This is a genomic window from Cytobacillus sp. GQ23 (genome assembly GCF_059758675.1).
This window is the reverse complement of record NZ_JCAXER010000033.1, coordinates 1-56,372: the sequence shown is the minus strand read 5'-3', so window position 1 is coordinate 56,372 and position 56,372 is coordinate 1. Positions and strand designations below refer to the sequence as shown.

The following is a 56,372-nucleotide window of genomic DNA, read 5'->3' as shown; positions in this document are numbered from 1 at the left end:
TTTGTTCGTTCAGTTTTCAAAGATCAATTTCTCTTTGTTATATTTTACCTAATCGCCCAGAAGCGACTTTACTAATATAACATGTGTTGTTTTTAACTGTCAACACTTTTTTTAAAATTATCCGCCGTCTGTGAAAATGTTTTTCGTTCATATCGCAGCGACGGATATAAATATAACAAGGATTTAAATAAAGGTCAATAGCTTTTAAAACTTTTTTACGATAATTTTTTTTTGAGTTTGTAATACCGGTGATAAATTCCCTGGCCTTTTGTTTCTATGTTTACTACCTCTATGAAATGCTTATCGATTAAATACTCCAGAAGCATGCTTAAGTCAACTGCATACAGACGAAGTTCATCATGGTTCATAATATCGTGGATGGACCATTCTTCTTTCTCAAGAAGCACATCTGTCAGATGGCTTATTCCCTGTTTGGTTCTTGAATGAATTAAAAATTCACTTGCCAGGAACAGCAGCTCCAGCCTTTTTTCAAGAGGCTCCTGGCTATTTACCAATTCTTCATATAGTTTCATTATTTCAGGTTCAATTTGCTTCACCTGATTCCAGACAGTTACTTCCGGATGGAATCCATTTTCGATAACAGCAAGCCTGGCCAAATGATGAAGGGAATGAACAATATGGTTATAGGCATCGAAATAATGGCGATTTTCAAAGAAGGCTTTTCCATCCATATATCGTCTGATCAGCTTGGCAAACTCAAGCCCCATTTTTAATTTTCGTCCATAGAACGGAAATTCTCTTAATTCCACCTTCAGGTTATGAATATATTCATTTCGATCAAATAAAACTTTTCCATTATAAAGCCAGTCAAAGATCTTTCGGTTCGACCCCAGCAGGATCCATTCGCGGAGCTGCTTATCGGTCACAATATGAAGAGCTGCTTTTTTATCTTTATATGTGTAATGTTTAACAAATACAGGTTCATCGGCTTCCTCAACAAGGATTAGCAGTACAGCATCAAATGTATCAGTAGCAGGAATAGCCTTATGCATTTTTTCGGTCATAATCACGCCTAGAGTGTTTGTCTGGCTTGCCCGTTCCTGGTATATAGGACGGAGAATATCTTCCATCATAATTCCTCCATTTTATTGATAGCGTATATCTTCGACAATTATAAATGAAATCCTTCCTAAAGGTGAGACATTTTTCGACACCATTCTATATTAATATTTATTTCAGCAAAAGGAGTGTGGTATAGTTAGGTTTTAGGAGGGAGCAGTATGGCTAAGTACTCAAATAAAATCAATAAGATTCGAACATTTGCCCTTAGTTTAATTTTTATCGGATTTATCGTTATGTATCTCGGAATATTCTTTAGGAATTCCGCTCTTCTCATGACAATATTTATGCTTCTTGGGATGCTCTGCATTCTCGCGAGCACCGGTGTTTATTTTTGGATCGGCATGCTATCAACAAAAACCGTGCAGGTGGTTTGCCCTAACTGCGGAAAACACACCAAGATGCTCGGCCGCGTTGATATGTGCATGTACTGTAATGAACCTTTGACGCTTGATCCAAATCTCGAGGGCGTTGAATTTGATGAAAAATACAACAAAAAAAATACGAAGCAGAGCTGAATCATCTCTTGCTTCCATATCCATGTACTGAAATGACCGGCTTTCCAATAGCCGGTTTTTTATTTGAATAAAAATAAAAAAGCTGACAGCACAGCGCCGGCAGCTTTAAAAATTATTAATGAGCTTCTTTGCTTGCACAATCTGGACATGTTCCGTAAATCTCCATTCTATGATGGCTGATTTTAAAACCTGTTACATGCGAAGCAAGGTGTTCTACTTCATCCAGGCCAGGATAGTGGAAATCTACAATCTTCCCGCAGCTTTCACAAATGACATGATAATGATGAGTAGTTACAAAATCGAAGCGGCTCGATGCATCACCATATGTCAGTTCCTTTACCAGGCCAACCTCACGGAATACTCGTAAATTATTGTAAACTGTGGCCACACTCATATTCGGGAATTTTCCCTCTAATGCTTTGTAAATATCGTCAGCAGTCGGGTGTGACATGGAGTTTATTAAATATTCAAGTATCGCATGACGCTGCGGAGTGATACGTACTCCAGTGTCTTTTAAAGTATCCAGCGCCTCTTTTAATTCCATATGCGCCACCGCCATGCACCTCTTTTCCAACAAATATTATTACTTTATAATCTTTATAAATAGTGTACTAATCTTTTACCACATTTGTCAATATTACAAACACCTCAATAGAGGGAATCAGCTCTTTTCATCGTGCAGTGATTGTTCACCAGTGCCCAAATGGTGATTCACAACTCGCGCAGCAACAAACAGCAGATCAGAAAGCCGGTTCAGATAGACTAAAACGAGCGGATTAATTTCTTCACCGAGTGACACTGCACGTCGTTCCACTCTTCTGACAACGGTTCGCGCTACATGGAATGCCGCTCCTGAAGGATGACCGCCAGGCAAAATAAAGTTATTAAGTGCTGTAAGATCAGCTTCCCACTCATCAATTTGCTTTTCCATGAAGGTGATATCCTCTTGCTTTATCGTCCATTTGACTTTTTTTCCTGCGGGGGTTGCCAATTCTGCTCCTGCGTGGAACAAGTCTGTCTGCACCTTATGAAATACCTGTTCCGCTTTTTCCTTACCGCTGAAATACTCGCTTCTCAAATGGCTTAATGCCATTCCAATCATGGAATTCGCCTCATCACATGAACCATATGCCTCTACGCGGATGTCATTCTTACTGACCCGCTGTCCATATATTAGTGACGTTGTCCCGTTATCCCCCGTTTTGGTATAGATTCTCATTTCAATACCCTCTTTCAAGATCGATCACATTCATATAATCTTTGTTATTTTTTATATATGTATGAAGGTTATGCTTAAAAATTTCAAAAGATCTCGGTAAATAGTTTTTAGTTCGGCTTGACAGATGTGGTGTGACTGTGACATTCTCCATACTCCAGAAGGGATGCCCCTCAGGCAGAGGCTCATTTTCAAAAACGTCCAGATAGGCATGTGAAAGCTGGTTTTTTTCAAGGGCGGATAGCAGCACTTTCTCCTCAACGAGATCTCCTCTTCCAATATTCATAAACACAGCAGAATCCTTCATAGCAATAAAATGCTCTTCTTTTAACAGATGTTTCGTTTCAGGCGTACTGGGAAGGATTGAAACGATAAAATCAGCTTCAGGAAGGATCTGGGTAAGCCCGCTGACAGGATAAATACCATCCGTCCATGGATTTTCCCGTCCGTTCCTATTCACTCCAGCCACTTTCATACCAAAACATTTTGCGAGTCTTGCTATCTCTCTCCCTATTGCACCTACACCAATGATTAATAATGTTTTTCCATGAAGCTCTTCTATTGGCAGATTACGATTCCAGACTCTCGCCTTTTCGTTTTCCATCAGCAATGCCTTCTGTTTAACATGCCCTAACATAGTGCCAAGTGCAAATTCAGCCATGGGGATTTTATGGATTCCTCTTGCATTTGTAATTAAGATGCCTTTCTCCTTGCAGGATTTCAATGGCATTTCATCCATTCCCGCAGACATCACCATAATCCACTTTAGTTTTGTTGTTTTATTTATATGTTCCTCTGTCAGATCTTCTCCATAAGTAATAAATACTTCAGCACTAAAAAAGGATTCCCCCGCAGCTTCTATTCCGTCAAAAAACAGGAATTCTCCCTCAGGGAAATCCCGAACTACCTCCTGACTCAGCTCTTCGGGAGGCATAATGGAAGACACAATATTTATAAACACCACTCCAGCATTGTTTTGTTCATCATACCACCCATCGATCAAAGGAAAAAATAATAAAAAAAACGAACCTGTTCAGGTCCGTTTCAATAAAGTATCTGAGGAGGTATGCCCTAATACAATGATATGCAAAACTTGTTCTTCGGAATGGACAAAAGCCTTGTTCCGATAAAAAATAGGCAACCTATTTAAGGCTGGGTCAAATTCTCCCTGATATACTCAAGCGCCTCCTCGACATGACCCTTGACCTTTACCTTGCGCCATTCTTTCACGAGCTTGCCTTCCTGGTCAATAATAAAGGTTGAACGCTCAATACCCATATATTCTTTCCCGAAGTTCTTTTTCAATTTCCATACACCGTACGCTTCTGCAGCTTCATGGTCTTCATCTGCAAGGAGCAGGAAAGGCAGACCATGCTTTTCAATAAACTTTTCATGTCTGCTGAGCGGATCAGGGCTTACCCCTAAAACGACTGCATTCACATCTGCAAAAATCTGATGCTGGTCCCTGAAATCACATGCCTGAGTCGTGCAGCCAGGCGTCATGTCTTTCGGGTAAAAATAAAGCACAACATTCTTCCCGCGGTAATCTGATAATTTTACCTTTTCACCATTGCTGGATTCGAGCTCAAAATCTGGAGCCGTTTTACCGATTTCAATTGTCATTTTCATTCCCCCTGTTGAATAGGTTTCTTACTCTAAGCCTATCCAACTTTGCGGCCAAAAACAACTGATATCTATAAAGCACGGTCACCGGCATCAAATACCACTCTGGCTACAAATGCTGCCGGGATCACATAGCCAATTAACGCTTCGAGCACCGCTATAAGCCTGCCTATTCCAACAGGACTGATATCTCCATACCCAACAGAAAAAAGGGTTACCGCACTAAAATAAAAGCCCGACTCCAGTTTCTCGAGGAAACCGGTCTCCATATAGTCGGTGCCGTCCATCAGCACCACCAGCCCATGTAAATCAAGCCAAATATAAATCAGGCCAAACCCAATCAAAATCGTTGCATACAAACTTATGAGATATAGGAAATTCTCCATCGAAACCCATCTACCCTTTATCTTGGCTGATGAAAATAAAGTCTGCAGACTCATGATCATGCACAGCACGATTAAAATCAGCGATAAATAAAATGCCATACTGCACCTCGTTTCGAAATGCTTATCAATTCAATTATACGCATATACCCAGTCCTGTATGACAGCCTGTCTCTATAACCCCTTGCTGGATGGGAAAGATCCGCCCAATAAAAAAAGCCAGGAATTAACCCGGCTAATTGCCCGCACCTCGATAACGCTTCACGCCTGCATTCCACGTCAGAATCGAAATGCCGAAAAATATGGTTCCGATTACAGGTGTCAAAAAGGAGTACAAAAACCATTCCTCTTTTCCCAAAAAGTATGAAGCTGGATACACGCCAACAAAGGCAAACGGAAGCACCCAGGTTAGGACGAATCGTATGACACTGTTATAAATATCAACCGGATACCTTCCATAATTCCCGATGTTATACATCATCGGCATGATGGATGTTCTTGCATCCGCCCAAAAGCTGATACAGGCAATCATAACAAAGATGCCTCCGTATACAAGCATTCCGCCTAACACAAATAAGAAAAATAAGATTGGGTCTGACCAGGAAATCCCTATGCCAAGTCTGTTTCCTGCATAAATCATAACTGCAATGCCCGTTACTGCACCAAATAAGGACTCAAGTTCCATCCGTTCCAATACGATTTGAAACAAACTATGAATTGGTCTGGTCAGTATCCTGTCGAGTTCCCCTTTTACGATATACCTCTCATTGAAATCCCAAATGTTAAAGAATGAGGAAAACAGTGCATAAGGGACAAGAAAAAATCCGTAAATAAAGATGATTTCATCTCTCGTCCAGCCACCAAGCAGATTTGTATGCCCAAACACGACTAAGATAAAAATTAAGTTGACTGCCTGAAAAAGAAGATCTGAAAAGATTTCAACAAATAAATCTGCACGGTATTGCATTCTTGTTTTCATATATTGGGCGACATATTGAAAGAAAATAACTATATAAAACATGCGTCACCCTCCTTGAATAACGAGCTGTTTTTTAGCAATGATCCACAGAATCTGAATGGGTATGATCAAAATAAGAACCCAGATTCCCTGCATCATAATCGCCTGGATGGCTTCGTTGTCTGAAAAGCTACTTGTAAAAATCATGCTCGGTACATAGCTGATACCCTGGAATGGCAGATATTTTAATACATCCTGTGCCCATAAAGGGAAAAAGCTGATAGGAATCAACAGGCCTGAAAATAGATCAATCACAACTCGTTTGGCCCGGATAAGCCCAGTATTATTATATAAGAAGAAAGTGGTAATACCTGTCAGCAAATTGATTTGCGTATTGATAAAAAAACTTAATATAATCGATATCGCAAAGAAAACCCAGGTCGTCCAATCCGCAGAGAATTGGAGCGGAAAAATGAACGAGACGATAACCATGCCAGGAACTGAGAAAAAGAAGAGACGGAAGATCCCCTCTCCCAGCCCCTGCATGGTTTTCATGCCTAAATAATTATATGGCCGGATCAGTTCCACCGCTACTTTTCCTTCTTTTATCTCTGCAGCCATTTCCCTGTCTATGTTATTAAAGTAAAAAGCCCTTGCCATCCACGCTACAGCCACATATGTTGACATCTGGATTACAGACATTCCCTCAATCGCATCTTTTTCTCCATAAATAGCACTCCACAAGAAATAGTAAGCGCCAATATTAATGCTGTATATCAGAATGCCTGTATAGTAATTGGTCCGGTAGGCAAGCATCATCAAAAAGCGGATCCGAATCATTTCTATATATTTATCCACAGGAACACCCCCGGATATAAATAAATCCTTTCATTAAAAGATCCCCCGGTCATATATATTTCTTATGATTTCCTCTGTTGACGTTTCTTTAATATTAATGTCTTTCACCTTCAATTCGGCAACCACTTTGGCAATCAGCAGGGAGATCAATTCATCATTATCCTCTGCAAAGGCTGTAAAGATTGCTTCCTTCTCATCCTTCTCCCATTTCACTTCCGATGTAGCCGTTATTTGGTTTAAGTCGTTCAGGGTCACATCTTCAAGGAATTGGAATTCTATTTCCTTCCCTTCTCCCCATTTTTCCTTCAGGCTTTTCAATGCCCCGTCATAAATGATTTTTCCCTCATCCAGCATAACCACGCGTTCGCACAGCGCCTCAATATCCGATAGGTCATGAGTCGTCAGCAGAATAGTTGTATTGTATTTTTCATTTATTTCTTTTAAAAACTCTCTGATCTTTAATTTAACAAGCACATCAAGCCCAATAGTCGGTTCATCCAGAAACAGCAGCGGCGGATTGTGGATGAGTGCCGCTGCCAGTTCACACCTCATTCGCTGCCCAAGTGACAGCTTACGGACCGGTTTATCAAGCAGAGGTTCAATATCCAATGTCTTGATAACATGTGTCATATGACTGTCGTATTGCTCATCCGAAACTTTGTACACTTTTTTAAGCAGCCTGAAGGATTCCTGAACAGCAATATCCCACCAAAGCTGAGATCTCTGGCCGAAAACAACGCCAATCGTGCTCACGAATGTCTCGCGGTCTTTATGCGGATTCATTCCATTCACGATCACTTCACCGCTCGATGGGGTTAGGATTCCCGTCAGCATTTTAATGGTGGTTGACTTCCCTGCTCCATTTTCACCTATATACCCGACCATCTCGCCTTGCTTTACTTGAAAACTGATATTGTTCACTGCCGGGACAATCTTATAATTCCTTGTCAGCAAGTCGCGGAAGGCACCCTTTAATCCAGAGCGGCTGGAATATGCCTTAAACTCCTTTTTTAAGTTCCGGACTGTTATTGCATCTGTCATCATTATTCCTCCTGCCTCTTAATACCCTAATGAAATAGTTTAGACAAACAGCTCATTCTTCACAACTAGATTGCTTCAATTCTTAACATTAAAATACAGAATACTCCGCCATCCTTCAGATTGGACGAAGTCCCTTCCAAACATGTTAAAATAATGACGGATGAATAAATGGATTTAATCAGGAGGAATAACATGCAATTTACTAATTCTGAACGGCTGCATAAACAAGCTTTAGAACATATTGTCGGAGGAGTTAATAGTCCTTCCCGCTCCTATAAAGCAGTTGGCGGCGGCTCGCCCGTTGCAATGGAACGTGCACAGGGAGCTTATTTTTGGGATGTGGACGGCAATCAATATATTGATTATCTGGCTGCATACGGCCCCATCATTACGGGACATGCCCATCCGCATATTACAGAAGCAATTAAATCAGCTGCTGAGCGCGGCGTATTATATGGAACTCCGACACCACATGAAGTGAAATTCGCCGAAATGCTAAAGGAAGCAATACCTAATTTGGACAAAGTCCGCTTTGTGAACTCAGGAACTGAAGCTGTTATGACCACGATCCGCGTTGCAAGGGCGTATACGGGCAGGGACAAAATCATTAAGTTTGCCGGCTGCTATCACGGCCATTCCGATCTGGTTCTGGTTGCTGCAGGTTCAGGACCTTCAACACTCGGAACACCTGACTCTGCCGGAGTTCCAAAGAGCATTGCCCAGGAAGTGATCACGGTTCCTTTCAATGAAATCGAACCATATAAAGAAGCGCTGGAAAAATGGGGAGACCAGATTGCCGCTGTATTGGTAGAACCGATTGTCGGCAACTTTGGTATTGTTGAACCAAAACCAGGGTTCCTGGAGCAGGTTAACGAATTAACACATGCAGCTGGTGCACTTGTCATTTATGATGAAGTCATCACAGCTTTCCGTTTTATGTATGGCGGTGCTCAGGACCTGCTTGGAGTAAAACCGGACTTGACAGCCATGGGTAAAATTATTGGAGGCGGCCTTCCAATCGGCGCATATGGCGGAAAGAATGAAATTATGGAGACAGTTGCTCCTTTAGGTCCAGCTTATCAAGCTGGTACAATGGCTGGAAATCCAGCGTCAATTTTATCTGGAATTGCATGCCTCGAAGTTTTGAAGCAGCCGGGTGTATATGAATATCTGGACAGACTGGGAGAAATGCTTGAAAAGGGAATTAGTGATGCTGCTGAAGAACAAAATGTCCCAATTACAATTAATCGATTAAAAGGTGCTCTGACAATCTACTTTACGGAAGAAAAAGTAGTGAATTATGAGCAGGCGGAAAATACCGATGGAGAGATGTTTGCAAAATTCTTCAAGCTGATGCTTAATCAGGGAATAAATCTGGCTCCATCAAAATATGAAGCCTGGTTTATCACAATCGCGCATACAGAGGAAGATATTCAGGCCACGCTTCATGCGGTGCAAAACGCATTTCAGCAACTAAATGACAAATAAATATTCACTATTTTATACATTCACGGGAGCAGAAATGCTTCCGTTTTCTTTATTCACAGCAATGAAAACGTTTACAATAATAGGTTTGTTTTATGCAAAATCCAATATTCCACCTAAAACCATATCCAACTTTTTGTATAAATAATTGATTTCTGAAAATTCATATGATATGATGGGAGAAATCTTTTGTGTAAGAGCGGATGACGCTGACATAAAGACCTTTACGTCAGCAGCGTATCCCAAATTATCCAACTATTCTTTTAATAAATGCTCCATGCATTTACCTTTCAAACCAAAAATAACTTTGTACCATCCTCTTTTAAAACCCGTAAACCAAAAAAATCTTATAGATTACTATTTTTCAGGAGGTGAACGGCTTTAAGGCACAGCCTTATTTTCAGCCGAATTTTATGACATTACATCAATGGAGTCCTTCACTTTTTAAAGAGTTTCACCGCCAGGAGCACGATGCGTGCGGCATCGTTTCTGCAATGGAGAAAAAGAAAGTCCCAACCCGTGAAAATATTTTCAGCTGTATCAATGCGCTTGTTACGATGAATCACCGTGCCGGTTTTATTAATGGAGAAGGCGACGGTGTAGGGATCCATATTGATATCCCAAGAGAGCTATGGAAAGAAAAATTAAAGGCAGCAGGAGCTGATTCTAAAGCAGCAGAAAAAGAAGGATTTGTGGTTGGACATGTATTTATGTCCAGAAAGCAGGATACTGAATCACTGAAAGCGATCTTGCTGCAGAAACTTGATGACGCAAATCTAACGGTTATTTATGCATCTGACGAAGTAACCGAATCATCAGCTTTAGGACCGATTGCCATACAGGAAAATCCCGTATTCTGGCAGTTTGCCTGTTTAGCAGATTCGGCTGGGACAGAGCTTTCCAAAAAGCTGTTTGAATTAATCATTGACTTTGAAGAAAACGAACATGTCCATGTCGCTTCCCTTAGCCAGCATCACGCTGTTTACAAAGTAATGGGTGCAGGAGATATTCTTCCGAAATATTATCACGACCTGGCAAGCCCTCTTGTTGCATCAACAATGACGCTTGGCCATAATCGCTATTCAACTAACACATTATCAAGCTTTTTCCGCGTGCAGCCTTTTAGCGTGCTCGGACACAATGGGGAAATCAACACGATTGCCAAGCTTAGAGATGAAGCCAAAATGGTCGGCGTTCCGCTGGTAAAAGACGGCAGTGACTCACAGGATCTGAGCAGAACACTTGAAACGTTAATTTGCCGTGACGGCTATAGTCTCTTTGAAGCAATGGACGTTATGTTCCCTCCTATCGTAAATGAAATCAAGTCATACCCTGATCATCTTCAGGATATGTATGCCTATATCAGGGAAGCATGGGGACATTTTGCCCAGGGACCAGCAGGGATTATTTCGCGATTTGCAGATGAGGCAGTGTTCAGTGTTGATGCATTAGGTCTTCGCCCGCTATGGATGCTTGAAACAGAAAGCTCTTACCTGTTTTCATCAGAGCCAGGAATCATTCCATCCAGCGAATATGTAAATGAACCTAAGCCTCTATCACCAGGTGAAAAGGTTGGTCTGAAATGGGACGGTGATACACTGGCTGTTTACGAGCACAGCCGTTATCAGGCTGAAGTTTTTAACAGATTTTCAAAGAGAGTGAAATCTGATAACTTCAGGATTCGCCTGCAGTCTCCAAAATTGGAAAAAACCATTTCTGTAAATTACCCGGATAAGATTCATAACGGGCAGTATAAAGCGTTCGGCTGGGAGAGAGATCATGTCCAGCTTGTCGAGCAAATGGCAGAAAAAGGCGCGGAGCCAATTCGTTCTCTTGGACACGATTCACCTTTAGCAGCACTAAATCCTCAGCGGAAAAATATTGCTGATTTTATCAAGGAAAGTGTTGCTGTTGTTACTAACCCTGCGATTGACCGTGACCGGGAAACGGAGCATTTCTCAACCCGCACAATTATAGGAAAGCGCCCTTCTCTATTTGAAAAGCAGGAGCCAGCGGCCGTAATTGAATTGCAGACTCCTATTTTAATAGAAGGAAAAGCAGGCTACGAATGTTCCGATGAACTAAATCAGCCGAGCTACGACCAGGTAACAGGCTTCTATCACGAACAAAAGCTGATATCTTATTTATCTTCCACATTTACGAAAGATGAAACGGTAAAAGAAGCTTTAGACCGTTTAGCATCAGAAGCAGTAGATGCTGTTAAGAATGGCAAAACTCTGCTTGTACTGGATGATGCTAATGCTCATCAGGATGACTCTTACTGGATTGATCCGCACCTGGCAGTTTCTGCAATCGATCAGGCTCTTGTTAAAGAAGCAATGCGCCGTGAATGTTCCCTATTGCTGCGTTCAGCTTCAATCAGATCGCTTCATGATATTATTACTGCATTCGGTTTAGGTGCCGATATTATCAGTCCTTATTATATGTTTATGACCGTTCTGGGCGAATCTGAAACACCGCTGAAGAATCTATACTCAGCACTGACAAAAGGCCTTGAAAAAGTCATTTCAACAATCGGGATTCATGAATTAAGAGGCTATGGACGTTTATTCTCTGCCATAGGTCTTCACGAAGAATTAGCTGAATACCTGAATATCGTCAATTTCTTCGGATCTAAAGAGCTATCGTTTAGCTTTAACACTTTAAAGGAAGATGCATTTGCAAGAGCTGAAGATTACCAGAATGAAAAAGAACGAATCGGTAAAACGTTCAGCCTTTTCCCGCGTATCTGGAAAGCAATTGGCGAAGTGGCATCGACTGGTGACTACAGTGCTTACAAGGAGAAAATCACTGAACAGGAAGACCAGAACCCGACAACAATCCGCCATTTAACCGGATTTAAGGAAACGGCTTCTCAGCTAAAAGCAGAAGATATCAGCCTGCATGTGGGCGAGCATGATTTGCCATTTGTCATCTCCTCCATGTCCTTTGGTTCTCAGAATGAAACGGCATTTAGAGCCTATGCAGAAGGCGCTGACAGGCTGAACATGGTCAGCCTGAATGGAGAAGGCGGAGAAATCAAGGATATGCTTGGAAAGTATCCGAGAACCCGCGGACAGCAGGTGGCATCCGGACGCTTCGGTGTGAATGCCGAGCTCCTAAATTCATCCAACCTGCTGGAAATCAAAATTGGGCAGGGTGCTAAGCCTGGTGAAGGCGGGCATCTTCCTGGATCCAAGGTTACGGCCAAAATTGCCGAGGCACGTAATGCGACAATCGGATCGGATTTGATCTCACCTTCCAACAACCATGATATTTACTCGATTGAAGATTTGGCACAGATGATTCACGAGCTTAAGACTGCCAATGACAAAGCTAAGGTTGCTGTAAAAGTGCCGGTTGTACCGAATATCGGAACAATTGCAGTCGGGATTGCAAAAGCTGGTGCGGATATTATCACACTGAGCGGCTTTGACGGAGGTACAGGGGCAGCGAGAATTCATGCCCTGCAGCACGTAGGCCTTCCAGTGGAGATTGGTGTTAAGGCAGCTCACAACGCACTGCTAGAAGCTGGCATCCGCCATAATGTAGAGCTTTGGGCTGATGGCGGAATCAAGAGTGCCGCAGACGTATTAAAGGTTATGCTGCTAGGTGCTAACCGTGTAGGATTTGGCACACTTTCCATGCTCGCCATCGGGTGTACGACATGCCGCGGCTGCCACCTTGATACTTGCCATGTTGGGATTGCAACTCAAATTGATTCAGAGGCACAGGCGAAAGAACATGGCTTAAGACGATTTGTTCCACGCCAATTTGATCTTGCTGTCAAAGGCATTATGAACCTGTTTACAGCTTTTGGAGAAGAACTGAAAGCATTGTCTGCTGCTATCGGCATTAAAAATCTGCAGGATGCAGTAGGCCGTTCTGATCTGCTTGTACAGATTAAGGGACAGGATCAGCTTGATTTGACTCACCTGCTGAAAACACTTGAAATCGGCCAATTCTCTGCCCAGGAAGCACCTGAAGCCCTGCAGGAAGCACAGCTGCAGGTAGCTGTTGGAGCGGAGTACCTTGATGCAAGTGTAGAAGAACTTGATCAGTCACGTGAATTCCATAGCATCACGTCCGAGCAGCGGGTATTGGGAAGCCGGGTTTCCTGCCACCGTGTAAGAGACAGACTGGACGGTTCATATAAAACTCTTCCGCAAGTTAATCTGAAATACAAAGGCGGTTCCATCCCGGGCAATGGCCTTGGAGCTTACAATAGCTTTGGCATTAACATCGAAGTTGCCGGAGGCGCTCAGGATGGCATCGGAAAAACTTCGTTCGGGGGACAAATTAAAATCTTTAAAGCCAAAGGCAAAAATGGCAAGTTTTACAATGGCTCAGTCGGTAAAGGCTTTGGGTATGGAGCTCAGCAAGGCTTGCTTGTAGCTCAAGGAAATGCTGATGCCCGTGCCGGAATCAGATTATCCGGAGCCGATATGATTATCGGCGGCCAGCTGCAAAAGCCGCTGCCTGAAAAAGAATACGGCAATATCGGTTCAAATGCCAATATCAAAGGATTTGCCTTTGAGTATATGACAAATGGCCGAGGATTAGTTCTTGGCGATGCCGGTCCATGGATCTGCGCAGGAATGACAGGCGGTGTTGTTTACTTAAGACACCAGCCGGAAATGGGCTTAACAAAAGAAGCCATCCAGCGCAGAATTGCCAAAGGAGCTAAAGTCTCCGTTACAACTCTTTCCGATAAAGGAAAGGAAGATGTAAAAGAAATGCTTGGCCAATACATCGCCATGCTTAATGATCAAGGACAGACAGAAGAAGCTTCACAGCTTGCTTCCCTTCTTGATTATCCGGAAGACCACTTTGTTCAAGTCATCCCGGTCAAAGAACAAGCAGATCCATCTGTATCCACAGAGTGATTATCTGCACCAATCGATCCCCATCCGTTTATCTGGATGGGGGTTTTTCTTCTTTATTTGGCACACCGTGTTTGTTTCTTTTACTTCGCCTGCGCTTCACTAAGCGGCACTATTCCGCTGCTTGAGGTCCTCTCTCTACTCCTCCGCTTCGCTAAGCAGCACTATTCCTTTGTTTTAGTTCCTCTCATTCCTCCTCAGCCTCCCCCATTCTCATTAAGCAATTCCTATAATTCCTTCTGCAGCCTGTCTTCTTTATTAGCAATCTCTTGAACTTTCCACATCATTCAGGCAACCTAAATTTTTTTACTAACATTTAATACAAATTTCATAAAAATGCCCCTTGAACTTCTTTCCATATCCCTGTATAGTACAATATTGTTTAACAATGAACAAAATCGTTTAAAGTATGAATAAATACGGCTTTTACGGTTTCATTCACCCTGTTTTATAATGAATCAAACTTTAATGAAAGAAAGGACATACATTGTATGAAACTTGGCGCCCGCATTCTTAAGACGGGAATCGCAATCATTCTGGCACTGTTATTATCAGAACTCTTCAATTTGCCTGCTCCTATCTTTGCAGGAATTGCCGCTATTTTTGCCGTTCAGCCGACCATTTACCGATCTTATTTATCTATTGTTGAACAGATTCAGGGGAACGCAATAGGCGCATTAATTGCTGTGATTTTTGTGCTTTTATTCGGCAACCATGTCTTCATCATAGGGCTGGCAGCTATTATTGTAATCACGATTAATCTTAAGCTTAAAATTGAAAACACCATTGGCCTGTCACTTGTAACCCTGATTGTCATTATGGAGACACCGGGCGATACCTTTCTGCAATTCGCTCTTATTCGCTTCTCAACTATTATGCTCGGGGTATTGTCAGCTTTTATTGTTAACCTTGTATTTCTGCCTCCTAAATACGAAAATAAGCTTTACTTTAAAATATCCAATAGCACAGAGGAAATTACCAAATGGATCAGGCTTACCATACGCCATGCATCTGAACACAGGTTGTTAAAAAACGATATTGATAAAATGAAAGATAGCAATATTAAGCTTGAACAGCTGTACTATATGTATAAAGAGGAAAGAAATTATTTTAAGCGAAATGACCTGGTTAAATCCAGGAAACTCGTTATTTACAGGCAAATGATTTCCACAGTTAAACGCTCACTGGAGACATTAAAGAAGCTGCATCGCTTTGAAAATGATCTGCAGCAAATGCCTGAAGAATTCCAGCATGCCGTGCAGCAGCAGCTTGATATTCTCATCCATTATCATGAACATATCATGCTTAAATTTATTGGGAAAGTTCGTCCGAATGTAGTGTTTGAGGAAGGCGACTTCAGCATGAGCAGAAAGGAACTGGTGAACCTTTTCCTGGCTCAGCAAAAAGAACATGAACAAGATGAAGAATCTATTCTCCCGCATATCATGCAGGTTGTATCAGCAATTGTTGATTACGATGAACATGTGGAGCACTTGGATAAACTTATTTCCAGTTTTCAGGCATATCATAAAGAGGAAAATGAGGTTTCGATACCGGATGTTGCTGAGTAAGCTTGTTAGGTGCAGCATCTATTCATAGGAAAAAGCAGCTGATGTCAGCTGCTTTTTTTGTTAATTCTTCATACGCGGATCAAGTGCGTCCCTTAATCCATCACCCATTAAATTAAATCCCAAAACTGTTAGCATGATCGCAAGTCCAGGGAAGATCATCGTCCATGGAGCCTGGATCAAATATGCCTTCGCATCAGAAAGCATCTTTCCCCATTCAGGATTTGGCGCCTCTGCACCGAGGCCAAGGAATCCAAGGGCAGCACATTCAATAATGGCTGTTGCAATCGCAAGTGTTCCCTGCACAATGATAGGTGCCATGCTATTTGGCAGCACATGTCTGAAAAGGATCCGGCTGTTGCTCATTCCGATCGCTTTTGCAGCCATAATATATTCCTCCTGTTTGACACTCAGCACCCGTGAACGGATCAGTCTGCCGAAATTGGGAATGTTGATAACCGCAATGGCAATAAGGGCATTTCTCAATGATGGTCCAAGCACGGCCACAATTGCAATGGCTAGCAATATGCTTGGGAAAGCAAGCATGATATCAAAAACACGGGAAATAATGGTATCAACCCATTTGCCATAATATCCTGCTACTACACCTAAAAGGCATCCAACTACAATAGATCCGATTACGGCAAGAAAGCCTACCCATAATGAGATCCTTGCCCCATATACAACTCTTGAGAAGATATCCCGGCCGAAGTCATCTGTTCCAAACCAGTGCTGGCTAGATGGAGCCTGAAGCCTTTTTGACAGCATTTGTTCATTAATCCCCTGCGGCGCAATAAGAGGTGCAAATACTGCCAGAATGATGAAAAATACGACAATAATGGTGCCGATTAAAGCCAGTTTATTTTTTCTAAAGCTCCTCCATGCTTCCACCCAGGGGGAAACTGCTTTTTCTTCAGCTGGCATAATAGGCGGCTGAAGGTCTTTTTGTGTTGAAAGTTCCAAGTACGTTCCCCCTCCTTAATTATATTTAATGCGCGGATCAATTGCTGCATACAGCAAGTCTACAACCAGATTGATCATGACAAAAATAAACGCAATGATAAGTATGCCTGACTGGATAACAGGATAGTCCCGATAATTAATAGCTTCATAAATATATCGTCCGATTCCCGGCCAGCTGAAAATCGTTTCAGTTAAAATGGCTCCTCCAAGCAATAATCCCATTTGAAGACCAATAATTGTAAGAACTGGAATGATGGCATTCTTTAATGAGTGCTTATAAACAACCCAAAACATTCTCAAGCCTTTGGCCCTTGCTGTTCTGACAAAATCGGATCTCATGACTTCAAGCATCGTAGAACGGGTAATCCTTGCGATGATTGCCATTGGGATGGTTGCAAGGGCAAATGCCGGCAGAATCAGGTGTCTAATGACATCCCAGAACTGATCGATTCTTCCCTGCAGGAGGGTATCAATCATATATATGTTCGTGATCGCCTCTATCGGATTTCTCACTTCTTCCCTTCCCGATGTAGGAAGCCAGTCCAGCTTAATGGCGAATGCCCACTGTTCCATTAAGCCGAGCCAGAAGATCGGCATGGAAACGCCAATAAGCGCAAGCACCATTGCCACATAATCAAACCATGAGTTCTGATACCAAGCACTGATGATACCGGCATTCACACCGATAAAAACAGCAATTAACATGGCAACTAATGTAAGTTCAATTGTTGCAGCCAAATACGGCCAGATTTCCTGGCTGATTTCTGTTTTTGTACGGAGTGACTCTCCCAGATCTCCGGTAAGAAGATCTCCCAGATATGTAAAATATTGAAGGTACCAAGGCTGGTCAAGCCCCAGCTGCTTCGTTAATTCCTCCACTGCTTCTTTTGTTGCCAATTGTCCCAATATAATCTGTGCAGGATTACCGGGGATTGCCCGGATCATAAAAAAGACGATTAGGGAAAGACCAAGAAGAACAGGAATTAGAGAAAACAGTCTTTTTAGTGTGTAGGACAGCATTGCCATCTCACCTCTCTTGAAGGTTAATAAGAAAAGCGCAAGCGCCTCGTTCGCCCCCGACAAGCACAAGACGAGCCTCTCAGAAAGGCGTTCTTTGCCTTTTAGGGAGGTTTGCCCGAAAAGTTGAGGCGACTGCTTAGGGACGACAGGCATAAGACGGTTCCTGTAAGAAGGTTTTTTTCCCTCTGGAAGGAAACGGCTTATGATCCCGAGTCCCTAGGAGCCTCAACTAGACAAGCTTGTGGCCTCGAGGGGGCAGGCGCTGGAGCTAGACAGTAATCGAATTCAAAGTTTCTCAATTTATAATATTTTTATATAGAAAAGGGAGCTACAGAACTGTACTCCCTTTTCCTTGAATATAAGAAGTATACTTATCTCACTTGTAAAGCACCTTATTTAAATTCTACAGTTGAAAGTAAGTCAGAACCTGTTGGATGCGGCTTGAAGCCTGTGATATCAGCTTTACCCGCTAGGATTGGTCTTGAGTGAACAAGCGGAATCCATGGAGCATCTTCTTTAATCAGAAGCTGAGCCTCTTTGTAAAGTTTGTCACGCTCTTCCTGATCTGGACTAGCCTGAGCTTTTACAAGCAGTTCATGCACTTCAGGGTTCTGGTAGTATGAGTAGTTGTTAGATCCGATGCTGTCCTGGTCAAGAAGTACATATAGGAAGTTATCAGCATCTCCGTTGTCGCCAGTCCAACCTAATAGGAATGTATCAGCTTCACCATTTTTGGCTTTATCCAGATAAGTACCCCACTCATAAGTAACGATTTTTGCTTTTACGCCGATTGCATCAAAGTTGGCTTGCAGTGCTTCAGCCACTTTTTGTCCATCCGGCATATAAGGTCTAGGAACAGGCATTGCCCATAGCTCCATTTCAAAGCCATCTTCATATCCTGCTTCTTTTAAAAGTTCCTTTGCCTTTTCAGGATCATACTCATAATCCTTAACGTCATCATTGTAGCCCGCTACAACTGAAGGCATTGGGTTTTTCGCCGGCTCAGCTGCACCGGCGTAGAATGCATCGATAAGAGCTTGCTTATCAACTGCATAGTTCAATGCCTGGCGGACTTTTTTGTCCTTTAATGGTCCGCGTGTGCTTGTTAATCCAAGATAAGCTACGTTTAATGACGGACGTTCAAAAGTTTGCAGATCAGGATTTCCTTCGATTTGGCCAACATCACTGAAGTTAACACCATCGATTAAGTCGACTTCGCCTGTAGCCAATGCGTTCAGACGAGCAGAGTTTTCGGGGATGACACGGAAGATAACCTGGTCAAGCTTCGGAAGGCCTTCGTCCCAGTAGTCTTCATTTTTAACAAGTGTGATGCGGTCGTTGGCTTTGTATTCTTTAAATACAAATGGACCTGTACCCACCGGGTTATGAATGAATTTATCACCATGCTTTTCAATTGCTGCCGGGCTTGCAATTCCAAATGGAGACATTGCAAGGTTCTTAAAGAATGGTGCAATTGGTTTGTTTAAAGTAAACTCAACTGTGTAATCATCTACCGCTTTTACTTCAGAGATTTTATCTCCAAATTGAGAGTTATAGTAATAGAACTGCTCAGCGCTTCCAGCTTTCCATCTTTCAAAGTTGAAGACAACCGCTTCAGCATTGAAATCAGTTCCATCGTGGAACTTAACGCCTTCACGAAGCTTTAAAGTATGCTTTAATCCATCTTCGCTTGATTCCCATTCAGTAGCAAGTCCAGGCTGAATTTCTGTATCCTGCTCACCAAATTCAATCAAAGTTTCATAGATATTTTTTGTAACTTTAAAGGATTCACCTTCTGTTGTAATAGCCGGATCAAGTGAAGTAGAGTCACCGCCGCGGCCAAATACCAGTGTGCCGCCTGAAGACGTTTCCTCTGTATCTGTACCTTTCTCTTTATCCTTTTCGTCTTTCGTTCCGCTGCTTGAGTTGCTGCTGCAGCCGGCAAGAGCCAGTGACAGTAACAAAGCTGCAACCAAGAACCAAATGCCTTTGCGCTTCTTCATTGTTTTCCCCCTCTTTTTCTTTTGCCGGTATCGGCTATTTCCTTTTTATTTATCATCCATGCAGTACTGCCCTTACTTATAGCTCAGCTATAAAGATGGCAGGCTGCAAAGTGACCAGGTTCAATTTCCTTCAGCTGTGGCCTATCTGTTTTGCAGATTGCCATGCAATCTTTACATCTCGTATGGAAAGCACATCCAGCTGGCGGATTTTGCGGGCTTGGGATGTCCCCAGTCAACAGCTCCCTGTCTTTCTTTAAAGCCGGGTCAGGGATGGGAACGGCTCCAAGCAATGCCTTTGTGTAAGGATGCAGCGGCTTATCGTAGAGCTGGTCAGATGTTGTGATCTCTACTAATCTTCCAAGATACATAACACCAACTCTATCACTGATATGTTTAACTACCCCGAGATCATGGGCAATGAATATATACGTCAGCTGAAATTCTTTTTGCAGATCTTCCAGCAGGTTGAGCACCTGTGATTGAATGGATACATCCAGTGCAGAAACAGGCTCATCTGCAATGATCAGCTTAGGCTTGGTCATCAATGCCCTTGCTATTCCAATCCGCTGCCTTTGGCCTCCGCTGAATTGATGCGGATATCGTTTGGCATGGTAGCTGCTGAGGCCGACAACTTCAAGCATCTCTTTTACCCGCTGTTTACGCTCTTCTTTGTTCCCAATGCCGTGGACAATGAGAGGCTCTTCTAAAATCTGCTCAACAGTATGGCGGGGATTTAACGATGCAAACGGATCCTGGAATACCATTTGCATTTCCTTTCTCATCTTGCGCATTTCCGCTGAATTTAGGGATGTCAGTTCCTTTCCATCAAAAACTACTTTCCCCTCTGTTGGTTCAATCAGGCGCATCAGCATTCTTCCAGTGGTTGATTTTCCGCAGCCTGACTCACCTACAAGGCCAAGCGTTTCCCCTTTGTTAACGAAGAAGCTGATATCATCAACCGCTTTCACATCACCCTGTTTTCTTCCAAACAGCCCCCCTGTTACGGGAAAATATTTCTTTAACTGATTAACTTCCAACAGCACTTCGGTCATTAATGACACCTCCAGACTCATGCAGGAAACAGCGCACTGTATGCGGTTCCTCATTATTGGCATTATAAAGTGGAGGACTTTCCGTCAGGCAGCGGTCATGGACAAACTCACATCGCGCTGCAAAACGGCATCCAGTCTTGATGGAGCCCGGTTTAGGAACATTTCCAGGAATCGAATATAATCGCTCTTTTTTTTCTCTTACATCAGGCACTGATTGAAGAAGTCCCTGAGTGTAAGGATGCTTTGGATTTTTGAATATCTCTTTTACAGGAGCTTCCTCCACTATTTTCCCGGCATACATGACAATTACCCTTTCACACACTTCTGCTACTACCCCGAGATCATGCGTAATCATAACTATGGCTGTGTCCAGCTTTTGATTAAGATCCTTCATAAGGGATAATATTTGTGCCTGAATTGTCACATCCAAAGCGGTGGTCGGCTCATCTGCTATCAGAAGACGAGGATGGCAGGACAATGCCATAGCAATCATTACCCTCTGCCTCATTCCCCCGGAAAGCTGGTGGGGATATTCCTTGATAATCTGTTCTGCCCTCGGCAGACCGACAAGTTTAAGCATTTCAACAGCCTGCTGGATAGCAGCCTTCTTATTTAACTTTTTATGTAATTTAATTCCTTCTGTCAGCTGATCTCCAATTGTAAATAACGGATTCAATGAAGTCATTGGCTCCTGAAAAATCATAGCCACTTCATTTCCCCTTATTTCACGCATTCTTTTTTCTGATGCTTTAACGAGATCTTCTCCATCCAGAAGAATTTCCCCGCCAACAATTTTTCCCGGGGGCTGTGGAATCAGCTTCATGATGGATAGAGATGTAACACTCTTTCCGCAGCCTGATTCACCTACTATCCCCAAAATTTCACCCTTGTTGACAGAGAAGCTGATATCATCCACAGCCGGAACTTCTCCATCTGAAGAGAAAAAGGAAGTCCTTAGCTGTTTTACATCTAATACTGGAGCTTGAGTCACACGGATACTCCTTTCCTGATCGTCCGTTTCTATGAAATAGGACATTTTTAACAAGTTTGGACCTTATGTCACTATCTTTTTTCATTCTATAAAAAAAGATAGGTTAAGTCTACTTATTTTTCAAAATTATTTAAATATAGTAAACATTATATAATTTTCAGTGCAATTTAATAAGGAAAATTAACATATCCTACTAATAGTTATGAAAAAATTGGACATTCATGACGTTTTTCTGATTACAGCACTTTGATGCTATAACAATTTGACGCATTGCCATGAAAAAGCAAATATAAAGCCGGCCCTGTAAACAGAGCCGGCTTTTAGCCTAATTTTCAAGCTGCTGAACCTGAAAAAGCTTATAATAATTGCCTTGTTTTTTCATTAATTCTTCATGGCTTCCCGCTTCAGAAATTTCACCATGCTCTACCAGAATAATTCTATCTGCATGTGTGATGGTTGAAAGGCGATGCGCCACGATAAAGGTCGTCCGGTCTTTAGCCAGCTTTTCCAATGCTTCCTGTATCAGATGTTCACTTTCCAGGTCAAGGGCTGATGTGGCTTCATCAAGGACAAGGATCGGCGGATTTTTCAGAAAGATTCTCGCAATGGCAATTCGCTGCTTCTGCCCTCCCGACAGTTTGACACCGCGCTCGCCAACCTTGGTATCATATCCTTCCGGCAAATTCATAATAAATTCGTGGGCATTTGCAGCCTTGGCTGCCTCGATTACTTCCTCTTCAGCGGCATTGGGTTTGCCGAGAAGAATGTTTGTTTTAACCGATTCACTGAACAAAATATTATCCTGAAGGACCATCCCGATTTTATCCCGGAGGCTTCTAACTTTAAACGAACGGATATCACTGCCGTCAAGCAGAATTCTCCCTTCATTCACATCGTAAAAACGCGGAATCAGCCCTACCAAAGAGGACTTCCCTCCTCCACTCATCCCTACAAGGGCAATCGTTTCCCCTGCCGATACATCAAGGCTGATTTCCTTTAAAACCGGAGGCTCATTCTCATTGTAAGAAAAGCTGACTTCTTCAAATTGAATATGCCCTTTAACATCCCTGCATTCTATGGCATCTGGTGAATCGTCAATATCATATTTCTCATCAATTAACTCAAATACCCGGTCCATGGATGCGATTGATTGGGTTAAGGTGGTGGATGAGTTAACAAGCCTTCTAAGCGGGCCATACAATCTATCTATATAAGCGACAAATGCCATCATCACACCCAGGGAGATTTCCCCCTGAATAACCTGATATCCTGAATATCCAATGACCAAAAGCGGTGAAATATCCGTAATAGTGTTAACAACCGCAAATGCCTTTGCATTCCATTTCGTATGGTCGATCGCTTTTGTCAGGAAATTCTTATTTTGCGCATCAAATTGGGTTTGCTCATAATCCTCAATGGCAAAGCTTTTAACAACTGCCATCCCCTGAACACGTTCATGAAGATAGCCCTGTACCTCTGCAAGAGCCTGTGACCGTGCTCTAGTCAGCTTTCTGAGATTCCCAAAAAAGTATTTGACCGAGAAAGCGTAGAACGGAAATAAAAGCAATGATACGATCGTCAGGCTAACATCCATTTTCAGCATAATCGCAATTGCTATTAAAATGGTTGCCACATCAAGCCATAAATTCATTAACCCGGTCACGATGAAGGTCTTAGTCTGCTCCACATCATTTATTACCCTGGAGATAACTTCGCCTGTTCTTGTATTCGCATAGAATCTGAAGCTTAACTTCTGAATGTGGGTAAACAGTCTGTCCCGGATATCATATAAAATTTTGCTTGCTACCCACTGGGCAAAATATTGGCGGTAATACTCTATTGGCGGGCGGGCAATGACAAATATAGCAATCATCACACCCATAACCATTAACAGTGTACTCGTCTTATCGCTCTGGCTTAATGCTTCATTGCCAATAATATCATCTATTACATACTTAATCAGAAGCGGAATCAAAAGCGGAATGGCAAACTTAATGATGCCTATTATGATGGTTCCGATAATCTGAAGCCGATACGGCTTAACGAAACTTAAATATCTTTTTATACTGTCCAACCGGATCGCCCCCTCTCTGTCTCATTCCCAGTTATTTTCTTAAACTTACCCCTAAAATCCCGCAATCATGCAGATTCAGCGCAAAATAAAAACCTGCTGACTCAAGGTCCAACAGGCGTTTTTTTCGGCATTCAGCCCTTTTTTAGCGTCTGTAAGTAAGATAACGTTCATACCATATATCAATAAAGTCGGGTGCAAAAGGACCTTTTCTCTGACGGATCCAATGGATGAGATTGTCCACATTTGATTTAAGAATACTGTCAATCACATCGGGATAATTCATTTCCTGACGATGCCGTTCGTACTCGTCTTCGTCAAGCAAATTGAATGTCATGTCCGGATATACTTTGATATCAAGATCATAATCAATATACTTTAACGCTTCTCCATCAAAAATAAATGGTGAACTAATATTACAATAATAATAAACACCATCTTCCCGAATCATTCCAATCACATTAAACCAGTGCTGGGAATGAAAATAACAAATGGCTGGCTCTCTGGTCACCCAAGTTCTTCCGTCAGATTCTGTTACGATTGTCCGGTCATTTCCGCCAATCACTAAATTCTGTGTCCCTTTTAGTACGGTTGTTTCCTCCCAGACGCGGTGGATATGCCCATTATGTTTATAGCTGTGTATTTGCATTGGTTCGCCTTCGATGGGTACCGCCATTCTTTTTCCCCTACTTTCCTTCCGGAAGCTTTGCAACCTGATAATACTTTTTTGGCGCCTTGAATAGGCTTCCTCCCCTTCATGCCCGCGCACAACTGCACAGCATGACTCAATAATATCCAAAAGAAAAAGGCAACAAAGTACGATTCCTGTTTTCTACTATTATAACGGTAAAAGGAAATTTTTAAAACAAAGAGCCATTGAAATGTATCAACGGCTGTAAAAAAAGGATATAATGGCTTATTTTATAGGTTTTGAAGACAACGAAAGATTATAGAGAGTTTATCTTTAAACGGTTACATTTACTTTCTGATAGGAGCGGATGACCTCTTCTGTCTGCTGCTCAAAAATACGATGAATTTGTTTGAGCTCTTCTTTCATTCTTATTATTTCATACTGTACGCTTTCCAGCTCGGTTTCCTGCTGAATTGCTTTTAATTCCTCTTCAATCTCCTGGCAGCGCTCTAGTTCACTCTGAAGATACAGAAGCTTTTCCATTGTTTTCATCTGTTCTGAAACTAAACTGTTAAAGTTCTCCATGTTTGTTCCACCGTCCCCATTATTTTTCCTACCCTATAATTTCGCTGTACCTTTTTTTAACCCTTTGACTAGTTATGTTGACTTTATGGAAGTTTTGTCGAAGGTGCAGAGAAAAATACATGGGACGATTTAGACAATAAAAGAAGCCGCCCTTTCCATTAAAAAGGCGGCTTCTTTCTTTAAATGTTATTAGCGGCTTTGTTTGCCTGCATTTTGACCTTTGCGAGCTTCAGCTTGCTGGTTTTGCTGTCTTACTTCAGCAGCATTTGTTTCGCTGGCAAATTCAGTACCGAATTGGCCTTGGCCAGCAGATTGTGCGTTTTGTTGTCTCACTTCTTGAACGTTAGTTCCAGCTTGAGTTTGGTTTGGTTGTTTAGCCATGATTATCACCTCCACGCTCATTAATTTAACCGGGAGGGGAGGAAACTATCCAACTTTTTAACAAACCAAAAATATCCATTTATTTAAACAAGCAGAGAAATGCCTCCATCCACAATAATCGTCTGGCCGCGGATCATACTGGACTCCTCACCTAACAAGAACATAACCGTATTCACCATATCTTCAATTTCAACCATGCGTCCTGCAGGGGTTTTGGTCTTAGCTTCTTCTAAAAGCTCTGCACGGTTAGGGAAATGCTTTAAAGCTTCTGTATCCACTGCACCGCCGGAAACAGCGTTTACGACGATATTCTTAGAGGCCAGCTCCACAGCCAGGTATCGTGTTAATGCTTCTAAAGCTGCCTTGGAAACCCCAACAGTTGTATAGTTTTCCAGATAGCGGATCGACCCGAGCGAGCTGATGCTTACGATTTTTCCGCCTCCGCTTTTCTCCATTAGCTTTGCGGCTTCCTGACCGCAGAAAAGCAGAGCTTTGCTGTTAATATTCATTGTCCAGTCCCAATGGGATTCTTCCAGTTCCATTACCGGACGCAGAACCCCGGAAGCTGCATTGTTGACAAACACATCAAGCCTTCCAAATTCACGGTCAATCTCCGCGAAAAGGCCTTTAATTTTCTCTACATCCCCCACATTTGCTTTAACAACGAGAGCTTTTCTTCCAAGCGCCTCAATTTCGGCTGCTGTTTCATTTGCTGCTGATTTGCTGCGTGCGTAATTGATGACAATATCATAGCCTTCTTTAGCAAGCCTGATGGCTGTTGCCTTTCCAATTCCTCTGCTGCTTCCTGTAACCAGTGCTACTTTTTGTGTCATGTTCCATTTCCTTTCTGTTATGTATTTCTGTTGTTTAGGGATTATTATCCCGGGAATTTATAAGCAAACAACTTACCGATTTCATTTTAGCTTTTTCCATGTATATAAGGCAATTCGAATTAAAACACTATTTGTAATCCAATTGAGGAAAGGAAGATGGCAAATGTTTGTCGGACGTGATATGACAGAGCTTTCCATGATGTCAAAATCGGACTGGAAGGACAGTGAGCTTGCTTTTTACCATCATTCGTTTCAGCAGATCATGCCTTATTTAAATGCTGAGGGTCAAACCATCCATAGGGAAATTATTGAAGAAATAGAAAACCGGGGCGGCCTGAAAAGACAGGAAGCCGATTATACTCACGGAACCAGGGTCAGCTTTGATTAGTTTTAAGGGGAAAAGGGGAAAGTTCCCCTTTTCTATGTTCTGCTTTCCAAATATTGCTTCCAGATTTTCTGATGGGAAACCGGAAATGGAAATTCCTTTATTTCTTCAAGGGTAACTAATCTCAAATCGTTTCTTTCCTCTTCAATTTTGATTAATTTTCCTTTATAAACATTTATGTTCCATGTCAAATGGGAAAATACGTGTTCGATCTGACCTGTCATATCCTGTATATCCACATTGGCGCCATATTGCGTGCTGAACACATCTTTCATCTGCTCTTTGTCGCTTACATAAGCAATATTAATCTCTGCCATGGGAAATTCCCAGAGATTAGCAAGCAGGCCTTTGCCGGGTCTTTTGTGTATCAGCACCCTGTCTTGATCATCCATTAGGACCGCTGCTGCCAGCTGCACATTTCTTTGCTTTTTGGTTTTTGTTTTTACGGGCAGCTCCTGCTGAGTCCCTTCATAAAACGCAGTACAATGTTCTCTCACCGGGCATAATAAGCAGGAAGGAGAAGTTGGTGTACATATTAATGCGCCAAGCTCCATAAGCGCCTGGTTGAAATAGGAAGGATTTTCATGTGAAATTAATGTGCGGACAGAAGACTCAAAGATTTTCCTGGAAGATGGCTTGGCGATATCTTCCCAAATGGACAGGATGCGCGAAAGGACACGCATTACATTGCCGTCCACAGCCGGTTCAGGTATGCCGTACGCAATACTGAGAATGGCTCCTGCAGTATAGGGCCCTACTCCTTTTAAGGAAGAGATCTCTTTTGGCGTATCAGGAACTTTGCCGCCATATTTTTCATGAACCTCTCTGACGGCAGCCTGGAGATTTCTTGCCCGTGAATAATAGCCCAGACCCTCCCAGGCTTTTAAAACCTTTTCTTCGTCTGCTTCAGAAAGATCCTTGATGGTCGGAAACTGTTCAATAAAACGGAGGAAATATGGAATGACAGTATCCACCCTCGTTTGCTGGAGCATGATCTCGGAGACCCAGACTTTGTACGGATCCTGATCCTTTCTCCAGGGCAAATCCCTTTGCTCGGCTTCGAACCATCTGAGCAAATCATCCTGAAATCCTTTTATATCTGTTGATTCGATTGTATTTTGACTAACTTCTTTCAATTTTTTATTCCTCCTGATGTTAAACAATCGGAAAATATGGGAATATATTAGTACAGTCGCTGCATGAATCATAAGTGAACATTTTGCTCCAACTTTTGCGACACCTTTAAAGGTACCCATATTCAGCTGTGAATACAAGAGTTTTGTTAGTACACTTTAATTAGGTAACCCCCAAATATAACTAGCCTCACATAAGAATTGTTACCAAGGAAGGAGGTATTTCCTCTTGGATACCGGCACACATATCGTGATGGGCCTGGCGATTGGCGGCATTGCCACTCTTGATCCCGTTGTTGCAGAGAGTTCTGCTACAGCAACCAGTGTCATGATTGGGGCCATCGTCGGTTCACAAATACCTGATATAGATACTGTCTTAAAATTAAGAAATAATGCCGTTTATATTCGCAATCACAGGGGAATTACCCATTCCATACCAGCTGTACTGCTTTGGCCTCTTGTCATCCTTGCAGTGGTTTATCCGTTTTTTCCGTCAGCTAATTTGCTTCATTTATGGCTATGGACTTTTTTAGCTGTCTTCCTGCATGTTTTCGTAGATATATTTAATGCATATGGAACACAGGCGCTCAGGCCCTTTTCATCTAAATGGGTAGCACTGGGGATTATTAACACATTTGATCCATTCATCTTTGGGATCCATGTAGCAGGATTATTTATATGGGCATTCGGTGCCCATCCCGGTTATACCTTTTTAATCATTTATGGCATTATTTTTGTTTATTACCTTCTGCGGTTTGCAGCCCAGAGAAGTGTAAAAAATGCCGTCAAGGTTATGATACCGGATGCCACTGACATCATCATTGCCCCAACCATGAGATTTAATCAATGGCGTGTGGCGGTGATGAGCAGGCAGCAGTTTTTTGTCGGGCGCGCAGTTAAGAATCATGTACGGATACTCGATCAATTTAATCGCGTTCCGGTTCCCGAGACACCTGTTATAGAAGCCGCAAAGAATGATAAGAATTTATCTGCCTTCCTATCCTTCTCACCGGTTTACCGCTGGGAAGTGGATGAATATGATGACTATTACGAAGTTCGTTTCATTGACCTCCGCTATCGGAGCAATGGACATTATCCATTTGTCGCTGTGGTCCAGCTCGATCGGGACCTTAACATTCAATCATCCTATACAGGCTGGATTTTCAGCGAGGAAAAGCTTCGAAAAAAACTGGATATACTCCCCGGCTAATGAAAACAGGCTGCTTCAATTGGCAGCCTGTTTTTAATTTAGCTTATTTTTATCCTGCTCAAGCAAATGCTTGTATTTAGGATTATTGGCAACAAATTCATGGAGCCTGGCTCCATAATTTTCTACCCATTGCCTTACAATCCTTTCTGTCATTTCAGCACCTTTGTATTGTCTTCCAGCCTTGGCATAAGTCGCTTCGAAATCTTCCCAGAGCAGTTCAATCCATGTCCTTGCCTGATTTGCTGAAAGCATATTATTCTTTTCCAATAAAAGTTCATACAGCTTTTGCTGGTACTCATTCATAAAAATCACCTCTTTACCATTTATTAATACCTTTATTCCTTCATAGCCTTCCGTAAAGTACAAATAATAGTAGTACGTGATTGGCTAAAGCTTGTCACGCTCTTATTCCGGTTTAGGAGGCTTGTTATGCGCAATAAAGCGAGAAATTTTCCAAATCAGAACAATATTAAATTGGAGGGGGAGCCGCGGGCCAAAGCAGAGTATGCTTCACGCCGGGCAGATGGCACAATTAACACGCACCCTCAGGAACGAATGAAAGCTTCATCAAACCGCGAAAGTGACACACCAGAATTTTAAAATACTGGGAGGCTTGGTTATGGGAAACAGCAAAAACTTTTTTGGAGATAATCCTTATTCCAGTCCATTTACTTCACCGCACTTTAGGCCAAAACGCGCACATTCACAAGTAAATGGCGAGACCCAGCAAACTCAAGACCTCATTATTTTAAAACGGCAGATTCGCAAAAATTCTTAAAGGAAGCTTCAATCAGAGGGTTTTCGCCCTCTGATTGTTAATTATTCTTTTTTCTCTACTTTTTTTAGCATAGATATAGGCAGAGCCTCTTCCCCTTTGCTTCCATTCAGCCGGAATCCCCAGGCAAATACGCCATTCATATAGTCAATTTTAAAGTAAACTCCTGGATCCCCGTCAATTTCATAAATTTCACCGGGCGCGAAATCATCCGGATTGAGCAGGTAGGATTTCGCCATTATGGCTTTGCGTTCAAGCACGGCAAACTCATTTACCATGCCCATCTGTTCAGCTTTCCTTGCTTTTTCATTCAAACTGGCAATTTCCTGCTGAAGCTCATAGGTAGACATTGTACTGTATCTTTTATCCTGCATATTAATCCCTCTTACTTTCTCTATTGAAGATACCATCTTGGTTAATACTTGATTTTGTTTAGTCTATTAATCATAACCGTTGATTTACGCTCCAGGCACTCAGCAAACCATGGGGCTACCGGGAGCCTCCTCGACGCTCCTGAGTCTGCGGGGTCTCCCCTGGTTCGCTACTCCAGTAGGACGTTGAGTAAGCTTCCTTGAGGACACATCGCACGAAGAAAATGCGTATGTATTTTCGAGGATCTCGCACCTTCCGCTCCAATCAACTCAGTAATCAAATATTTACATTGCGGGCTTTTAAACCACACACTCCTAAGTATATGAGAAAATGAGCGATTAGAAAAGGCCGCTGCATCCGTTTTGATGCTTTTCGCATGTATTGGACTTTTTTGCTAAGATGATGATTATAAGACGTTTCAAAGGAGGATTCAAATGAAGTCAGTCATCATTACCGGAGCGGGGTCGGGTTTGGGAAAAGAGCTTGCTTTATTATTTGCCAGACAGGGATTACATACTATTTTAACAGGCAGGACATTGGACAAGCTGCAGAGCGTAGAACAGGAAATCCGTGAGGCCGGCGGAAGCGCTGAAGTCCATACATTAGATATCACCAAAACCAAAGAGATCAGCAAATTAATGACACAAATTCAGGATCATGAACTCTATGGGCTTTTAAACAATGCCGGGGTTGGGCATTTCGGGCCTTTTAACAGCCTTTCAGAGCAGGACATTCAGGAAATGTTCGACACTAACACGCTGGGCACTATTCATATGACACAGGCTATTCTGCCCTTTTTAAAAGAAAAGAATGAAGGCCTGCTGATGAATATCATTTCGACCGCGGGCTTAAAAGGGAAAGTTAATGAATCTGTGTATGTGGCAAGCAAATTTGCTGTAAGAGGATTTACCGAGAGCCTTCAGAAGGAGCTGGAGAACACAAATATTAAAGTTAAAGCTGTTTATATGGGCGGAATGGACACCCCTTTCTGGGATGAAAGCGACCATATCAAGGACAAATCGAGGCTTCGCTCTCCTAAAGAAGTGGCAGAAATGATTCTTGATCATATGGAAGATGATTCAATTGTCATCGAATCAAAAAAATAACACATGGTCCTCCATGTGTTATTCTTCTTCACTTAAAAATTGCTCTATCAGGTCAAAAGTAAAACCTTTTCTGAATAAAGCCTGCTTCATTTTTTGAGTATATTCGAACTCAGGAAGACCTGCATATTTTTTCTTTGCTTTTTCCGCCTGGAACCTCAGGGCAGCCAGTTCTTCATCCTCTTCTTTATCAATCTCCGTTTCAGATACAGCTTCTTGAATGATGTCAAAAACAAAGCCTTTACGCATTAACATCTGTTCCAGCTTTTGCTTAAGGATTTTGGATGAATCACGGGCATATTTCTTTGAATACTTTTCACACAGCCTTATGGCGGCAGATAATTCAGCATTCCTTGGATATTCTTCTAACGCCTGTTCGATTAATTGAGGGGAAATCCCTTTCTCCTTCAGCTCCGTGCGGATCAGCCCTTTCCCTTTATCTGAAGTGTTCATTTGGGTACGCACAAAAGCGGCTGCAAATTCTTCATCGTTTAAAAAATGGTAATCATACAATTTGTGGATAACTTCCTGAATAACCGGTTCTTCCACTTCTTTTTCAGCTAGATGTTTGCGGACTTCGGTTTCTGAGCGCATTCTTCTGGATAAATAATGAATAGCCCTGTTATAGGCTTTCCGGATATCATCCTGGTAGCCAATCTCATTTAAAGAGAATTCATCTAGCTCCATTCCCTTTTTGAGCTGATGCTTAATTAAAACATCTTCATCCACACTAAATGCATATTCTTCACCTTTCCCATAATCCATATATATATTATAGCGGTCTTTGCTTTTTTTCTGGACAGTGATCTTCGTAATAGTCGGCATTTTCTCCACCTCTTATCTTAAATGTAACACATCCAAAAAAGGATTTTGAAAGAAAACGTCGTAAAATGTAGCAAAGTATGACACATGAAAGGGGAATCTCCCATGAGAATTGCCATCACCGGCGGAACTGGCTTTGTTGGAAGCGCCTTGGTTAAACAATTGCTGGAAAAGAAACATGAACTATTCATTCTTACAAGAAATACAGCTGATAAAAAGGCTTCTAAAAACTTGAATTATGTTCAATGGCTGAGCGATGATGACTCGCCTGAGGATGCTCTCGAAGGCATTGACGTGTTTATCAACCTGGCTGGTGAGTCTATTAACAGCGGAAGATGGACAGAGGTACGCAAAAAGCGGATAGTAAACAGCCGCATTACAGCCACCAGGGAAGTTCTCCGCATTATTAGCCGCCTGGAAGAGAAGCCGTACACCTTAATCAATGCCAGTGCCGTCGGCTACTATGGCATATCCCGAAATGAAACCTTTACTGAGGACACCAGAAAAAGCGGCACTGATTTTTTAGCTGAAACAGTAAGACGCTGGGAAGAAGAAGCCACTAAAGCAGAAGCATTTGAAGTCCGGACCCTTTTCTGCAGGTTTGGAATCATTCTCGAAAAGAACGATGGTGCCCTTCCCCGTATGGCCCTTCCTTACAAATTATTTGCCGGAGGGCCTGTTGGAACAGGTGAGCAATGGGTTTCCTGGATTCATTTAGATGATGTTGTAAACGGAATCCTGTTTTGCATAGAACACGAGCAGCTTCAAGGTCCCGTTAATTTTACATCCCCAAATCCCCTGACAATGAACGAATTTGGAAAAACACTTGGTGAGGTTCTTAATCGTCCGCACTGGATGCCCGCTCCCGCTTTTGCTCTAAAAATTGCTCTCGGGGAGATGAGTACCCTGGTATTAGAAGGGCAAAAAGTGCTTCCCGAAAAATTGCAGGCATCCGGTTACAATTTCTTATATCCTGATCTAATGTCTGCCCTAAGGAATATTTATCAATGAAATTTGTATCATTTTTGTCAAATAAGGGAAAAATAAGGGAAGTGTGTACCCTTATTTTGAAAGGATGATGTAAAGTGGATAATAAGAAAAAAGACAAATCCAAAAGCACCTTATCAAGCATGCAGGAAGTAACCTATTCAAGAGAATTCAAGCGGGCTGACAAAGCTGGCGGATTTGCAGGCAGACAGCCTAGACATTAATTTCCACTCATACCGCCCTGATCTATGGTACATGATAAAGGTACGGAAACATCTGAGTTTCCGTACCTTTATTGCTGAAAGGGGTTATTTGCAATGGGCCGTGCACATGGACATAAAACTCGTGATAAAAACAAAGCATCACTTCCACAAGTACCTAAAAGCATGAAATCTGACGGCATTGACGTAGAATTTAACCGCGAACTCGCCGATCAAGAAGATCTCGAGGCAATGGCACGTTCCAATGCTGCCAATCAGCGAGCATATAGCCGAAAAAAGCGCTAGCTCAAAGGTAAAAAAGAAGCAGGAGCATCAGGTTCCTGCTTCTTTCATTTTCACGTTAATGAGTGTGTGCTTCTCTTTTACCTATGCCGTGTCCGCCTTTCTTCATTGTCTTAATATATGGGATGGCGAATCTGTCAATCCCCCAGCAGTAAGCGCCTGCACCTGTGAATAGAAGGATGATGGCTGCTGTATATAGTATCGGGTTAGTGCTTGTTGTTCCTGCTAATAAGAAGTTTAGATTCATGAAAGCTGCTGCAACTAAAGCCGGAATGGTCGCAGCTCCAAGGATAAGTCCAATCCCGACAAGAACTTCGCCCCATGCCACCAGAGTGCTGAATAGATCCGCGTTTGGCAGTGCTACATTTTCAAGGAATCCCGCATACCAGCCCTGCACTGCAGGATGATCGCCGGCGGCATTAGCAATGGCCCCCTGTATGAACCCGCCTGCATTAAAACCGTCTGCTACCTTATGCCACCCTGCTTCAAGCCATTGTATTCCAAGCCATACTCTTAATACTGTCCACACCATTGCTGCCTGAGGAGTTTTCCACCATTTCATTGTAATCATCTCCATAATATTATTGTGAAATTTTTCACATAATTTCTTAAAATTTTCCCTCCTGGGTATTTTAAAAGCCGGCCAGCTCTTGGGAAGAAAGCATTCTTAGTGAATTTATTTGTGAAATACTTCACTAACTTTCCTCACTTATAATATACTCCATCCTCCCTCTTTCCGCAATATACTTCACCAATTCTTCACAAATATTGGGCCGTGCCCAAACAGGCCGTTTTCATCCTCACAAAGCGGGAATAGGTAGAGAGTACTGTGTAAATTATCGCTTTACTAAAGGAGGACCTTTGACATATGCTCGAAAACTTATTGAAAGACCTTATTTCCATTAACAGCTCTTCAAAGGAGGGAGCAAACCAGGCCATTGAATATTGCCACCAATGGCTGTCGGGACATGACCTCCCTTCCAGAATCATCGAAAACAATGGCTATAAAATGGCTGTCTGTGAAATTGGAAGCGGTGATCGGACCGTTATTTTCAACGGACATGTGGATGTTGTATCAGGAAAAGAAGAACAATTCATCCCTGCAGAAATCCGCGATAAGATTTATGGCCGGGGCGCTGCGGATATGAAAGCAGGAGTTGCCGCTATGATGTGTGCGGTAAAAGAGCTCAAAAATATGCCTATTGGCGTAAAAATTCAGCTTCAAATTGTTTCAGATGAAGAAATCGGCGGCTTTAATTGTTCCGGGTATCTGGCAGAACAGGGATATCGCGGCGATTTTGTCATTTGCTCTGAACCTACTCAGCTTGGAATTGCACTCGAAGCCAAGGGGGTAATCAGGCTTGACATAGAAATAGAAGGAGATCCAGCCCACGGAAGCCGCCCTTGGGAAGGAATCAATGCTATAGAAAAGGCTTTTGAAGTACATCAGAAATTATTAGAATTGCCTTTTGCAAAGGAATCATCGGAATTTTTCCCACATCCTTCAATTAATCTGGCGAAAATAAACGGAGGTGATGTTTATAATAAGGTGCCTGAAAAATGTGTAATGTCTTATGATATCCGCTATTTGCCCCAGCAGAATCATGAAGAGATCATCAAACAAATTGAGGATATCACAGATGGGGAAATTATCATGAATATGTTCTCAAAGCCGCTTGTAACAGAAAGAGATAATCCCTTCATCCTGATGCTTGAACCCATTGTGGAAAAGTACACCGAAGATAAAGCTGTTTTCTTTGGCCAGCATGGGTCCGCGGATACTGTTTTCTTTGCCAATTACGGGATACCAGCTATTGAATTTGGCCCAACAGGCATGAATTGGCACGGTGATAAGGAATACGTCCTTCCGCATTCCATTCATTTATATGAAAAAATGCTGATCGGCTTTGCTATGAAATTTTCAAATTAAGAGGCTTTTTTGATGTGAACAGTCTCCCAATATGGTAAATTTTTGACTATATGATAAAAGGGGGATTCACTGAAATGAGCGCTATTAGTTTATTAAAAAAATCAGCCGGCATTGTGCTGGAGAAAAAGAATCTGACAAATGTTACAGCGAGAGTAGGTCTGGTGCTGGACATTTCAGGCTCCATGCGAAAGTTATATAAAAATGGGACTGTTCAGAGGGTTGTGGAGAGAATCTTAGCTGTTGCCAGCCAGTTTGATGATGATGGCTCACTGGATGTTTGGGTGTATGATAATGAATTTTCCAGGCTGAAGCCGGTAACCGAACATGATTTTGAAGGATATGTGGATCAGTATATTTTAAATAATGATCTGATTCACAAATTCGGAAGAAATGATGAGCCTCCGGTAATGGAGGATGTCATTCAGAAATATACCTCTGAAGAACCGAGCAAAGATCCTGCTTTCATTGTTTTCATTAATGATGGCGGCTGCAAAAGAACCATCAAAAAGCCGGTGGTTTCCTCATCCGATAAACCATTGTTCTGGCAGTTTGTCGGGATTGGCGATTCGAACTTTGAGGTATTGGAAAAGCTGGATGAAATGGACGGCCGCTATATTGATAACGCAAATTTTTTCCACATTAAAGATGTAGAGGCCATCTCTGATAACGAACTATATGACCTCCTTCTGAACGAATTTCCGGACTGGCTAAAAGAAGCAAAAGAAAAAAATGTCATTTGATAGAGCAGCAAAAAAGGCGGATTTGATTTATAATCAAGTCCGCCTTTACATATTATTCACGCATTTGCCCTTGCGGCCGCTTTCCCATGCAGCCGATAATAAAAGCCCTCCTGTTTAAGCAGTGAGTCATGTGTTCCTTCCTCAATAATCCGGCCCTCATTGAGAACAAAAATCTTATCGGCATTTTGAATTGTGTTCAAACGGTGGGCAATGACAAAGCTGGTCCTTCCTTTCATCAGCTCCTGAAGAGCATCCTGAATTTTAAGCTCTGTTACTGTATCAATGCTGCTCGTGGCTTCATCCAGAATTAATATGTCCGGGTTGGCCAGAAATGCACGTGCAATGGAAAGAAGCTGCTTTTGCCCCTGGCTAATGCCATTTCCATCCTGGCTCAGCACTGTATCATACTGCTGAGGAAGTTTCATGATAAATGAATGGGCATTAGCAAGCTTAGCTGCCTCCATCACTTCTTTATCTGAAGCTTCCAGCCTGCCGTAGCGAATATTTTCGCGCACAGTGCCACGGAATAGAAAGGAATCCTGCAGGACAAATCCCATATGTTTTCTAAGGCTTTCTTTTTTCACACTGGCGATATCCTCACCATCAATTAAAATACAGCCTGAGTCCCGTTCATAAAACCGGGAGAGCAAATTGATCATGGTGGTCTTTCCTGCACCTGTCGGACCAACGAAAGCAGCGGTCTGGCCTGCTTTGACATGAAGTTTTACGTTTCTTACCGTATTTCCGTCTTCTTCATATGAAAAAGAAACATCCTGAAATTCGACCTCACCTTTTACTTCACCAAGGTCTTTGAGCCTCTCTTCATTTCGGAATTCTTCCTCCTCATCCATGATGTCAAATACCCGCTCAGCTCCTGCAATTGCAGAGAGTAGGGTATTAAATTGGTTTGCCAGGTCATTAAGCGGACGTGTAAATTGCCGGGAATACTCCGTGAACACGACAATTACACCGATTGAGATCATGCCATTCAGGGCAAAAATCCCCCCTACCCCGGCGATGATGGCAAAGCTCATGTTGTTCAGGACATTCATCAATTTCGGGATAAACCCGGAATAGGTTTGGGCCCAAAATCCAGCCAGCTTAAGTTTTTCCCCTTTTTCCCGGAACTCGGCGATCACCTTCTGTTCCTGTGAAAAGGTCTTGATGATCCTCTGTCCTGATATGGTCTCTTCAATATAACCGTTCAGCTCTCCAAGATTCTTTTGCTGCTCTTTAAATAATCGTCCTGTCCGTGCTGTAATCCACTTCATGCCCAAATACATCAGCGGCACAATGATCAGGGTAATGAGGGTTAGCAAAGGACTTAGCCACACCATAACAGAGACAGTTCCAATCAGAGTCAGCAGGCTTGAAAACACCTGGATCACTGAACTGTTAAGTGTCGAGCTGACATTTTCAATATCATTTGTTACCCTGCTCATCAGTTCCCCCTGCTGGCGCTTGTCAAAGAACGGAATGGGCAGTTTGTGCAAATGACTAAAAAGCTTTGTTCTCATTGTAAAAACCGTTTCCTGTGCAATGCCGATCATCCAATAATTCTGAAACCAGAGAGCAAGTGAGTTCGTCACATAGATGACTCCGAGCCAGATCAGTAAGGCGATAAATCCATCACTATTTTTTGTGACAATATAATCGTCAATAGCCATTCCGACTAAATATGGGCCAAGCAGCCCCATAGCCGAGCTGATGACCACCATTAATAAAACGAGATATAACAAACCCTTATTAAAGGCTAAATAGGACCAGATTCTTTTGAGTGTAGACCCCATGTTTTCAGACTTAGGCTTTTTCCCTTTAGGAAATTTTCCATTCAGTTCAAGTGGAATCTTTTTGTATTGGAAAGGTTTTATTAGGTGCTTAAGCATAGTCTCTGTTCTCCTCTCCAGACTGGGATTGAAAAATCCGTTTATACAATCCGGATGTCTTAAGAAGATTCTCGTGGTCTCCTTCAGCAAGAAGCATTCCATCTTCAAGCAGCAAGATTCTGTCTGCTTCCATTGCTGTGCTGATTTTCTGTGTAATAATCAATGTTGTACAGGTATACTCTTTCAATGAACTCAGAAGTTTTGCTTCTGTTTTCATATCCAGTGCACTTGTGCTGTCATCAAGAAGAAGGATTTTAGGCTTTCTTACAAGCGCCCTGGCAATGGAAAGACGCTGCTTTTGCCCGCCTGATAAGTTAACACCCTTTTGCCCCACTCTTGTTTCATAGCCCTGCGGAAGCTTCATGATGGTTTCATGTATCTGCGCATTGACAGCTGCTTCAGTAATTTCCTCCATCGTTGCATGTTCTTTGCCCCATGATATATTCTCTTTCACACTGCCTGTAAAAAGCAGGGCTTCCTGAGGAACAAAACCGATTTTCATGCGGAGGTTTTCCATTTTCAGTTCCCTGACATCGTGCCCATCAATTTCTACCTTTCCTCCGGTTACATCATAAAGCCGGGGGATCAGCTGGAACAGAGAGGTTTTTCCGGAGCCTGTTGCACCCAATATCGCCACTGTTTCCCCGGGATGGACGGTAAAGCTGATGCCATCGAGTACCTTCTCTGAAGTTCCGGGATATTTGAAAGAAACATCTTTAAAGTGAATTTCGCCCTGGCTCACAGTTAACTCCTTCATATCAAGAGATTCTGAACGGTCAGTTAAATCCACTTCAGTGTCCAATACTTCTTTTACACGGTTCGCAGAGGCCCTAGCCCTTGAAAACGCCATGATAATCCAGGAAAAAATGGAGAAGGCTGCGGTTATTCTGGTTGCATAGTTCACAATCGCAACAACCTCGCCTACCTTTACATCACCTGAATTTACCTGTATGCTCCCAAACCAAAGGACGCCAAGAATACTAAGATTCATGATGAAAAGCAAAACAGGCATGGTCACTTCCATCAGACGCAATGCTTTAACGGTACTATCTCTGAGATCCTCATTTGTGCGCGTGAAGCGTTTCACTTCATGATTTCTGCGGACAAACGCTTTAATTAGCCGGATCCCCGTCAGGTTCTCCTGCATGACGCTGTTCACAGAGTCGAGCTTTTCCTGGACTGCCTTAAAAAGCGCGCCGCCTTTTCCCATTACCCAAAACAGAAATAGAAAAAGAAAAGGGGCCACAGCTGATAAGATAAGAGCAAGCTTCACATCTACCACAAATGCCATGATAAGTCCGCCGATGATTAAGAGAGGCGCTCTCATCATGATTCGAAGGCCCATAAAAACTGTATTCTGAAGCTGCGTAATATCATTTGTTATACGGGTAATTAAAGAAGAGGTCGGAAATAGATTAAAGTTGGCAAAGGAGAAGGATTGAACCTTATCATATAAGCTTTTCCTTACATCAAAACCAAAGCTCTGGCTGACATGTGCCGCATAAAAAGAATTAATGACCCCAGCGGCAAAAGAAACAAAAGAAGCAGCCAGCATAATGCCTCCCCACTTTACAACCTCCTGAAGATCATTTTGCAAAATGCCTTCATCTATGATTTTTGCCATGAATAATGGCTGAATAAGTTCAACAGCAAGCTCCGTCAGCATTAATGACAGAGCTATGGCCACCGCGATCCGGTAAGGCTTAAGAAATGCTAAAACTTTCGCCATTTGCAGTCCCCCAAGCTGTAATTGCCGTTAATATATGTATTATCATACTTCTAAAATCCTTCGTTAAACTAAATAATCCTATCATTATCATAATCCTTTTTACAAAATTTTTAAATAATTCCATCGAAAAAAATTAAAACGCCTGGAAGAAACCAGGCGTCTATTCTTTTTTATAAATGGGGGCAATCAGCTCAATCCTATTTGTCCAAATGCCTCCTGAATAACCATCAGGCAGCCGCTCCAGATCTTCAGGTCTGTCAAAGCCTTCCGACCAGCTGCCGTCCCCTGCAACCACAATGACTCTTGTGCCTGCATCATCCATTCGGTTCAGAAACTTATTTGGCCATCCCCACAATAGTTTTGTATACGATTCTGGAATATGAACCTGTGTGTTTTTACAGGCTTCTGGCATATAGCCTGTCCATCCCGCTCCTATATATGGAAGAAGGCACTCTTTTAATGTTGCCTTTGACATTACCCGCATCTCGGGCATTTCTTCCTTCAGGGCGGCGATTGGCCTATCCCCTCCATATACAGATAGTTTCTCCAATCTGTCTGGTGGAAGCATGGACAGGTATTCAGCAAGCATGACTCCTTCCTCTGGGTCATTGCTTTTAATATGAATTAAGAGATCTCCTTCCGGAAATTCCTTCATGACTTCATCCAGGCTTGGCATCATTCCGATCCCTTTACCGCGAAACGGATAGGTTTTTCCTTGATCCGCTGTATAGCCGTACCCGATATCAAGCTTTTTTAATTCTTCCATCGTATAATCTCTTGTATTGCCCTTTGCATTTGTCCGGCATTCCAGCCCCCAGTCATGGAACACCGCAAATTGTCCATCCTTTGTAACCTGAATATCCAGTTCGACTATATCTGCACCTTCTTCAAAAGCTGCTTCCATGGATGGAATCGTATTCTCAAGAAAAGAATGCTCAGGCTCGTAAATTCGTTCAGCGGTACAGGTTTCCCCGGTGATTCCTTCCATATGAAAGGTCTGTGCCATTCCTCTATGTGCAAGAAGCAGCGGCTCAGCATTTCTTTCTTTTGTAAGCAGAGAGGTGTTGTTTAAAAACATAAATACGCCGAGAACTAATAAAACTATAATTAGCCGTTTTAAGATCTTCATAAACTTTTTCATGTGTCCTCCGAAATATTGTACAAATAATTCTTTTCTCACTAATTTTACCACAATGCACCATGCAGAAATATAAAAGGCCAAATCAAAGGATTCGGCCTTTTAGAATCAACTTGATTTACGTCCCAGGTAAGCTTCCATGATACGCGGATCATTCAGAAGCTTCTGTGAGCTTCCTTCAGCAACCATTTTGCCTGTTTCCAGGACATACCCATAATCGGATATTTTAAGTGCCTGCCTTGCATTCTGCTCCACCAATAGAACAGTCGTCCCCGCTTCATTAATTTCTTTAATGATTTTAAAGATGTCAGCTACTATAAGCGGGGCCAGCCCCATTGACGGTTCGTCCAGAAGCAGCAGCTTTGGCTTGCTGAGAATTGCCCTGGCAATGGCCAGCATCTGCTGCTGTCCGCCGGATAATGTTCCGCCAAGCTGCTTCTGCCTTTCTTCAAGAATAGGGAAACGCTCCATTACCTTCTTAATATCCTGGTCAACTTCATTGTCCTTCCGGTGGTATGCCCCCATCTCCAGGTTTTCAAGCACTGTCATTCCGGAAAGGATCTGGCGGCCCTCCGGCACAAGGGCAATCCCTTTGCGAAGCAGCTGGTCCGGCCTGAGCCCCGTTACATTCTCTCCCTGTAATTGAATGCTGCCAGCTTGGGGCTTAAGCATTCCGGAAATGGTCTTCATGGTCGTTGTCTTCCCTGCACCATTTGCGCCCAGGATCGTAACGATACTGCCCTCTTCCACTTCAAGGCTGATGTCTTTAAGAACCTGGATTTTCCCGTAAAAAGCGTTAATCCCATTTACCTTAAGCATACATATCCTCCTCCTCGCTGCCGAGATAGGCTTCGATGACATCAGGATTATTCTGGATTTCAGCAGGTGTGCCTTCAGCAATCTTCTTGCCGAAATTAAGGACGGCAATACGGTCGCATAATTTCATGACAAGCGGCATATCATGCTCAATCAGCAGGACCGTAATGCCCTGTTCCTGAATCTTTTTGATAAGCTGAAATAATTCGCTGGTTTCTGTTTCATTCATACCGGCTGCCGGTTCGTCGAGCAGCAGCAATTTAGGCGAGCTGGCCAGCGCACGGGCAATTTCCAGCCTTCTTTGCTGACCGTATGCAAGGCTGTCTGATACAGTTTCGGCAAATCCCCCCAGCCCCACAAATTCTAATAGCTCATTCGCTCTGCTTCGGATATTCTCCTCTTCTTTACGCTGTGCTTTTGTCCTGAATACACTGCTGAATACACCCGATTTGCTTCGGCAGTGCTCCCCGACCATCACGTTTTCCTCTGCTGTCATCTGAGGAAACAGGCGAATATTCTGGAATGTTCGGCAAATGCCCTTTTTCGTTATCAGATGCGGCTTTAAACCATTGATATTGTCCTCATTAAAGATGATCTCACCTGAGGAAGGAGTAAACATGGATGTAATCAGGTTGAACATCGTGGTCTTACCGGCTCCATTCGGGCCAATAAGCCCAAAGATTTCTCCCTGTTTAATCGAGAATGAGACATCAGAAAGGGCACTCAGCCCGCCAAAGTTTTTACATGCTTTTTTGACTTGCAGCACCATGCTTTTGCCTCCTCTTTGATGTTTTAAGCTTGACCCAGTTTAAAATATTTACATCAATTAATCCCTGCGGTCTGACTGCCATCATAATAATAATGATCAGACCGTAAATCATGTAGCGGTATTCGCTGATAAACCGGAGCACCTCCGGCATTACAGTTAAAAAGAGGGCTCCAAATACCGGTCCCCAGATTACTTCGCTCCCCCCGAAAACAGCGAAAATCAGTATCTCAACAGCACGGTGATAAGCAAAATCGGCAGGACTTATGTACGCAAGAACATGTGCAAACAGTGCACCTGCAAATCCCGCTACCAGGGCCCCCTGCGCAAATGCCAATACCTTATAATACGTGATGTTGATGCCCATTGATTCAGCCGCTTTTTCATCCAGCTTAATCGCTGCGAAAGCCCGTCCTACTCTTGAGCGGTTCTGCCTTCTGAAAAATGCGATGATGCTGATTGTCACCGCTAATAAAATAAGGAAGATTGCCAGAAATACAAATTGGTTATTTTGAAGCCCAAGTATTTTCGGATCAAAGCCCAAGTCTTTTAACGTATTCAATAGCTCTCGGCCCATATGCGGTATGCCTGATAAACCGACAGCTCCCTTTGTCATAGACTCCCAGTTTACAAAAATAACACGGATAACCTCTCCAAACCCGAGGGTAACAATGGCCAGATAAACCCCCTGAAGCCTTAATGTCGGGATTCCGATGAGGATTCCGAATAACCCCGCCAATAAAGTGCCTGCCAGTATTCCCACAATAATAGGAAGGTCAAAATTCAGCGTCAGCAGTGCAGACGTATAGGCACCAATTCCCATAAATCCTGCATTGGCCAGGGAAAGCTGTCCAGTTGATAGAGTAATATAAATACTAACTCCTAATATAATGTTGATTAATATAAAAGAAGCTACCTGTAAATAATATGGATTTATTAATTCTGCAAGCATGAATTCACCTTCTTATGCTGAAATTTTTTGGCCAAACAATCCCTGCGGCCTGATGAGAAGTATGATGATAATGGCTGCAAAAGCGATTGCATCCTTGTATCCTGAATCGCCATAAACAACGACAAAGGTTTCGGCCAGACCAAGGATAAGGCCCCCTGCCATCGCTCCCTTGACATTCCCCATGCCGCCAAGAATGATGATGGCAAGTCCTTTCAGCCCAATGGATAATCCCATCTGCGGCGTTACAGAGTTAAAGGCCATCCCGACTAAGATCCCGGCAATTCCGCCCATCGCCGATGCGATAATAACCGTCATGGTAATGGTTCTTTTCACATCAACACCTAGGAGGCTTGCGGTTTCCAGATTTTCAGCAGTAGCTCTTAAGGCTTTTCCTGCTTTTGTTTTGCCCAGCCAAAAAGAAAGGGCATACATGAGAAGAACAGATATAACAAAGATGACAATTTGCACAAGATATACAGTTATCGAACCGATCTGAAAGCTTATTTCCGCAAAAGAAGCACGGAAAGGATGGTTGCCCGGGCCAAAAATATGGTGGGACAGATTTTCCAGAAGGATCGATACACCAATGGTACTGATCAATGGAGCCAGATGGGATACCCCCTGTTTATTCCGAAGCGGCCTCAGTGCAAATCGCTCAAGCAAATATCCCATAGCAGCCGTTACCGCTATCGCTGCCAGAAAGGCCAGCCAAAGCGGCCCTTTAAATGTAGAAGTGACAACAACACCAATAAAGGCGCCGAACATAAATATTTCTCCGTGTGCCATATTGATAATCCCAAGGACCCCGAAAACCAATGTAAACCCCAGTGCAACGATGGCATAAATGCTGCCAAGGGTAATTCCGTTTATTAATTGTTCGATTAACACGGCATTCACCTGCTTACTAGTAATTTTCTTAAAAGTAAGCTCTGGCACTGAAGGCGCCAGAGCTTCACTTTTGCTGCTTATTAATTAAATTCCTTAAATGCTCCGCCTTCAATAACCAGGACAGTCGGATCCATTACGACATCTCCTTCTTCATCGAAAGAGAACTCTCCAAGAATTCCGTTAAATCCTTTCACCTCAGCCAGGGCATCACGCAGGGCATCACGGTCAGCTTCACCGGCATTCTTCAATGCCTCAGCCATTATGTACAGAGCATCATACGCCTGTGCTGCAAACTGATCCGGTTTTTTGCCATATTCCTTTTCATATTTGCTTACAAATTCCTTGACCTTATCATCTTCTTTTTCGCCATACCATGGAGTTGCCACAATCAGGCCATTTGCTGCATCCCCTGCAATATTGATGACCTCAGGAGAATTGAATCCGTTTCCACCAACAAACGGAACATCAATGCCCATTTTTCTGGCCTGATCCATGATGACCGCCCCTTCATTGTACAGAGCTGAAGCCAGGATAAGGTCGGGCTTTAAACCTTTGATTTTTGTCAGCTGAGCATTATAATCTGATTGGCCTTTTTGGAACGTTTCAGTCGTTAAGATTTCAAGTCCCTTCTCTTCCGCTGCTTTTTTCATTGTGTCATAGCCCGATTTTGTAAAAACATCATCATTCCCATATAGAATTGCTACTTTTTTAGCATCATATTTTTCAATGGCTTTATCTATTGCAGCCGGAATCGCCAATGCTTCAGGAAGCGAGTTGCGGAAGACATAATCCCCAATTTGTGGAATCCCTTCTGCCGTTGTTGAAGTTCCCATGATCGGCACTCCGTTCAGATCGGCTTCAGGTCCAACTACATTCATTTCAGTACTTAAGGTAGGCCCGATAATGCCTGTCACATTCTCCGAATTCATAAGCTTTTGAGCTGCTGTCAATGCCTGATCCTGCTTGCCGGCAGAATCCTCAACTACAAGGTTTATCTTGACTTCACCCTTGCCATTGATTTCTTCCTGTGCAAGCTTTAAGCCATTTGTGATAGCTTCGCCATACGCTGCTCCCGGTCCGCTAATATAAGAAATAACTCCTATATCCGCTTTAACGACACCTCCGCTGCTTTCCCCATCCTCATCCCCTGCAGCCTGATTGCCGCCGCATGCTGAGAGGACAAGCAAACTGGACAATGCTGTAAATTGTGCGAATTTCTTCAACTGCTTTCTCATTTTCTCTAGCCCCCATTTTTCTGAAATAAATAAATATTCAAAACTATATTACTATTTAAATACAAAAGCTTGTCATTGTAAACAATAATATGGAAACTTTTCTTACATACTAAATTGAAACGGAATATGGAAAATGCAGCCTTTCATTGTCCTCTGTTAACAATAGAAATATAGAATCTTTGTTTTTTATGAACATTGTAGTACCTTGTCACAGAATTGTAAGATTAATCTAAAGATATAACCATTGGAGGTGCCGAAGAAAATGGAAGCGATTACAAGAGACTTTTTCCTATATTTATCTAAAAATAGCTTACTGAACAAAATCGCCCAGAACAAAGGCGGAAGTTTTGCGGCAGGAAAATTAATTGGCGGGGTTGATTTCAAGAGCAGCGTCCGCTTTATCAGGGACCTGAATAATCAAGGACTTTCTGTAACAGTGGACCATTTGGGAGAGTTTGTTGACTCCGTAGAAGTGGCAAACGAACGGACAGAGGAATGTATTTCAACTATTGAAATGATCAGCAAAGAAGGACTGGATTCACAAGTATCTCTAAAGATGACTTCTCTTGGCCTTGACATTGATCATGACCTTGTTGTGAAAAACATGACCAGAATTCTTGATACTGCCGAAAAGCATAAGATCATGGTGACCATCGATATGGAGGATGTTCCGCGCTGCCAGGCAACGATCGATTTGTTTAAACAGTTTAAAGAAAAGTACAGCTGTGTAAGCACCGTTCTTCAGGCCTACTTGTACCGGACTGAAAAAGACCTGGAGGATCTGGGGAAATACCAGCCATTTTTAAGAATGGTAAAAGGTGCTTATAAAGAAGCTCCGGAGCATGCATTTCCAGAGAAGACAGATGTTGATGAAAACTATAAGAAATTAATAGAACAAAGTCTCCTAAACGGAAACTATACGGCAATAGCTTCGCACGATGATCAGATCATCGAGTACACAAAAAAATTAGCGAAGAAACATAACATTTCAAACGATCGCTTTGAGTTTCAAATGCTTTATGGCATGAGGAATAAAACACAGCTGGAGCTGGCAAAGGAAGGCTATAAGATGCGAGTCTATGTGCCATACGGCATGGACTGGTACGGCTATTTCATGAGAAGGCTTGCTGAACGCCCCGCTAATATTGCTTTTGCTTTTAAGGGCATCTTCAAAAAATAATATTTTTCTTCCAAAATATTAAAATATTATTATAATTAAAATAAACTATTCATGATTTCTAGGTATTGAGAAAGCAAACTGCTGCTTTCTCATCACTTATTTTATCTAAATACTTTGTTAAACCAGTAAAAAGGAGGCTAACAAATGGATTATGCATTAATTATTTCTATTACCGTGTATATGATTGGGATGCTTTTGATTGGCTATTTTGCCTATAAACGGACTTCCAATCTTTCAGACTACATGCTCGGAGGACGAACATTGGGTCCTGCGGTAACTGCTTTAAGTGCTGGCGCATCCGATATGAGCGGCTGGCTGCTTATGGGCCTTCCGGGAGCCATGTATGCCACTGGCCTAAGCGCTTCCTGGATTGCAATCGGCTTAACTCTTGGGGCATGGGCGAACTGGCTTTATGTTGCTCCTAGGCTTCGCACGTATACTGAGGTAGCTAATGATTCTATTACTATACCTGGTTATTTAGAAAACCGTTTTGGGGATGCTTCTAAGATCCTGCGCTTGATTTCAGGATTAGTTATCTTAATTTTCTTTACCTTTTATGTGTCATCAGGCATGGTATCAGGAGGCGTCTTATTCCAAAGTACTTTTGGGCTGGATTACCACACAGGTTTATGGATCATTACAGGTGTTGTAGTAGCGTATACACTTTTTGGAGGGTTTCTGGCAGTTAGCTGGACAGACTTTGTTCAAGGTTTGATTATGTTTATTGCCCTCATTCTGGTACCACTTGTAACACTTTTCCATCTAGGAGGATTTGGGCCGGCAATTGATACTGCAAAAACAATCAATCCAGCTTTCCTCGATATTTTTAAAGGGACAAGTCTATTAGGAATCGTATCCCTTTTTGCATGGGGTCTTGGCTATTTTGGACAGCCTCATATTATCGTCCGATTTATGGCTATCAGTTCGGTTAAGGAAATCAAGAAGGCTACCCGAATTGGGATGGGCTGGATGATTTTCTCGAGTATTGGAGCTATGCTGACTGGTTTTGTCGGAATCGCCTATGTGGCTAATACAGGCATTTCAATAGAGGACCCTGAAACCATTTTCATTCTTCTTGGTGAAGTATTATTCCACCCGATCATTACCGGCTTTTTAATCTCGGCCATTCTTGCAGCTATCATGAGTACGATCTCATCGCAGCTGCTTGTTACATCAAGTTCATTAACGGAAGATTTATATAAAACATTCTTCCGCCGCTCAGCGACAGATAAAGAATTAGTTACAATTGGAAGATTATCAGTATTGCTGGTCTCTGTTATTGCATTGATAATCTCATGGGAGAAAAATGAAACGATTCTGGACCTTGTAGGGTATGCATGGGCTGGTTTTGGATCAGCTTTCGGACCGCTTATCATTCTCAGCTTATATTGGAAGCGGATGACAAGATGGGGAGCATTAGCCGGAATGATTGTTGGTGCCAGCACTGTCATCATTTGGTCACAAGCAGGATTATCTGATGTCCTTTATGAGATGATTCCAGGCTTCGCTGCCAGCTTAATCGCTATCATAGTGGTCAGCCTGCTAACTGCAAAACCATCGGCAGAAATCGAACAACAATTTACAGACTTTGAAAAATCCTTAAAATAATCTAAGCTTATCAGGACTTGGCTAGAAAAATGCCAGGTCCTTTTTCTATCGACAAAATTCGGGTGGTGCCTGTCACTGTTTTTCACTATAATAAGAAAAGCAATAAATAGGAGGTAGCTTAATGAGCCAGCCGCTGGAGAAAATCCTTAGTTTGACTAATATTGATGAAATCACAGAAATGGTCAGCACTTTTTTAAAGAAGCCAGTTGTCATCGAGGATGAGCAATTCTCGCTGCTGGCCTATAGCTCGTATTATATAGAACATTTTGATTTGGCAAACCAGCAGACTATTTTCTCGAAGAGATGGCCCATTCCTATTTTAGAGAAATTTATGGATGAAGGCATTGTTGATCAATTAAAGACTATTTCTGAACCATTCAGAATTAAGAAAATGGAAGAAATCGGCCTTAACCAGCGAGCAGTTGTAAGCGCTAAATATAAAGATCAGATACTTGGATTTATTTGGGTTCAGGAGTTGGATGGCTGTCTGTCAGAAAGCGATATGAAATTTCTGCATGACGTTTCTTTTCATATCGGTAAGCTGCTATATCAGGAAAACCTGAAAAAGCTTCGCAAAGAAGAAGAAAAGCATCAATTTTATCAAAAGATTATTGACCGGACCTATCAGACGGAAGATCAGATAAAATGGGAGGCTGCTAATGTTAAAATCATCCTCCCTGAGGCCTTTATCATTAATGTATTTACGGTCGTCCAGGGAGATGAAGAGCTGTTTGCGGAATTATCTGAAACTGTTCGGCTGTTCGCAAATGCTCTCAGCCATCCTTCTCACATTTTTACGAATCAGCATGAGATCATCGTTATGATTGGCAGCAGCTCTCCTGCACCCGGCAGCCTTTCAGAAGACGCACACGAATTAACCAACACGGTTCTAAGCCAATTCAGACAGCAGACTGTGTATGCGGGAATTGGAGGAGAATATGCCTCCATCCTAAAACTTCGCAAAAGCTATAGAGAGGCCCTGGAAGTTATTAAAGCCGCCAAATTCATTGGCTCACCTGAAGAACTGCCTTATGAATATAAAAAGCTCTGGGTATTCCGTTACCTGGAACCGATCGCCCAGCATAACAGCCAGACTAATTATGTAAACGAAGACCTGATGAAGCTGCAGAAAAAAGACCTGGAGAGCCAAACCAGCCTGCTAAAGACACTTGAAGTATATTTATTGAACAACTGCCGCCTTAAGCCGACAGCTGAACAGCTTTTCATCCATACCAATACATTAAAATACCGGATGAAACAAATTACTGATTTAACATCCATTGATTTTGATGACTTTAATACAAGGTGCCAGCTTTATATTGATTTACAGCTGCTTAAGCGGAAGAAATAGAATATGGGGGCGGCTGGCGGAGGGGATATTTACAATAGGATGTTTTGTTAGAGCGGTCTTGGTGACCGTTTTCTATTGTGTTTCCTCTTTTTCGGCTTCATGTAGCGATTATGGCGACCGTTTTTACCTGTGCTCCCTTTTTTTCGGCTTCATGAAGCGGTCATGGCGACCGTTTTCTTCTGCGCTTCCTTTTTTTCGGCTTTATGAAGTGATTATGGCGACCGTTTTCTTCTGCGCTTCCTTTTTTTCGGCTTTATGAAGCGATTATGGCGACCTTTTTTACCTGCGCTCCCTTTTTTTCGGCTTCATGAAGTGATTATGGCGACCGCTTTTACCTCCGCTTCCTTTTTTTCGGCTTCATGAAGCGATTATGGCGACTGTTTTCTTCTGCGCTCCTTTTTTTTCGGCTTCATGAAGTGATTATGACGACTGTTTTCTTCTGCGCTCCTTTTTTTTCGGCTTCATGAAGTGATTATGGCGACCGCTTTTACCTGCGCTTCCTTTTTTTCGGCTTCATGTAGCGATTATGGCGACCGCTTTTACCTCCGCTTCCTTTTTTTCGGCTTCATGAAGCAGCCATGGCGACCGCTTTTACCTCCGCTTCCTTTTTTTCGGCCTCATGAAGTGATTATGGCGACCGTTTTTACCTGCGCTTCCTTTTTTTCGGCTTCATGAAGCGGTCATGGCGACCGTTTTCTTCTGCGCTTCCTTTTTTTCGGCTTTATGAAGCGATTATGGCGACCGTTTTTACCTGCGCTTCCTTTTTTTCGGCCTCATGAAGCAGCCATGGCGACCGTTTTTACCTGCGCTTCCTTTTTTTCGGCTTCATGAAGCGGTCATGGCGACCGTTTTCTTCTGCGCTCCCTTTTTTTCGGCTTTATGAAGCGATTATGGCGACCGTTTTTACCTGCGCTTCCTTTTTTTCGGCCTCATGAACCGGCCATGGCGACCGTTTTCTTCTGTGCTTCCTTTTTTTCGGCTTCATGTAGCGCTCTAGGCGACCGATTCCCATGCGTTCACTAGCTTATCAAGGGCTTTGACGCCGCTTATTTTTAGTTCTATTGGATAATCGGTATCTATCCAATCTCTTGACACTGTTTATTACTAGTTTGGTTCAGCTTCGTACCTCTTTTTCCATCACCAGCTTCTAAACTTCCCAGGATTTTCAACTCTGATAGAAACAACCTCCCCGCAGCTTAAACAAAAACGATAGATTTTTAACGATCCGGCGGAGAGTTTTTTATTTAATGGTTTGATTGCCATAAAGTCGGTGCCTTCTGCAAAATCTGTTCCTTCACATCTTTGGCATTCTTTAACATGGTTCACTTTCATCAGCTCCCTTCACCTTATATACACAGTACAATTGTAAAAGTTCCAAAAAAAATGCCTGCCCCTTTCCAGGGAACAGGCATTTTATCGTTCTTCTTTTTCCGGCTTGAATAAAAAATAGGAGATAACCCCTGATAATAGTGCTGCACCGGCAGCTATCATCAAACGGATTATCAGGTCTATCTGCTGATAATCCTTATTCAGCATCCACATGGCAGCTCCGGCTACCAGTATCATAATGGGAGTAACAATAATCATTCTATTTTTCAAGATCTTTTACATCCTTTCGTGCACGTGCTAATCATATCTATTATAAAAGAATTATACAAAAATAGATAATAACATCCCCTAGTGCAACCCCTTCCAATTTTCATAATTATTAAACCTTATTTTTTTCCTCTCATTCCCTTTACAAAGGGGCTCGATGGGCTTTATAATCCCGTTGTTCCACTTTTTACGGATCTCGAAAAAATACACTATAAAAAAGGAGGTTGCGGCGATGCGGCAAAAACTGTTTTCTTTTATAATGATCAACCTGGGAGCTTTCCTGGTTTCGATAAATGTCCATTTTTTCTTATCCCCCAATAATTTAGCAACTGGAGGGGTCAGCGGATTGTCGATTATCATGAATGATTTATTCCCGGATTTCTCGATCGGTACTTTCATGATTCTTGTCAATTTAATTTTGTTTGCAGTTGGATTTGCATTTCTTGGGTCTGGTTTTGGGGCAAAAACCATTTATGCAAGCTTTGCTTTGTCCTTTTATGTATGGGCGCTTGAGAGGTTCGCCCCGATGGCTCAGCCGCTAAGCGATGACTTGCTTATTCAGCTGATTATTGGGCAATGCATCGCCGCAACCGGCATGGCTATTGTGTTTAACCAGCAGGCCTCCACTGGCGGTACAGATATCATCGCTATGATATTTAATAAATATTTAAATATTGAAGTTGGCAGAGGAGTGCTTCTGGCTGATTTAGCCATTGCCCTGTCTTCTGCCGTGCTTTTCGGCCCGCAAGTCGGGATGTATGCATTTTTTGGAGTCATTATTAATGGGTTTGTAATTGATTATGCACTTCAGCAATTCAATTCAAACAAAGAAATAGTGATTATCAGCCACCACAGTGATGAGATTAAAACCTATATTGTTCATGAACTGGGAAAGGGCGCAACCATTCACACGGCAACCGGTGCCTTCACTTCAGATAAAAAAGAAGTCATTACGACTATCCTGGGAAGAAAAGATTTTACAAAGCTGAAAAGCTATATTACTCAGGTTGATAATAAAGCATTTATCACTGTTCACACAATGAATGAAATTCTCGGCCAAAACTTTAAACGGCTGGCTTAATATTAAAAGCTTCATCCGCCATGGATGAAGCTTTTTTCATGAAATATTATTCTCCTTCCGGAGAAAATGTCCGCTTTGCCAATTCAGCTTCCAGCATGAAGAATGCATTGCTGTCATTATCGATACGCCTTAATTTCTGAATTAAGCTGTCGAACAGAGCCTCTTCCTCCACTTGTTCTTCGATAAACCATTTCAAAAAGGTCATTGTCGCATGCTCCCTCTCATCCAAAGCAATATCGGATAATTTGTAGATTCGGCTGGTGACTTCTTTTTCATGAGCCAGCCCTTTTTCAAATACATCCAAAACAGAGCTGAAATCATTATTGACCAGAGGGAACCCTTCAACAGTCACCCTCGCACCTATATCATTTAAAAATTGGTAGAATTTCATGGCATGAAAACGCTCTTCCTCCGCCTGAACCAAAAAGAAATTGGCGAATCCATCCAAATTTTCGGCAGAGCAGTAGGCCGCCATGGCTAAATAGGCATGTGCAGAATAAAATTCATAATTCATTTGGCTATTCAATTCTTGTATCAGTTTCTCGCTTAGCATCAAAATCCCTCCTATTATTTTTTTCCCCTTTTAAGGACACATCAAGCAGAAAACCTTAAAAATAATAAAATTCAATCGATTTTTAAAGGATTTAACCGTCTTTCCAGCCGGTTTTAAAACGGACTCTTGTGGAAAAAGGGTAAAAAAGGAGGCGTTAGCATGAAGGTGATTGTAATCGGTGCCAATGGAGATGTTGGTGAGCAGGTAATCAGGAAGCTCGCGGAAAGGAAGCATGAAGCTCTTGCTGTTGCTGCAAATGAAAACCAAATTGAAGATCTGGTCAAGCTGGGAGCAGCAGAGGCAATTGTTTATGACGAAGAAGAGCTTATCCCCTATCTTCAGGCATCAGATGCTGTGATTTATTTAACAGGCGTCAATCCTAAAAAACATACAGGCAAGACAGTTATGGTTGATCACCAATCTATATCGGATATCATCCGATTGGCGCAAAAAACAAATGTCAGGAGATTTGTGATGTTGAGTGCAGTTAAAGCAGAGGAACGCGAAACAGACCGTTCACGCAAAATTGCAGCGAAGGATCTTCCAGAGGATATGCTTAAAGCTGCCAATTTAGTGTACACTGTGATCCGAATTGGCCAATTAACGGACAATCCTGGGAACGGAACCATTACCCTGTCAGAGAAAATCCATGATCGAAGTGCAGAGATCCCGCGCGAGGATGCTGCTGAGGTTCTGGTGGAGTCCCTTGATAAAGAAGCGGCCTTTCATACAATCATTGAAGCAGCTTCTGGAGACACCCCTATCAGCACGGCTCTAAGCAAGTTCTATTAGAAGGAGGGATAAAATGAGTTTAACAGATTACCTTGTCATTGCATTATTTGTATTTATCTCATTGGTTATTTTTATACCTGTCATTCTATTTATCTATTGGTATATAAAAGATGACAGGCAGAAGCAGCACTCCATTCTGAGGAACTTCCCTGTAATTGGGAAGGTGCGGTACTTCACAGAAAATGTGGGCCCTGAGCTAAGACAATACCTGTTCAATAATGATACAGAAGGCAAGCCTTTTTCCAGAAAGGAATATCAGGATGTTGTCAAAGCCGGCAAATACAAGGAAAGATTAATAGGCTTCGGTTCAATAAGAGATTTTGATGAAGAAGGCTTTTATATACGAAATACCTTGTTCCCCAAACTGGTGGATGAAATGAAGGTGGATAATACAAGGAAAATCAACACACGTGTTTATAAGGTCGATGGGGATAATCTCTTTTCAAGAAAGGAGCACAGCGAAGAAAAATTGGCTGATCCCTACTATCTTCGGGATGAAGATGCGATTGTGCTGGGAGAAAAAAGCTGCCGTCAGCCGTTCAGGGTTAAAGGTCTTGTGGGACAATCGGCTATGAGCTATGGATCCCTTGGTGAAAAAGCTATCACTGCCCTTTCCAAAGGACTTGGCCTTGCTGGAGGAACCTGGATGAATACTGGTGAAGGCGGCCTGTCACAGTATCATTTGGCCGGCAGCCCGGACATCATTATGCAAATCGGGCCTGATATGTTCGGTGTCCGAAAGCCCAACGGGGAATTCTCATGGGAAGAATTTAAAAGGAAAAGTGAAATACCCGAGGTCAAGGCCTTTGAACTAAAGCTTGCGCAAGGCGCGAAAACCCGCGGCGGTCATGTAGAAGGCGAAAAAGTAACCGAAGAAATCGCGAGTATTCGGCTTGTTGAAGTCGGTAAAACCATTAACAGTCCAAACCGTTTCTATGAATTTGATGATGTCCCTTCCTTGTTCGACTTTATAGAGGAGCTTCGGAGTGTTGGCGGAAAACCTGTTGGAATGAAAATTGTCGTAGGTGACCTGGATGCTCTTGAAAATATGATTTCCTATATGAAGGAAAGCGGCAAAGGCCCTGATTTCATTACAGTGGATGGCGGTGAAGGCGGAACCGGTGCCACTTATCAGGAGCTAGCAGACAGTGTGGGACTCCCTATCCAGTCTGCGCTTACGGTTGTAGATGAAATGCTGAGAGGGTATGGGGTACGGGACCGTGTAAAAATTATCGCTTCCGGTAAATTAATCACTCCAGATAAAATTGCGATTGCCCTTGCGATGGGAGCAGACCTGGTCAATATTGCCCGCGGTTTTATGATCAGCGTCGGCTGTATTATGGCTGGAGTCTGCCATACCAATCACTGCCCGGCAGGGGTGGCGACAACCGACAAAAAGCTTCAGGATGGATTGATCGTGGAGGAAAAGCATTTCCGAGTCTGCAACTATGTCATTTCTCTCAGAGAAGGGTTATACAATCTGGCGGCTGCTGCAGGAATTGATAACCCCACCCAATTTGAAAGAAAACATATTGTCCATAAAGATAAATTTGGGAGAGTCTCTCCCATCGAAGATATCCTGCATGCAGCCAAACGCGCACAGCTGCAGAAAGAAAATTGAACAAATGGAGGCCCGGTCCTGGATGGCCCGGGTTTTTCTAAGTAATAAGATTTACCAGCAACACCTTTTTCTTACATAAAAACAGGACTATCGTGTTATTTTGAGGTTATCATTCGAAATCCCCCGTCAATAAAGGTATAATCTAATTTGGGAAAAAAATAGATACCTAGAAAAAGTGTTTACATAAGGGAGGATACTATGATGGGATGGGTAATTGCCATACTATTTGGTTCAGCAGTCGTGCTGCTCATTTTATCGTTTTTTAAAACGGCGCAGTCGAAATCTAATATTGAGCAGCAAATTGATCAGGTTACTTTTACACTAAAGAATGAAATTCATGAACTCCAGCAGCAAATCAGAAATATTGAATTGGACGCAGAGATTACAGCGAAGCAATCGGGAGCCATGAGCGGCCCTTCAGAAGAGAGACTTTTGCTGCGTGAAGTATTGGATATGCATAAACGCGGATATTCCAATGAAAGCATTGCATTAAAAAAACAGCTTACACCTAACGAGGTTGATCTGATGCTCTTGCCTTATACAGCGAACAAGGGCGAAAGGAGCATGGTTGCCCAATGACACCAAATTCCTTGCGCAGTTTTGCAGCGGGCCTTTTAGCGGCTGCCGTTTTGACCGGAAGCGTCTACCTTTTTGGGCCTTCTGAAGCCAAGAGCACAGAAAAGCCAGCTGACAAAACAGAGAAAGCGGAAAAGCTGTCAAAAGAAGAAATGATTGAACAGCTGACTGCTGAAGGCTACGTGATTAATACGGAAGATGAATGGAGCAAGCAGCTTGCCGCTGCAGCAAAGTCCAGCGAGAAAAAAGATGATAAATCAGAAAAGAAAACCGATGATAAAGCTGGCGAAAAAGTGGTTTACCGGACTATTTTAACCGTTTCAATGGGAATGACCAGCATTGATGTTGGGAACGCGCTTGAAAAAGCCCATATTATTGAAAGTGGAATCCAATTCTATAAAGATGTAGAAAAACGCGGTCTTGAGAATGATTTGCGTCCAGGCACTTTTGAAATAGAAAGCGGAATGACGACCGACGAAATCATCTCTGTTATTTTTAAAT

57 protein-coding genes are annotated in these 56,372 nt (G+C 42.5%); 22 read left to right on the top strand and 35 right to left on the bottom strand.

Annotated elements, in window-relative coordinates; translation table 11 throughout:
* Positions 1-215: 215 nt before the first annotated feature.
* Entirely contained in the window at positions 216-1,091 is an 876-nt protein-coding gene (locus AC6CHU_RS22340) for a nucleotidyltransferase-like protein (protein ID WP_159862422.1), read from the bottom strand.
* 150 nt (positions 1,092-1,241) lie between these two features.
* Here AC6CHU_RS22340 and AC6CHU_RS22335 point away from each other — a divergent pair, with 150 nt between their 5' ends.
* A complete protein-coding gene (locus tag AC6CHU_RS22335) occupies positions 1,242-1,598 on the top strand; it encodes a YgzB family protein (RefSeq protein WP_159861887.1) in 357 nt (118 codons plus the stop codon).
* 115 nt (positions 1,599-1,713) lie between these two features.
* On the opposite strand, the gene perR is transcribed toward AC6CHU_RS22335, so the two are convergent.
* The 8 genes from perR to AC6CHU_RS22295 form a co-directional block, all read right to left on the bottom strand.
* Positions 1,714-2,151: a peroxide-responsive transcriptional repressor PerR gene (gene perR / locus AC6CHU_RS22330; RefSeq protein ID WP_162272000.1), complete on the bottom strand. Its 438-nt coding sequence runs from the start codon at positions 2,149-2,151 to the stop codon at positions 1,714-1,716.
* 108 nt (positions 2,152-2,259) lie between these two features.
* A complete protein-coding gene (locus AC6CHU_RS22325; protein ID WP_498122827.1) occupies positions 2,260-2,817 on the bottom strand; it encodes a cob(I)yrinic acid a,c-diamide adenosyltransferase in 558 nt (185 codons plus the stop codon).
* 1 nt (position 2,818) lies between these two features.
* Positions 2,819-3,817, bottom strand: a complete 999-nt coding sequence (locus AC6CHU_RS22320; protein ID WP_498122826.1) for a D-2-hydroxyacid dehydrogenase — start codon at positions 3,815-3,817, stop codon at positions 2,819-2,821.
* A gap of 143 nt (positions 3,818-3,960) precedes the next feature.
* The gene (bcp, locus tag AC6CHU_RS22315) at positions 3,961-4,437 is read right to left on the bottom strand and encodes a thioredoxin-dependent thiol peroxidase (protein ID WP_498122825.1); all 477 of its coding nucleotides are present in this window, start codon (positions 4,435-4,437) and stop codon (positions 3,961-3,963) included.
* 71 nt (positions 4,438-4,508) lie between these two features.
* Positions 4,509-4,922: a potassium channel family protein gene (locus AC6CHU_RS22310; protein WP_159861891.1), complete on the bottom strand. Its 414-nt coding sequence runs from the start codon at positions 4,920-4,922 to the stop codon at positions 4,509-4,511.
* A 133-nt stretch (positions 4,923-5,055) separates the two neighbouring features.
* Complete coding sequence (locus tag AC6CHU_RS22305; protein WP_159861892.1) at positions 5,056-5,841, bottom strand: ABC transporter permease; 786 nt, start codon at positions 5,839-5,841, stop codon at positions 5,056-5,058.
* A 3-nt stretch (positions 5,842-5,844) separates the two neighbouring features.
* Positions 5,845-6,636 (bottom strand): ABC transporter permease, encoded by a 792-nt coding sequence (locus tag AC6CHU_RS22300; protein ID WP_159861893.1) that lies wholly within the window; start codon positions 6,634-6,636, stop codon positions 5,845-5,847.
* A 33-nt stretch (positions 6,637-6,669) separates the two neighbouring features.
* The gene (locus tag AC6CHU_RS22295; RefSeq protein ID WP_498122824.1) at positions 6,670-7,677 is read right to left on the bottom strand and encodes an ABC transporter ATP-binding protein; all 1,008 of its coding nucleotides are present in this window, start codon (positions 7,675-7,677) and stop codon (positions 6,670-6,672) included.
* A gap of 192 nt (positions 7,678-7,869) precedes the next feature.
* Here AC6CHU_RS22295 and AC6CHU_RS22290 point away from each other — a divergent pair, with 192 nt between their 5' ends.
* The 3 genes from AC6CHU_RS22290 (at position 7,870) to AC6CHU_RS22280 (ending at position 15,616) form a co-directional block, all read left to right on the top strand.
* The gene (locus tag AC6CHU_RS22290) at positions 7,870-9,165 is read left to right on the top strand and encodes a glutamate-1-semialdehyde 2,1-aminomutase (protein WP_498122822.1); all 1,296 of its coding nucleotides are present in this window, start codon (positions 7,870-7,872) and stop codon (positions 9,163-9,165) included.
* 410 nt (positions 9,166-9,575) lie between these two features.
* Entirely contained in the window at positions 9,576-14,048 is a 4,473-nt protein-coding gene (locus AC6CHU_RS22285; RefSeq protein WP_159861895.1) for a glutamate synthase-related protein, read from the top strand.
* 488 nt (positions 14,049-14,536) lie between these two features.
* Positions 14,537-15,616, top strand: a complete 1,080-nt coding sequence (locus AC6CHU_RS22280) for an FUSC family protein (RefSeq protein ID WP_159861896.1) — start codon at positions 14,537-14,539, stop codon at positions 15,614-15,616.
* A 60-nt stretch (positions 15,617-15,676) separates the two neighbouring features.
* On the opposite strand, the gene nikC is transcribed toward AC6CHU_RS22280, so the two are convergent.
* The 10 genes from nikC to fabL form a co-directional block, all read right to left on the bottom strand.
* The gene (gene nikC, locus AC6CHU_RS22275; protein WP_201306459.1) at positions 15,677-16,537 is read right to left on the bottom strand and encodes a nickel transporter permease; all 861 of its coding nucleotides are present in this window, start codon (positions 16,535-16,537) and stop codon (positions 15,677-15,679) included.
* A gap of 54 nt (positions 16,538-16,591) precedes the next feature.
* Positions 16,592-17,596 (bottom strand): ABC transporter permease, encoded by a 1,005-nt coding sequence (locus AC6CHU_RS22270; RefSeq protein ID WP_159861898.1) that lies wholly within the window; start codon positions 17,594-17,596, stop codon positions 16,592-16,594.
* Positions 17,597-17,988: 392 nt separating this feature from the next.
* Positions 17,989-19,599 carry an ABC transporter substrate-binding protein gene (locus tag AC6CHU_RS22265; RefSeq protein WP_159861899.1) on the bottom strand — a complete coding sequence of 537 codons (1,611 nt, stop codon included), beginning with the start codon at positions 19,597-19,599 and terminating at the stop codon, positions 17,989-17,991.
* A gap of 83 nt (positions 19,600-19,682) precedes the next feature.
* Entirely contained in the window at positions 19,683-20,651 is a 969-nt protein-coding gene (locus AC6CHU_RS22260) for an ABC transporter ATP-binding protein (protein ID WP_159861900.1), read from the bottom strand.
* Positions 20,626-21,642, bottom strand: coding sequence for an ABC transporter ATP-binding protein (locus tag AC6CHU_RS22255; protein WP_159861901.1), 1,017 nt, complete (start codon positions 21,640-21,642; stop codon positions 20,626-20,628). The genes AC6CHU_RS22260 and AC6CHU_RS22255 overlap by 26 nt, the downstream gene beginning before the upstream one ends.
* 325 nt (positions 21,643-21,967) lie before the next feature.
* Positions 21,968-23,716 carry an ABC transporter ATP-binding protein gene (locus tag AC6CHU_RS22250; RefSeq protein WP_498122821.1) on the bottom strand — a complete coding sequence of 583 codons (1,749 nt, stop codon included), beginning with the start codon at positions 23,714-23,716 and terminating at the stop codon, positions 21,968-21,970.
* Positions 23,717-23,858: 142 nt separating this feature from the next.
* Positions 23,859-24,389, bottom strand: a complete 531-nt coding sequence (gene ntdP, locus AC6CHU_RS22245) for a nucleoside tri-diphosphate phosphatase (RefSeq protein WP_009335840.1) — start codon at positions 24,387-24,389, stop codon at positions 23,859-23,861.
* Between the two features lie 288 nt (positions 24,390-24,677).
* Positions 24,678-24,929 carry a YgaB family protein gene (locus tag AC6CHU_RS22240; RefSeq protein ID WP_159861903.1) on the bottom strand — a complete coding sequence of 84 codons (252 nt, stop codon included), beginning with the start codon at positions 24,927-24,929 and terminating at the stop codon, positions 24,678-24,680.
* A gap of 189 nt (positions 24,930-25,118) precedes the next feature.
* Entirely contained in the window at positions 25,119-25,310 is a 192-nt protein-coding gene (locus AC6CHU_RS22235; protein WP_009335838.1) for a gamma-type small acid-soluble spore protein, read from the bottom strand.
* A gap of 83 nt (positions 25,311-25,393) precedes the next feature.
* Positions 25,394-26,143 carry an enoyl-[acyl-carrier-protein] reductase FabL gene (gene fabL, locus AC6CHU_RS22230; RefSeq protein ID WP_159861904.1) on the bottom strand — a complete coding sequence of 250 codons (750 nt, stop codon included), beginning with the start codon at positions 26,141-26,143 and terminating at the stop codon, positions 25,394-25,396.
* A 163-nt stretch (positions 26,144-26,306) separates the two neighbouring features.
* Here fabL and yfhS point away from each other — a divergent pair, with 163 nt between their 5' ends.
* Positions 26,307-26,531 carry a mother cell protein YfhS gene (gene yfhS, locus AC6CHU_RS22225; RefSeq protein ID WP_159861905.1) on the top strand — a complete coding sequence of 75 codons (225 nt, stop codon included), beginning with the start codon at positions 26,307-26,309 and terminating at the stop codon, positions 26,529-26,531.
* 32 nt (positions 26,532-26,563) lie between these two features.
* Here yfhS and mutY read toward each other — a convergent pair whose 3' ends face one another.
* Positions 26,564-27,664 carry an A/G-specific adenine glycosylase gene (mutY, locus tag AC6CHU_RS22220; protein ID WP_251283179.1) on the bottom strand — a complete coding sequence of 367 codons (1,101 nt, stop codon included), beginning with the start codon at positions 27,662-27,664 and terminating at the stop codon, positions 26,564-26,566.
* Positions 27,665-27,890: 226 nt separating this feature from the next.
* On the opposite strand from mutY, the gene AC6CHU_RS22215 reads away from it, so the two are divergent.
* Complete coding sequence (locus tag AC6CHU_RS22215; RefSeq protein ID WP_498122818.1) at positions 27,891-28,871, top strand: metal-dependent hydrolase; 981 nt, start codon at positions 27,891-27,893, stop codon at positions 28,869-28,871.
* 33 nt (positions 28,872-28,904) lie between these two features.
* Here AC6CHU_RS22215 and AC6CHU_RS22210 read toward each other — a convergent pair whose 3' ends face one another.
* Positions 28,905-29,174 (bottom strand): YfhJ family protein, encoded by a 270-nt coding sequence (locus tag AC6CHU_RS22210; protein ID WP_159861908.1) that lies wholly within the window; start codon positions 29,172-29,174, stop codon positions 28,905-28,907.
* A gap of 126 nt (positions 29,175-29,300) precedes the next feature.
* Here AC6CHU_RS22210 and AC6CHU_RS22205 point away from each other — a divergent pair, with 126 nt between their 5' ends.
* Together AC6CHU_RS22205 and AC6CHU_RS22200 are read left to right on the top strand one after the other, a co-directional pair.
* Complete coding sequence (locus tag AC6CHU_RS22205; RefSeq protein ID WP_035326564.1) at positions 29,301-29,471, top strand: small, acid-soluble spore protein K; 171 nt, start codon at positions 29,301-29,303, stop codon at positions 29,469-29,471.
* A gap of 19 nt (positions 29,472-29,490) precedes the next feature.
* Positions 29,491-29,649, top strand: coding sequence for a YpzG family protein (locus AC6CHU_RS22200; protein ID WP_009335831.1), 159 nt, complete (start codon positions 29,491-29,493; stop codon positions 29,647-29,649).
* Between the two features lie 41 nt (positions 29,650-29,690).
* On the opposite strand, the gene AC6CHU_RS22195 is transcribed toward AC6CHU_RS22200, so the two are convergent.
* The gene (locus AC6CHU_RS22195; protein WP_159861909.1) at positions 29,691-30,020 is read right to left on the bottom strand and encodes a YfhH family protein; all 330 of its coding nucleotides are present in this window, start codon (positions 30,018-30,020) and stop codon (positions 29,691-29,693) included.
* A gap of 432 nt (positions 30,021-30,452) precedes the next feature.
* Here AC6CHU_RS22195 and AC6CHU_RS22190 point away from each other — a divergent pair, with 432 nt between their 5' ends.
* Positions 30,453-31,124 carry an SDR family NAD(P)-dependent oxidoreductase gene (locus tag AC6CHU_RS22190; RefSeq protein WP_159861910.1) on the top strand — a complete coding sequence of 224 codons (672 nt, stop codon included), beginning with the start codon at positions 30,453-30,455 and terminating at the stop codon, positions 31,122-31,124.
* A gap of 18 nt (positions 31,125-31,142) precedes the next feature.
* Here the strand turns inward: AC6CHU_RS22190 and recX are convergent, their stop codons facing one another.
* A complete protein-coding gene (gene recX / locus AC6CHU_RS22185) occupies positions 31,143-31,946 on the bottom strand; it encodes a recombination regulator RecX (RefSeq protein ID WP_159861911.1) in 804 nt (267 codons plus the stop codon).
* Positions 31,947-32,048: 102 nt separating this feature from the next.
* Between recX and AC6CHU_RS22180 the strand changes: the two genes are divergently transcribed.
* The 3 genes from AC6CHU_RS22180 to AC6CHU_RS22170 all read left to right on the top strand — a co-directional run bounded on the left by AC6CHU_RS22180 (position 32,049) and on the right by AC6CHU_RS22170 (position 33,436).
* The gene (locus AC6CHU_RS22180) at positions 32,049-32,954 is read left to right on the top strand and encodes a TIGR01777 family oxidoreductase (RefSeq protein WP_498122816.1); all 906 of its coding nucleotides are present in this window, start codon (positions 32,049-32,051) and stop codon (positions 32,952-32,954) included.
* A gap of 74 nt (positions 32,955-33,028) precedes the next feature.
* Positions 33,029-33,154 (top strand): YfhE family protein, encoded by a 126-nt coding sequence (locus AC6CHU_RS22175; protein WP_498122815.1) that lies wholly within the window; start codon positions 33,029-33,031, stop codon positions 33,152-33,154.
* A gap of 93 nt (positions 33,155-33,247) precedes the next feature.
* Positions 33,248-33,436 (top strand): YfhD family protein, encoded by a 189-nt coding sequence (locus AC6CHU_RS22170; protein WP_159861914.1) that lies wholly within the window; start codon positions 33,248-33,250, stop codon positions 33,434-33,436.
* A 55-nt stretch (positions 33,437-33,491) separates the two neighbouring features.
* Here AC6CHU_RS22170 and AC6CHU_RS22165 read toward each other — a convergent pair whose 3' ends face one another.
* Positions 33,492-33,995, bottom strand: a complete 504-nt coding sequence (locus tag AC6CHU_RS22165) for a DoxX family protein (protein ID WP_498122813.1) — start codon at positions 33,993-33,995, stop codon at positions 33,492-33,494.
* 306 nt (positions 33,996-34,301) lie between these two features.
* Between AC6CHU_RS22165 and AC6CHU_RS22160 the strand changes: the two genes are divergently transcribed.
* Positions 34,302-35,363, top strand: coding sequence for a M20 family metallopeptidase (locus AC6CHU_RS22160; protein WP_251283185.1), 1,062 nt, complete (start codon positions 34,302-34,304; stop codon positions 35,361-35,363).
* A gap of 74 nt (positions 35,364-35,437) precedes the next feature.
* The gene (locus AC6CHU_RS22155) at positions 35,438-36,103 is read left to right on the top strand and encodes a vWA domain-containing protein (RefSeq protein ID WP_498122811.1); all 666 of its coding nucleotides are present in this window, start codon (positions 35,438-35,440) and stop codon (positions 36,101-36,103) included.
* A gap of 56 nt (positions 36,104-36,159) precedes the next feature.
* Here AC6CHU_RS22155 and AC6CHU_RS22150 read toward each other — a convergent pair whose 3' ends face one another.
* The 8 genes from AC6CHU_RS22150 to AC6CHU_RS22115 form a co-directional block, all read right to left on the bottom strand.
* Positions 36,160-37,989, bottom strand: a complete 1,830-nt coding sequence (locus tag AC6CHU_RS22150; protein ID WP_498122810.1) for an ABC transporter ATP-binding protein — start codon at positions 37,987-37,989, stop codon at positions 36,160-36,162.
* Entirely contained in the window at positions 37,982-39,718 is a 1,737-nt protein-coding gene (locus AC6CHU_RS22145; protein WP_498122808.1) for an ABC transporter ATP-binding protein, read from the bottom strand. Before AC6CHU_RS22145 ends, AC6CHU_RS22150 begins: the two co-directional genes overlap by 8 nt.
* Before the next feature lie 160 nt (positions 39,719-39,878).
* Positions 39,879-40,859 carry a glycerophosphodiester phosphodiesterase family protein gene (locus tag AC6CHU_RS22140; protein WP_159861920.1) on the bottom strand — a complete coding sequence of 327 codons (981 nt, stop codon included), beginning with the start codon at positions 40,857-40,859 and terminating at the stop codon, positions 39,879-39,881.
* Positions 40,860-40,964: 105 nt separating this feature from the next.
* Positions 40,965-41,675: an ABC transporter ATP-binding protein gene (locus tag AC6CHU_RS22135; RefSeq protein WP_498122806.1), complete on the bottom strand. Its 711-nt coding sequence runs from the start codon at positions 41,673-41,675 to the stop codon at positions 40,965-40,967.
* Complete coding sequence (locus tag AC6CHU_RS22130) at positions 41,668-42,441, bottom strand: ABC transporter ATP-binding protein (protein ID WP_095244463.1); 774 nt, start codon at positions 42,439-42,441, stop codon at positions 41,668-41,670. The genes AC6CHU_RS22135 and AC6CHU_RS22130 overlap by 8 nt, the downstream gene beginning before the upstream one ends.
* Entirely contained in the window at positions 42,413-43,390 is a 978-nt protein-coding gene (locus AC6CHU_RS22125) for a branched-chain amino acid ABC transporter permease (RefSeq protein WP_159861922.1), read from the bottom strand. Before AC6CHU_RS22125 ends, AC6CHU_RS22130 begins: the two co-directional genes overlap by 29 nt.
* Before the next feature lie 12 nt (positions 43,391-43,402).
* Positions 43,403-44,278 carry a branched-chain amino acid ABC transporter permease gene (locus AC6CHU_RS22120; RefSeq protein WP_048011758.1) on the bottom strand — a complete coding sequence of 292 codons (876 nt, stop codon included), beginning with the start codon at positions 44,276-44,278 and terminating at the stop codon, positions 43,403-43,405.
* 80 nt (positions 44,279-44,358) lie between these two features.
* On the bottom strand, positions 44,359-45,513 hold the full coding sequence (locus AC6CHU_RS22115; protein ID WP_251283188.1) for an ABC transporter substrate-binding protein: 1,155 nt from the start codon (positions 45,511-45,513) through the stop codon (positions 44,359-44,361).
* Positions 45,514-45,775: 262 nt separating this feature from the next.
* Between AC6CHU_RS22115 and AC6CHU_RS22110 the strand changes: the two genes are divergently transcribed.
* The 3 genes from AC6CHU_RS22110 (at position 45,776) to AC6CHU_RS22100 (ending at position 49,652) form a co-directional block, all read left to right on the top strand.
* Complete coding sequence (locus AC6CHU_RS22110; protein ID WP_251283189.1) at positions 45,776-46,693, top strand: proline dehydrogenase family protein; 918 nt, start codon at positions 45,776-45,778, stop codon at positions 46,691-46,693.
* A gap of 144 nt (positions 46,694-46,837) precedes the next feature.
* Positions 46,838-48,301, top strand: a complete 1,464-nt coding sequence (gene putP, locus AC6CHU_RS22105) for a sodium/proline symporter PutP (RefSeq protein ID WP_159861925.1) — start codon at positions 46,838-46,840, stop codon at positions 48,299-48,301.
* A gap of 121 nt (positions 48,302-48,422) precedes the next feature.
* A complete protein-coding gene (locus AC6CHU_RS22100; RefSeq protein WP_498122803.1) occupies positions 48,423-49,652 on the top strand; it encodes a PucR family transcriptional regulator in 1,230 nt (409 codons plus the stop codon).
* A 1,137-nt stretch (positions 49,653-50,789) separates the two neighbouring features.
* On the opposite strand, the gene AC6CHU_RS22095 is transcribed toward AC6CHU_RS22100, so the two are convergent.
* Positions 50,790-50,984 carry a hypothetical protein gene (locus AC6CHU_RS22095; protein ID WP_498122801.1) on the bottom strand — a complete coding sequence of 65 codons (195 nt, stop codon included), beginning with the start codon at positions 50,982-50,984 and terminating at the stop codon, positions 50,790-50,792.
* Between the two features lie 81 nt (positions 50,985-51,065).
* A complete protein-coding gene (locus tag AC6CHU_RS22090) occupies positions 51,066-51,251 on the bottom strand; it encodes a histidine kinase (RefSeq protein WP_498122799.1) in 186 nt (61 codons plus the stop codon).
* 229 nt (positions 51,252-51,480) lie between these two features.
* On the opposite strand from AC6CHU_RS22090, the gene AC6CHU_RS22085 reads away from it, so the two are divergent.
* Positions 51,481-52,329 carry a YitT family protein gene (locus AC6CHU_RS22085; protein WP_159861929.1) on the top strand — a complete coding sequence of 283 codons (849 nt, stop codon included), beginning with the start codon at positions 51,481-51,483 and terminating at the stop codon, positions 52,327-52,329.
* 46 nt (positions 52,330-52,375) lie between these two features.
* Here the strand turns inward: AC6CHU_RS22085 and AC6CHU_RS22080 are convergent, their stop codons facing one another.
* Positions 52,376-52,882, bottom strand: coding sequence for a ferritin (locus AC6CHU_RS22080; protein ID WP_159861930.1), 507 nt, complete (start codon positions 52,880-52,882; stop codon positions 52,376-52,378).
* 159 nt (positions 52,883-53,041) lie between these two features.
* Here AC6CHU_RS22080 and AC6CHU_RS22075 point away from each other — a divergent pair, with 159 nt between their 5' ends.
* The 4 genes from AC6CHU_RS22075 to AC6CHU_RS22060 all read left to right on the top strand — a co-directional run.
* A complete protein-coding gene (locus tag AC6CHU_RS22075) occupies positions 53,042-53,674 on the top strand; it encodes an NAD(P)H-binding protein (protein ID WP_159861931.1) in 633 nt (210 codons plus the stop codon).
* A 13-nt stretch (positions 53,675-53,687) separates the two neighbouring features.
* The gene (locus AC6CHU_RS22070; RefSeq protein ID WP_159861932.1) at positions 53,688-55,295 is read left to right on the top strand and encodes an FMN-binding glutamate synthase family protein; all 1,608 of its coding nucleotides are present in this window, start codon (positions 53,688-53,690) and stop codon (positions 55,293-55,295) included.
* Between the two features lie 201 nt (positions 55,296-55,496).
* Positions 55,497-55,874, top strand: a complete 378-nt coding sequence (locus AC6CHU_RS22065; protein ID WP_159862425.1) for a hypothetical protein — start codon at positions 55,497-55,499, stop codon at positions 55,872-55,874.
* On the top strand, positions 55,871-56,372 hold a 502-nt coding region (locus AC6CHU_RS22060), incomplete at its 3' end, for a hypothetical protein (RefSeq protein ID WP_159861933.1). The genes AC6CHU_RS22065 and AC6CHU_RS22060, both read left to right, overlap by 4 nt.

Excerpts from the sequence above, each read along its gene's own strand:
- AC6CHU_RS22295 (WP_498122824.1), bottom strand. The coding sequence starts at position 7,677 with ATGACAGATGCAATAACAGTCCGGAACTTAAAAAAGGAGTTTAAGGCA.
- AC6CHU_RS22285 (WP_159861895.1), top strand. The coding sequence starts at position 9,576 with ATGACATTACATCAATGGAGTCCTTCACTTTTTAAAGAGTTTCACCGC.
- AC6CHU_RS22205 (WP_035326564.1), top strand. The coding sequence starts at position 29,301 with ATGCGCAATAAAGCGAGAAATTTTCCAAATCAGAACAATATTAAATTG.
- AC6CHU_RS22100 (WP_498122803.1), top strand. The coding sequence starts at position 48,423 with ATGAGCCAGCCGCTGGAGAAAATCCTTAGTTTGACTAATATTGATGAA.
- putP (WP_159861925.1), top strand. The coding sequence starts at position 46,838 with ATGGATTATGCATTAATTATTTCTATTACCGTGTATATGATTGGGATG.
- AC6CHU_RS22200 (WP_009335831.1), top strand. The coding sequence starts at position 29,491 with ATGGGAAACAGCAAAAACTTTTTTGGAGATAATCCTTATTCCAGTCCA.
- AC6CHU_RS22210 (WP_159861908.1), bottom strand. The coding sequence starts at position 29,174 with ATGAATGAGTACCAGCAAAAGCTGTATGAACTTTTATTGGAAAAGAAT.
- AC6CHU_RS22165 (WP_498122813.1), bottom strand. The coding sequence starts at position 33,995 with ATGAAATGGTGGAAAACTCCTCAGGCAGCAATGGTGTGGACAGTATTA.
- AC6CHU_RS22075 (WP_159861931.1), top strand. The coding sequence starts at position 53,042 with ATGAAGGTGATTGTAATCGGTGCCAATGGAGATGTTGGTGAGCAGGTA.
- AC6CHU_RS22080 (WP_159861930.1), bottom strand. The coding sequence starts at position 52,882 with ATGCTAAGCGAGAAACTGATACAAGAATTGAATAGCCAAATGAATTAT.
- AC6CHU_RS22160 (WP_251283185.1), top strand. The coding sequence starts at position 34,302 with ATGCTCGAAAACTTATTGAAAGACCTTATTTCCATTAACAGCTCTTCA.
- AC6CHU_RS22140 (WP_159861920.1), bottom strand. The coding sequence starts at position 40,859 with ATGAAAAAGTTTATGAAGATCTTAAAACGGCTAATTATAGTTTTATTA.
- AC6CHU_RS22325 (WP_498122827.1), bottom strand. The coding sequence starts at position 2,817 with ATGAGAATCTATACCAAAACGGGGGATAACGGGACAACGTCACTAATA.
- AC6CHU_RS22305 (WP_159861892.1), bottom strand. The coding sequence starts at position 5,841 with ATGTTTTATATAGTTATTTTCTTTCAATATGTCGCCCAATATATGAAA.
- AC6CHU_RS22235 (WP_009335838.1), bottom strand. The coding sequence starts at position 25,310 with ATGGCTAAACAACCAAACCAAACTCAAGCTGGAACTAACGTTCAAGAA.
- AC6CHU_RS22115 (WP_251283188.1), bottom strand. The coding sequence starts at position 45,513 with ATGAGAAAGCAGTTGAAGAAATTCGCACAATTTACAGCATTGTCCAGT.
- AC6CHU_RS22340 (WP_159862422.1), bottom strand. The coding sequence starts at position 1,091 with ATGGAAGATATTCTCCGTCCTATATACCAGGAACGGGCAAGCCAGACA.
- AC6CHU_RS22280 (WP_159861896.1), top strand. The coding sequence starts at position 14,537 with ATGAAACTTGGCGCCCGCATTCTTAAGACGGGAATCGCAATCATTCTG.
- AC6CHU_RS22190 (WP_159861910.1), top strand. The coding sequence starts at position 30,453 with ATGAAGTCAGTCATCATTACCGGAGCGGGGTCGGGTTTGGGAAAAGAG.
- AC6CHU_RS22070 (WP_159861932.1), top strand. The coding sequence starts at position 53,688 with ATGAGTTTAACAGATTACCTTGTCATTGCATTATTTGTATTTATCTCA.
- AC6CHU_RS22130 (WP_095244463.1), bottom strand. The coding sequence starts at position 42,441 with ATGGTGCTGCAAGTCAAAAAAGCATGTAAAAACTTTGGCGGGCTGAGT.
- AC6CHU_RS22145 (WP_498122808.1), bottom strand. The coding sequence starts at position 39,718 with ATGGCGAAAGTTTTAGCATTTCTTAAGCCTTACCGGATCGCGGTGGCC.
- AC6CHU_RS22095 (WP_498122801.1), bottom strand. The coding sequence starts at position 50,984 with ATGAAAGTGAACCATGTTAAAGAATGCCAAAGATGTGAAGGAACAGAT.
- AC6CHU_RS22125 (WP_159861922.1), bottom strand. The coding sequence starts at position 43,390 with ATGCTTGCAGAATTAATAAATCCATATTATTTACAGGTAGCTTCTTTT.
- AC6CHU_RS22155 (WP_498122811.1), top strand. The coding sequence starts at position 35,438 with ATGAGCGCTATTAGTTTATTAAAAAAATCAGCCGGCATTGTGCTGGAG.
- AC6CHU_RS22065 (WP_159862425.1), top strand. The coding sequence starts at position 55,497 with ATGGGATGGGTAATTGCCATACTATTTGGTTCAGCAGTCGTGCTGCTC.
- AC6CHU_RS22135 (WP_498122806.1), bottom strand. The coding sequence starts at position 41,675 with ATGCTTAAGGTAAATGGGATTAACGCTTTTTACGGGAAAATCCAGGTT.
- AC6CHU_RS22290 (WP_498122822.1), top strand. The coding sequence starts at position 7,870 with ATGCAATTTACTAATTCTGAACGGCTGCATAAACAAGCTTTAGAACAT.
- recX (WP_159861911.1), bottom strand. The coding sequence starts at position 31,946 with ATGCCGACTATTACGAAGATCACTGTCCAGAAAAAAAGCAAAGACCGC.
- AC6CHU_RS22270 (WP_159861898.1), bottom strand. The coding sequence starts at position 17,596 with ATGCTGTCCTACACACTAAAAAGACTGTTTTCTCTAATTCCTGTTCTT.
- fabL (WP_159861904.1), bottom strand. The coding sequence starts at position 26,143 with ATGACACAAAAAGTAGCACTGGTTACAGGAAGCAGCAGAGGAATTGGA.
- AC6CHU_RS22260 (WP_159861900.1), bottom strand. The coding sequence starts at position 20,651 with ATGACCGAAGTGCTGTTGGAAGTTAATCAGTTAAAGAAATATTTTCCC.
- AC6CHU_RS22195 (WP_159861909.1), bottom strand. The coding sequence starts at position 30,020 with ATGCAGGATAAAAGATACAGTACAATGTCTACCTATGAGCTTCAGCAG.
- AC6CHU_RS22265 (WP_159861899.1), bottom strand. The coding sequence starts at position 19,599 with ATGAAGAAGCGCAAAGGCATTTGGTTCTTGGTTGCAGCTTTGTTACTG.
- bcp (WP_498122825.1), bottom strand. The coding sequence starts at position 4,437 with ATGACAATTGAAATCGGTAAAACGGCTCCAGATTTTGAGCTCGAATCC.
- AC6CHU_RS22150 (WP_498122810.1), bottom strand. The coding sequence starts at position 37,989 with ATGCTTAAGCACCTAATAAAACCTTTCCAATACAAAAAGATTCCACTT.
- ntdP (WP_009335840.1), bottom strand. The coding sequence starts at position 24,389 with ATGGCGGTACCCATCGAAGGCGAACCAATGCAAATACACAGCTATAAA.
- AC6CHU_RS22180 (WP_498122816.1), top strand. The coding sequence starts at position 32,049 with ATGAGAATTGCCATCACCGGCGGAACTGGCTTTGTTGGAAGCGCCTTG.
- AC6CHU_RS22310 (WP_159861891.1), bottom strand. The coding sequence starts at position 4,922 with ATGGCATTTTATTTATCGCTGATTTTAATCGTGCTGTGCATGATCATG.
- AC6CHU_RS22240 (WP_159861903.1), bottom strand. The coding sequence starts at position 24,929 with ATGGAGAACTTTAACAGTTTAGTTTCAGAACAGATGAAAACAATGGAA.
- AC6CHU_RS22110 (WP_251283189.1), top strand. The coding sequence starts at position 45,776 with ATGGAAGCGATTACAAGAGACTTTTTCCTATATTTATCTAAAAATAGC.
- AC6CHU_RS22170 (WP_159861914.1), top strand. The coding sequence starts at position 33,248 with ATGGGCCGTGCACATGGACATAAAACTCGTGATAAAAACAAAGCATCA.
- AC6CHU_RS22335 (WP_159861887.1), top strand. The coding sequence starts at position 1,242 with ATGGCTAAGTACTCAAATAAAATCAATAAGATTCGAACATTTGCCCTT.
- yfhS (WP_159861905.1), top strand. The coding sequence starts at position 26,307 with ATGTTTGTCGGACGTGATATGACAGAGCTTTCCATGATGTCAAAATCG.
- nikC (WP_201306459.1), bottom strand. The coding sequence starts at position 16,537 with ATGCCAGCTGAAGAAAAAGCAGTTTCCCCCTGGGTGGAAGCATGGAGG.
- AC6CHU_RS22085 (WP_159861929.1), top strand. The coding sequence starts at position 51,481 with ATGCGGCAAAAACTGTTTTCTTTTATAATGATCAACCTGGGAGCTTTC.